At 41.1% G+C, this 57,671-nt stretch carries 49 protein-coding genes and 3 pseudogenes (1 of these 52 running past the window's edge); 5 read left to right on the forward strand and 47 right to left on the reverse strand.

Going from position 1 to position 57,671, the window contains the following annotated elements; all coding sequences use genetic code 11:
- Positions 1–171 precede the first annotated feature (171 nt).
- The gene (locus DW005_RS08865; protein ID WP_117479009.1) at positions 172–1,248 is read left to right on the forward strand and encodes an FUSC family protein; all 1,077 of its coding nucleotides are present in this window, start codon (positions 172–174) and stop codon (positions 1,246–1,248) included.
- On the opposite strand, the gene DW005_RS08870 is transcribed toward DW005_RS08865, so the two are convergent.
- The 8 genes from DW005_RS08870 to DW005_RS14415 form a co-directional block, all read right to left on the reverse strand.
- A complete protein-coding gene (locus DW005_RS08870) occupies positions 1,218–1,484 on the reverse strand; it encodes a hypothetical protein (RefSeq protein ID WP_117479010.1) in 267 nt (88 codons plus the stop codon). The two genes, DW005_RS08865 and DW005_RS08870, sit on opposite strands and share 31 nt — an antisense overlap.
- The gene (locus DW005_RS08875; RefSeq protein WP_117479011.1) at positions 1,463–2,641 is read right to left on the reverse strand and encodes a hypothetical protein; all 1,179 of its coding nucleotides are present in this window, start codon (positions 2,639–2,641) and stop codon (positions 1,463–1,465) included. Before DW005_RS08875 ends, DW005_RS08870 begins: the two co-directional genes overlap by 22 nt.
- A 15-nt stretch (positions 2,642–2,656) precedes the next feature.
- Positions 2,657–2,857: a hypothetical protein gene (locus DW005_RS08880; protein ID WP_117479012.1), complete on the reverse strand. Its 201-nt coding sequence runs from the start codon at positions 2,855–2,857 to the stop codon at positions 2,657–2,659.
- 374 nt (positions 2,858–3,231) lie between these two features.
- Complete coding sequence (locus DW005_RS08890; RefSeq protein ID WP_117479013.1) at positions 3,232–5,319, reverse strand: hypothetical protein; 2,088 nt, start codon at positions 5,317–5,319, stop codon at positions 3,232–3,234.
- An 8-nt stretch (positions 5,320–5,327) separates the two neighbouring features.
- On the reverse strand, positions 5,328–6,164 hold the full coding sequence (locus tag DW005_RS08895) for an AraC family transcriptional regulator (protein WP_181975001.1): 837 nt from the start codon (positions 6,162–6,164) through the stop codon (positions 5,328–5,330).
- An 86-nt stretch (positions 6,165–6,250) separates the two neighbouring features.
- Complete coding sequence (locus tag DW005_RS08900; protein WP_181975002.1) at positions 6,251–9,229, reverse strand: glycoside hydrolase family 97 catalytic domain-containing protein; 2,979 nt, start codon at positions 9,227–9,229, stop codon at positions 6,251–6,253.
- Between the two features lie 141 nt (positions 9,230–9,370).
- Positions 9,371–11,194 (reverse strand): ABC-F family ATP-binding cassette domain-containing protein, encoded by a 1,824-nt coding sequence (locus DW005_RS08905; RefSeq protein ID WP_117479016.1) that lies wholly within the window; start codon positions 11,192–11,194, stop codon positions 9,371–9,373.
- Between the two features lie 96 nt (positions 11,195–11,290).
- Positions 11,291–12,235, reverse strand: coding sequence for a cysteine-rich small domain-containing protein (locus DW005_RS14415; protein WP_117479017.1), 945 nt, complete (start codon positions 12,233–12,235; stop codon positions 11,291–11,293).
- A 516-nt stretch (positions 12,236–12,751) separates the two neighbouring features.
- Between DW005_RS14415 and DW005_RS08915 the strand changes: the two genes are divergently transcribed.
- On the forward strand, positions 12,752–14,173 hold the full coding sequence (locus DW005_RS08915) for an alanine/glycine:cation symporter family protein (RefSeq protein ID WP_117479018.1): 1,422 nt from the start codon (positions 12,752–12,754) through the stop codon (positions 14,171–14,173).
- A 50-nt stretch (positions 14,174–14,223) separates the two neighbouring features.
- Here the strand turns inward: DW005_RS08915 and DW005_RS08920 are convergent, their stop codons facing one another.
- From DW005_RS08920 to DW005_RS09045, 25 genes and pseudogenes are all read right to left on the reverse strand, one after another.
- Positions 14,224–14,838: a DUF998 domain-containing protein gene (locus DW005_RS08920; RefSeq protein WP_242989399.1), complete on the reverse strand. Its 615-nt coding sequence runs from the start codon at positions 14,836–14,838 to the stop codon at positions 14,224–14,226.
- A 153-nt stretch (positions 14,839–14,991) separates the two neighbouring features.
- The gene (gene fucO / locus DW005_RS08925) at positions 14,992–16,140 is read right to left on the reverse strand and encodes a lactaldehyde reductase (protein ID WP_117479020.1); all 1,149 of its coding nucleotides are present in this window, start codon (positions 16,138–16,140) and stop codon (positions 14,992–14,994) included.
- Between the two features lie 115 nt (positions 16,141–16,255).
- Positions 16,256–17,392: a helix-turn-helix transcriptional regulator gene (locus DW005_RS08930; RefSeq protein ID WP_117479021.1), complete on the reverse strand. Its 1,137-nt coding sequence runs from the start codon at positions 17,390–17,392 to the stop codon at positions 16,256–16,258.
- 124 nt (positions 17,393–17,516) lie between these two features.
- A complete protein-coding gene (locus tag DW005_RS08935) occupies positions 17,517–18,050 on the reverse strand; it encodes a M48 family metallopeptidase (RefSeq protein WP_117479022.1) in 534 nt (177 codons plus the stop codon).
- 42 nt (positions 18,051–18,092) lie between these two features.
- The gene (gene cysK, locus DW005_RS08940; protein ID WP_117479023.1) at positions 18,093–18,998 is read right to left on the reverse strand and encodes a cysteine synthase A; all 906 of its coding nucleotides are present in this window, start codon (positions 18,996–18,998) and stop codon (positions 18,093–18,095) included.
- 55 nt (positions 18,999–19,053) lie between these two features.
- On the reverse strand, positions 19,054–20,001 hold the full coding sequence (locus tag DW005_RS08945; protein WP_117479024.1) for a hypothetical protein: 948 nt from the start codon (positions 19,999–20,001) through the stop codon (positions 19,054–19,056).
- 342 nt (positions 20,002–20,343) lie between these two features.
- Complete coding sequence (locus DW005_RS13825; protein ID WP_181975003.1) at positions 20,344–20,487, reverse strand: hypothetical protein; 144 nt, start codon at positions 20,485–20,487, stop codon at positions 20,344–20,346.
- Between the two features lie 64 nt (positions 20,488–20,551).
- On the reverse strand, positions 20,552–21,661 hold the full coding sequence (fliB, locus tag DW005_RS08950; RefSeq protein ID WP_181975004.1) for a flagellin lysine-N-methylase: 1,110 nt from the start codon (positions 21,659–21,661) through the stop codon (positions 20,552–20,554).
- A gap of 1 nt (position 21,662) precedes the next feature.
- Positions 21,663–22,004: a hypothetical protein gene (locus DW005_RS08955; RefSeq protein ID WP_117479026.1), complete on the reverse strand. Its 342-nt coding sequence runs from the start codon at positions 22,002–22,004 to the stop codon at positions 21,663–21,665.
- Positions 22,005–22,389: 385 nt separating this feature from the next.
- The gene (locus DW005_RS08965) at positions 22,390–22,647 is read right to left on the reverse strand and encodes a Type 1 glutamine amidotransferase-like domain-containing protein (RefSeq protein ID WP_181975005.1); all 258 of its coding nucleotides are present in this window, start codon (positions 22,645–22,647) and stop codon (positions 22,390–22,392) included.
- 129 nt (positions 22,648–22,776) lie between these two features.
- On the reverse strand, positions 22,777–23,208 hold the full coding sequence (locus DW005_RS08970) for an HI0074 family nucleotidyltransferase substrate-binding subunit (RefSeq protein WP_117479028.1): 432 nt from the start codon (positions 23,206–23,208) through the stop codon (positions 22,777–22,779).
- The gene (locus DW005_RS08975; protein WP_242989401.1) at positions 23,189–23,488 is read right to left on the reverse strand and encodes a nucleotidyltransferase domain-containing protein; all 300 of its coding nucleotides are present in this window, start codon (positions 23,486–23,488) and stop codon (positions 23,189–23,191) included. Before DW005_RS08975 ends, DW005_RS08970 begins: the two co-directional genes overlap by 20 nt.
- Before the next feature lie 111 nt (positions 23,489–23,599).
- Positions 23,600–24,640, reverse strand: a complete 1,041-nt coding sequence (locus DW005_RS08980) for a phosphotransferase (protein WP_117479029.1) — start codon at positions 24,638–24,640, stop codon at positions 23,600–23,602.
- Between the two features lie 12 nt (positions 24,641–24,652).
- Entirely contained in the window at positions 24,653–24,781 is a 129-nt protein-coding gene (locus tag DW005_RS08985) for a hypothetical protein (RefSeq protein WP_347461584.1), read from the reverse strand.
- 260 nt (positions 24,782–25,041) lie between these two features.
- Entirely contained in the window at positions 25,042–25,509 is a 468-nt protein-coding gene (locus DW005_RS08990) for an Hsp20/alpha crystallin family protein (protein ID WP_117479030.1), read from the reverse strand.
- 273 nt (positions 25,510–25,782) lie between these two features.
- Positions 25,783–26,778, reverse strand: a complete 996-nt coding sequence (locus tag DW005_RS08995) for a Gfo/Idh/MocA family oxidoreductase (RefSeq protein WP_117479031.1) — start codon at positions 26,776–26,778, stop codon at positions 25,783–25,785.
- Positions 26,779–26,949: 171 nt separating this feature from the next.
- Positions 26,950–27,292: pseudogene (locus DW005_RS09005) on the reverse strand (ArsC/Spx/MgsR family protein).
- A 19-nt stretch (positions 27,293–27,311) separates the two neighbouring features.
- Positions 27,312–29,612, reverse strand: a complete 2,301-nt coding sequence (locus DW005_RS09010) for an Ig-like domain-containing protein (RefSeq protein ID WP_117479033.1) — start codon at positions 29,610–29,612, stop codon at positions 27,312–27,314.
- Between the two features lies 1 nt (position 29,613).
- The gene (locus tag DW005_RS09015) at positions 29,614–29,874 is read right to left on the reverse strand and encodes an NUDIX domain-containing protein (protein WP_117479034.1); all 261 of its coding nucleotides are present in this window, start codon (positions 29,872–29,874) and stop codon (positions 29,614–29,616) included.
- 185 nt (positions 29,875–30,059) lie between these two features.
- Positions 30,060–30,528, reverse strand: a pseudogene (locus tag DW005_RS09020) (helicase-related protein); the annotation flags it as partial.
- A gap of 96 nt (positions 30,529–30,624) precedes the next feature.
- Positions 30,625–31,992 carry an MATE family efflux transporter gene (locus DW005_RS09025; RefSeq protein ID WP_117479035.1) on the reverse strand — a complete coding sequence of 456 codons (1,368 nt, stop codon included), beginning with the start codon at positions 31,990–31,992 and terminating at the stop codon, positions 30,625–30,627.
- A 122-nt stretch (positions 31,993–32,114) separates the two neighbouring features.
- Complete coding sequence (locus DW005_RS09030; RefSeq protein ID WP_117479062.1) at positions 32,115–32,651, reverse strand: TIGR00730 family Rossman fold protein; 537 nt, start codon at positions 32,649–32,651, stop codon at positions 32,115–32,117.
- Positions 32,652–32,674: 23 nt separating this feature from the next.
- Positions 32,675–33,949 carry a DUF4143 domain-containing protein gene (locus DW005_RS09035; RefSeq protein ID WP_117479036.1) on the reverse strand — a complete coding sequence of 425 codons (1,275 nt, stop codon included), beginning with the start codon at positions 33,947–33,949 and terminating at the stop codon, positions 32,675–32,677.
- Between the two features lie 121 nt (positions 33,950–34,070).
- Positions 34,071–34,685, reverse strand: coding sequence for a sugar O-acetyltransferase (locus DW005_RS09040; protein ID WP_347461587.1), 615 nt, complete (start codon positions 34,683–34,685; stop codon positions 34,071–34,073).
- 39 nt (positions 34,686–34,724) lie between these two features.
- Positions 34,725–35,216, reverse strand: coding sequence for an NUDIX domain-containing protein (locus tag DW005_RS09045; protein ID WP_117479037.1), 492 nt, complete (start codon positions 35,214–35,216; stop codon positions 34,725–34,727).
- Positions 35,217–35,481: 265 nt separating this feature from the next.
- On the opposite strand from DW005_RS09045, the gene DW005_RS09050 reads away from it, so the two are divergent.
- Positions 35,482–37,629, forward strand: coding sequence for a glycoside hydrolase family 3 C-terminal domain-containing protein (locus DW005_RS09050; protein WP_117479038.1), 2,148 nt, complete (start codon positions 35,482–35,484; stop codon positions 37,627–37,629).
- Here DW005_RS09050 and DW005_RS09055 read toward each other — a convergent pair.
- The 8 genes from DW005_RS09055 to DW005_RS14350 all read right to left on the reverse strand — a co-directional run bounded on the left by DW005_RS09055 (position 37,587) and on the right by DW005_RS14350 (position 46,206).
- Positions 37,587–37,736: a hypothetical protein gene (locus DW005_RS09055; protein ID WP_117479039.1), complete on the reverse strand. Its 150-nt coding sequence runs from the start codon at positions 37,734–37,736 to the stop codon at positions 37,587–37,589. The two genes, DW005_RS09050 and DW005_RS09055, sit on opposite strands and share 43 nt — an antisense overlap.
- Positions 37,737–37,848: 112 nt before the next feature.
- Positions 37,849–38,130, reverse strand: coding sequence for a hypothetical protein (locus DW005_RS09060; RefSeq protein ID WP_022377488.1), 282 nt, complete (start codon positions 38,128–38,130; stop codon positions 37,849–37,851).
- Positions 38,111–38,536: a hypothetical protein gene (locus DW005_RS09065; RefSeq protein ID WP_117479040.1), complete on the reverse strand. Its 426-nt coding sequence runs from the start codon at positions 38,534–38,536 to the stop codon at positions 38,111–38,113. The genes DW005_RS09060 and DW005_RS09065 overlap by 20 nt, the downstream gene beginning before the upstream one ends.
- Before the next feature lie 90 nt (positions 38,537–38,626).
- A complete protein-coding gene (locus DW005_RS09070) occupies positions 38,627–39,100 on the reverse strand; it encodes an S-ribosylhomocysteine lyase (RefSeq protein ID WP_117479041.1) in 474 nt (157 codons plus the stop codon).
- A 24-nt stretch (positions 39,101–39,124) separates the two neighbouring features.
- Positions 39,125–40,333, reverse strand: coding sequence for a CDP-glycerol glycerophosphotransferase family protein (locus DW005_RS09075; protein ID WP_242989403.1), 1,209 nt, complete (start codon positions 40,331–40,333; stop codon positions 39,125–39,127).
- A gap of 22 nt (positions 40,334–40,355) precedes the next feature.
- A complete protein-coding gene (locus tag DW005_RS09080; protein WP_117479042.1) occupies positions 40,356–42,767 on the reverse strand; it encodes a bifunctional glycosyltransferase family 2 protein/CDP-glycerol:glycerophosphate glycerophosphotransferase in 2,412 nt (803 codons plus the stop codon).
- A gap of 30 nt (positions 42,768–42,797) precedes the next feature.
- Positions 42,798–45,206: a leucine--tRNA ligase gene (leuS, locus tag DW005_RS09085; protein WP_117479043.1), complete on the reverse strand. Its 2,409-nt coding sequence runs from the start codon at positions 45,204–45,206 to the stop codon at positions 42,798–42,800.
- A gap of 22 nt (positions 45,207–45,228) precedes the next feature.
- Entirely contained in the window at positions 45,229–46,206 is a 978-nt protein-coding gene (locus tag DW005_RS14350; RefSeq protein ID WP_117479044.1) for a L,D-transpeptidase, read from the reverse strand.
- A 404-nt stretch (positions 46,207–46,610) separates the two neighbouring features.
- On the opposite strand from DW005_RS14350, the gene DW005_RS09095 reads away from it, so the two are divergent.
- On the forward strand, positions 46,611–47,225 hold the full coding sequence (locus DW005_RS09095; RefSeq protein ID WP_117479045.1) for a DedA family protein: 615 nt from the start codon (positions 46,611–46,613) through the stop codon (positions 47,223–47,225).
- On the opposite strand, the gene DW005_RS09100 is transcribed toward DW005_RS09095, so the two are convergent.
- Positions 47,182–47,721, reverse strand: coding sequence for a manganese efflux pump (locus tag DW005_RS09100; RefSeq protein ID WP_022377480.1), 540 nt, complete (start codon positions 47,719–47,721; stop codon positions 47,182–47,184). The genes DW005_RS09095 and DW005_RS09100 overlap by 44 nt on opposite strands.
- A gap of 69 nt (positions 47,722–47,790) precedes the next feature.
- Here DW005_RS09100 and DW005_RS09105 point away from each other — a divergent pair.
- Positions 47,791–50,346 (forward strand): annotated as a pseudogene (locus tag DW005_RS09105) (calcium-translocating P-type ATPase, PMCA-type); the annotation flags it as partial.
- Here DW005_RS09105 and DW005_RS09110 read toward each other — a convergent pair.
- The 5 genes from DW005_RS09110 to DW005_RS09130 form a co-directional block, all read right to left on the reverse strand.
- Positions 50,324–51,292 carry a DHH family phosphoesterase gene (locus DW005_RS09110; RefSeq protein WP_117479048.1) on the reverse strand — a complete coding sequence of 323 codons (969 nt, stop codon included), beginning with the start codon at positions 51,290–51,292 and terminating at the stop codon, positions 50,324–50,326. The pseudogene DW005_RS09105 and the gene DW005_RS09110 overlap by 23 nt on opposite strands.
- A 202-nt stretch (positions 51,293–51,494) precedes the next feature.
- Complete coding sequence (locus tag DW005_RS09115; RefSeq protein ID WP_117479049.1) at positions 51,495–54,992, reverse strand: endo-1,4-beta-xylanase; 3,498 nt, start codon at positions 54,990–54,992, stop codon at positions 51,495–51,497.
- Positions 54,993–55,182: 190 nt separating this feature from the next.
- Positions 55,183–56,265, reverse strand: coding sequence for a sugar ABC transporter permease YjfF (locus tag DW005_RS09120; RefSeq protein WP_117479065.1), 1,083 nt, complete (start codon positions 56,263–56,265; stop codon positions 55,183–55,185).
- Positions 56,266–56,276: 11 nt separating this feature from the next.
- Positions 56,277–57,335 carry an ABC transporter permease gene (locus tag DW005_RS09125; protein WP_347461592.1) on the reverse strand — a complete coding sequence of 353 codons (1,059 nt, stop codon included), beginning with the start codon at positions 57,333–57,335 and terminating at the stop codon, positions 56,277–56,279.
- On the reverse strand, positions 57,332–57,671 hold the 3' end of the coding sequence (locus DW005_RS09130) for a sugar ABC transporter ATP-binding protein (protein WP_117479051.1). Its footprint extends 1,184 nt past the window's final position; 340 of the gene's 1,524 nt are visible here — the last part of the coding sequence; the start codon falls outside the window, past its right edge; its stop codon occupies positions 57,332–57,334. The genes DW005_RS09125 and DW005_RS09130 overlap by 4 nt, the downstream gene beginning before the upstream one ends.

The following is a 57,671-nucleotide window of genomic DNA, read 5'->3' on the forward strand; positions in this document are numbered from 1 at the left end:
CCTTGCGTTCTTCGGCAAGTTTTTCCCGGAGATTGTCTTCCCGCTTATTATCGAATGCGAGAGGAGCATTAGCAAGGAATTCTTTCTTCCAGTTGCGCAGAAGATCCTTGACATTTTTCCCATTCCGTAGTATGGTGTGCCATACTACCTACGACAAGGAGACAATTTTCTATGACTTTTTATGAAGAATTACAATTAAGTTCGACCGGCTCCAAAGCCTTGATCAAAAACACAACCGATCCAAAAGAGAAAAGACGCCACATTCTTATCTATAATTTTAAAGTCTATCTTGTGATGGCCTTCTGCTTTGTGTTTGTGACACTTTTTAGCATGCTCTTTGGTTCTGACAACAGCGTAGCCGGAGTGGTTTTTCTGCTGGCTCTTCTGGTGCTGCGCCAGGCTGACTTCGGCATCCGCACCTCCCATGGGCTTATATGTATTGCTGGTATTTTTACCCTTTTGATCACCGGTCCCCGTCTGGCCAACACCCTGCCGGCACCGGCATCTCTTTTGGTAAATTTCATCAGCATCCTGCTGCTAATGATCCTTGGATGTCACAATGTGATCATGTACAACCAGTCCACCTTCGTTTTAGGATATCTTCTGCTCTACGGCTACGATGTTACCGGCAGAGCCTATCTTCTCCGGGTACTGGGGCTGCTTGTCAGCATGATGGTCTGTATGCTTGTCTTTTACAAGAATCAAAAAAAACGCCCTTACCGGCGTAGTTTTCCGGATCTGTTCCGTGAATTTAACTTAAAATCTGCCCGCAGCCAGTGGTATTTATCCCTTACCTGGATCGTCTGCTCGGCTATGTTTATCATGCAGCTGCTTTCCCTGCCCCGGGCTATGTGGGCAGGCATTGCCTGCATGAGCGTGTGCCTTCCTTTTCCGGAAGACAGCAAAGACCGTACTTGGAAAAGAGGTGTCTTTAACATCCTTGGCTGTGGCATCTTCCTTGTGTTATATAACACCCTGCCGGCCTGGCTGTATCCATACATCGGTGTCATCGGCGGTATCGGCGTAGGATATTCTGCCGGTTACTCCTGGCAGACCGTCTTTAACACCTTTGGGGCACTTTCCATTGCCGGTTCTCTCTTTGGTGTGAAAACAGCCATTGCTCTCCGCATTGGCACCAATGTGGCAGGTGCTCTGTATGCCTTTCTGTCCTGGCAGATCCTAAGCCGCCTGCTGCCATGGATTTTCTGTAAAAAAGATCACACCTCCCTGGCGATATCCTCAAAATAATCATACACTGCATCGCCACTTTTTCCCAGCACTCGCAGAAGGATTCCCTGACGACACTCACTACAGCCTGCCTCCACCTGATCCGGCTTTTTGTCCCGGATCATCTGGATCCACCGGCTTTTCTGTTCCCCGTCCGAGGTATACAGATACAACAGTCCATTGTGGGTATAATTATTCCACAGTCCCGGCGTATCATATGCAAACCAGGACGGATCTAATAGCGTGTGGTCTGCCATAGCCAGTGTCTCTCCTCTGTGATAACCAGATTGCATCCTGCAATCTCACTGGAATCTTCCACTGACAACTTGTCAATCTCATTTGTAGTCTGCTTATTCTCCTTCCGGCAGTTCACATAAATCACTGGGGTAACTGCATCCTTATAACACAACTGAACTGTAATCGGCTCTTCATCCAAATAATAACTGTCTGAAACGGAAATCTCCTTCAGATAGTACATCCCAGAATTTAATGCCTGAGAAATTGAATTTTCTGAATTGCCTGTCTCCACCGCTGCACCTTCTACAGAAACGGCAGGACCACTTACTGCGCTTCCCGATACCACATAATTTTCATCCTGCAACGGTAACATCATATCACAGATGGCAGTTCCATCCTCACCGGTTGTCAAGGTGGTAAGTTCCGTTCCTGCTTCTACAATCTTTTCTCCGTCCACATTGTAAATATCCTGAGCTGTACACAAGGAGAAAGCTGCTCCGCTTACTGTTTCCTTCGTATCCGCATCTTCTTTTATGAGAGAAATCTGTGGTCTTGCCAGTTCATTGCGAAGATTCAAACTTCCCGATTTATCGGTACCCTCTGTGGAGTTCAGTACAAATTCGTCTTGTCCATTCTCCCATGTAAACTCCGCCTTTTCACCTGTGGTTATTGTTGCCACCTTTTCTCCATCCTTAAACCATGTATCACCCTGGTTATCCTGCGTCACAATATCCCCGTCGGCATAGATTTCAAATTCTGCTCCTTTCAGAGAGCGATCCTCATAGATAAATTCCCTTTTCTCGGAATTCCATCCCATCAGCATCTGTCCGTTTTTTGAAATTGCCAGTTTTCCATAGGTTTCCTCGTTGGTATAAGTCACCGTAATAATGGCATGTGTATATCCATCCTCGTCCACATAGGACTCATAATTATCTGCTTTACTGTTAATTACCACTTCAATGAACTTTTTTACAATATGAAGTCCGTTTGCCGAATCCACTTCATAGATTCGGTATTTTGCAGAACGAAGCGGCTTGACCGTGATGATTTCTCCGGATTCATCAGTTATAAAGGTATCAATGGTCTTTATCTGGTTTCCATTGCTGTAACTCTGACTCACCAATTTCTCACCATCGTCTGTTACCCGATAAATCTTGTAAGCAGTTCTCGGTTTCAATACTTGCTTTTCGGTCTATTTATCCTTTTTCAGTATTTTGAGATACGCCTTAAACAACTTATTGTTCAATAGATAAGTATATACCTTTCCATTCTCGGTTATTTCCACATCGAAATCATCCACATGGATAGCATCGACATCTCCCGAATCCACCTGATGAACAACATAAGTACCATAATAGAGATTGCTGGTAACTGCGTAGCCATTACTAAGCATATCTCACAGAGTATGCTAATCTCAAGGAAGCAAGAGAAGCCATCGGAAGATATATCTACACCTATAACTTTGAAAGATGCCATCAGTCCATTGGAAACAAATGACCTGCCGAGGTATACTATCCGGTAATGCTTTTGGATGCAGCCAGAGCAGCCGCATAATATAAAAATCCGGGAAATGCTTCACACATTTTCCATGTAACTCGTCAACATATCAGTTCATTATAAAAATATCAAATTTTTGTCTTGACAACTGAGCCATTATAGTTATATTAATAATATTCAAAATCACTCACATTTGATATATTTACACCCACCAATAATGCAATCGAAAAGGACCAGCAAAAACCGGTCCTAATTCTCCCCCATGCGCATTTATATTCTTATTTTTACTTTGACCGTTTTACTCCATTTACCATAAACTTTCCGTCTGCCCGAGTTTTTATAAGTTCTCACACGGAAATAATATATTTTTTTCTTGAATTTTGTTATTATCCGAAAAGCCGAAGTTCTGGATGCAGATAACTTCTTTTTCCCTTTCGTAAATTTCTTGTTTTTTGCATACTGTATCTGATATCCGGACATTCCCTGCTGTTTGGACCATGATACTACAACTTTTTTACCTTTTAAATTAGAAACCTTTACACCCTTTACCTTTTTAGGGGTTGCTGCAGAAGTTCCCGTACCCTTGATTATAACTGCACCTGTACCGGTTCTCGCTGTTTTTGTACTTGGTTTCCTTGTTGCTGTTGGTTTCTTGGTTGCCGTCGGTTTCTTGGTGGCTGTCGGCTTGCTTGTCACCTGCCCACCATTTCCCCACCACGATGGTTCCTGATATGGCGGGTCTTCTTTCGCCGGCAGTATCTCAAATGAGACTCTCTGAGTGCCCACAAAAAAATCCTTTCCCGTCACATCCACATAGGCAGTTCCCTGTGTATAATTATCTTCGTATCTATAGGTGTAATCCTGTCCATTTACCAACTTTTTCCCTTTAAAATATACTGTCACGTCCGGCTTATACGCATGCATTCTTGATGGATCATCGATTTCTGTATACGTATACTGTGAAAGTTTTATTTCAAACACATCTGCAAATATACGGCCATTGAAATCATAATCATCCAGCCTATTCATATCCAGAGAGTAAAATGTCGGTGCATTATCATTCATCGTTGTATACCAGAACAAGTGATTATCCGATGTCACAATTGGTTTACAGTCTGACAAATATGCACGAATCTTGTGAATTTTTCCATCGAGACTTCCATCCTCGTTGAGTTTTGCAACTCTTGTCACCCAGAGGTCTGTCTCCCGTTCTACATAATATTCCTGCCAGAACATATAATATCCATCTTCTACCTTTACTAACTGTGGATTCAAAATGGTAATTCCATCTTCTTGTTTATAATCGGTAATCCAATTTAATTTAGGTGACATATTAAATTTTTTATTCATAGTTAGCACAAAAATATTTCTGTATGTTTTTTCCGTCGGAAATTTTGTAACAGAGGAATCCTGGACAATAGAAGAACCGGCAGTAATAAGTGTATCGCCATCGTTCATAAGTTCAAAACCTCCCAGCGATACACCGGTTACATTATCGCCATAGCTTCCTATAATATCTAAGAGGGAACGGGTCTCTGTCTTCCCATACCATGTCCATACATCGTCCGGCTCCTTGTAAACAACCGATTTTGCTAGATTAACAGCACGGGGATTACCATCTCCAAGATCTAAACGGTATACAGACTCGCCATCTGAAAGAATAAACTGGGCAAAAGAGTGGGAAACCCAGTCACCCGGAGCTTCATTCATGACACATTCCATACTGTCTTCATCCACCGCATAAGTTAGATTTACTTCATGATGAATCTCTTCCGGCTCCGCTGCAGCATCCCAGTAAATATACCTTGATGTATGGATATAAAGGATTCCGTCATTTTCTGTCATACGCAAAGGACCTTTTGCGAAAGGCTCATATACATTTTTGCTTGTTATACTGCACTGTCCAAGTTTGTTCCAGTCATCATCATATTTGACAACCCGGACAACTTCTTTTGTATTATCCGATTCATGGTTATTCTGTCCAAACACGATATACCGTGCATCTTTACCTTTAAAATATCCTCCGAATTTAGGCAGTTCATACTTAATCTTTTTGGTAGAAAGCAGCTTATAATCTGCACTATAAGTCTCAATGTAAACTTTTCCTTTTAACGCCTCAATTCGAAAAAAGCCGCCTTCTTCTATTTCTTCCACATAAGAAGAAGTACTTGAACCATAATTCGGAAGTATAAGACCTGCTGCCTCTGCGTTGGATGATGCTACTCCTTCCGTAGTCTTTATTCTGTAACTTTTGTCTATCGGAAGATTTTTTTCAATGTTACTTTCCGCGTGCTCTTCAACTTTTAATTCTTTCAGTCGGTCAACAACATCTTCTGTATCATAATCAAGATCTGACAATGTATAACTTATGTATAATTATTATGATTTTTTCTCCACACTGACGGTGAAACTCCCTCTTGTTTTTTAAACACTTTTGAGAAAGTGAAGGGGTCATTATACCCAACAGAGTATGAGACATATTTTACCGACAAATCGGTATCTTTTAACAACTGTTTTGCCCGTTTTATCCGAAATTGTATCAGGTATTCCTGCAACGTTTTACCGGTCGCATATTTAAAAATTTTACTTAAGTATGCCCGATCCACACCGCAATGATCCGCTATCTGCTGCACCATGATCGATTCACAATACTTCGTATTTATATATTGAATTGCTTCTCTCATATAATTCATTGTCCGCAGATTCGTTCCTGCTTTCTTCTCAACATGCCGCGTCCACCGATTCATTTTATCAAACAATATATACATATACCCTATACATGCATATTCATTTTCTTTATACATAATTAAATTTATAACAGCATCCTTTAATTGGCTGTTCTCTTCTATCGGTACATAAACTGGTTCTTTTCTTGTCATCCCAATACTTCTCACAATTTCTGTTGACTTAAATCCATGAAAATGAATCCATGCATACTGCCATGGTTTTTTTTCATCCGCCTGATACTGAACAAGCACATCCGGCGGTAGCAAAAAAAAGCTGTTACTTTTTACCTTAAACTCTTTATCATCAATTCGGAGCACCCCTTCTCCTTCAAATACATAATGCAATATATACCGGTCGCGTATGATCGGTCCAAATGAATATGAAGGAGCACATCTCTGAATTCCTATTTCATAAAGACGTAAGTCTTCATATTGGCTGTAATTCAACCACCAAACACCATCTTCTGGCATCTCCATAAGTATCATCTCCTCTTCCTAAAATAACAATACCATTTCAAAAGTATCATTGTCAACTCTTGAAATGGTATATTGTTTATTAAAGATTATTTTATTTTTACCTTTTTCTTAGCACTCCATGCTCCATACAATGTTTTTTGTTTGTTTTTGCGTATAGCACGAACGCGTACATAGTACATTTTTTTCGATTTCAGTTTTTTAATTGTCTTTGAATTAGAAGAAACTGTAACCTTCTTAGCCTTCTTAAATGTTTTATTTGTGCTATATGATATCTGATACCCCTTTACATTTTTAATCTTCGCAAATTTTACAAACATCTTCCTTTTAGAAGTGCTCTTCACTGACAGACCTTTTACTTTGCCAGGTTTTGTTACTTTCTGAGTTACTTTCTGAGTTACTTTCTGAGTTGATTTCTGAACTGGTACCTGTGTTGGAACTGCTGTCAATGCAGGAGTTTGAGTTACAGCAGGCGCTGTCGTAGGCACAGGTGTTGCAGTAGGTTCCGGAGTAGATGTAGTTCCTGGATAATCCGCATATAATTCCGGATAATCTGTAGCTATCTTAGGAACTGCAGCATCTGCTGTTTTTGTCTTTGATATAGCAATACGATCAAGTCCCGGACCAAGAGCTGTCGGATTATATACATAAATTGTATTCTTTCCTTTGTCTAAATAAACCTGGGTGGACACACACCCTACTGCAGAACTATTACCGGAAATCCCCACAATATCAGTTACTTGTACTGATTCATATTGGTTTGTACGAATACTAAGTTTCTTTTTGCTTCCACTTACCACGTAGAGCTTCAGGTCATACATACCAGCTTCCGGAGCTTCGATATTTTCAAATTTAACACGATTTTGCACTCCACGTATTTTTCCGATATAAGCTTTATTGGAAACATACTGAGCAGTTGTCGGTGTTTTGTTGCCAAGACCAAGATTTGCATTCTCTGCCTCAAAATAGTTGTAATTATCATAAGATGTTAATCTCAAATCATCTTTCTTGCTGAAAATGACAGCTGCACCACCGTTTCCCTTAAGTGGCAGTGTGAGTTTATCCTTGGAAGTTACTTCTTTTTTCTCCATCTGAATGTTGGAATTATCAGAATTATCCGTATAAACATACGCATAATATTTTACACCTGCATCCAAAAAAGAAAGGTCTGCTTCATAATTATCTTCTTTAGCTGTCATAGCACCGAGGTACCAACGCTCGCCACTCCTTCTTGCACGAATTGCTACTTTGCGTGGTTCAGACCCCTCCAACAAAACAGACTCATCCCAGGATGATGGAATATCTGTAAGGAATGACAAACCACCATACCCCGGATATACGTGGCAGGAATGTGCCAGCGTCTGCATTGCCGATTCATAGACAACTGTCATTCCAAGCATGAAACCATTCGTCGCCTTACAATTTTTCACACTCATTCCAACCGGTGTAAATTCCATGGAACCGATTACATTACGCGTATAAGGCAAAGTAAGAAGAGTCTCTATAGGCGAACCATTTCCCCACTTGAAGTACTCACTTCCTTGTACAGCCTCACTCGATAAAATGTTCGGGAATGTTCTGTTCTCGCCATTTGGATCTGTGCAACCATGATAATTTACAACTAATTTATGTTTCGCCGCAATGGATGCAATATCATACATATCTTTCATCGCCCACTGACTGTCGCTCTCAAGATAATCAACTTTAACACCTTTAACGCCAAGACTTTCGCACCATGCAAATTCTTTTTCAATAGTTTCAGGATTATCAAGGTCTACCCGATGTGCACCGTCTCGTTTCTTTACTCCATACCAGACAAGTATTCCTACGTTTCTTTCATTGGCATACTTACATAATTTCTTTAACTTTTCTTCATAATCCAATTTTCCGGAACTGTCCTTCCAGTTTTCCCACCCAAAATCAACAAGACAATACTTCTGTCCTGTTTCTTCCGCATAGTCAATATAATCATACAAAGACTGATATTCAATCGGATCTCCTGTTGACCACCAGGACCAAGATGCTGTACCTGGTTCTACCCAGCTAAAGTCTCCCTCTGCTGCCGGATTGAGGTCAGAAACCAACGAACTGTTCGTCAAATCATTTAATGTATCCGTCATAATGCATACACGCCATGGTGTATGAAATTCATTCTCCATTGTAACACTCTCAATTGGCAGGTATTCCGCCTTAAAAGTCTTACCAACATACTCTGGGTCCTGCTCCTGCTTTAAATATTTACTAAACTGAACTTTATAGGCAGCACTTCCCTGATTTGTATGAAAAATAGTTGCACAATAAGGTTTTTCCTCGTTATACACATTTGCCTCAGTTAAAAGCATATAGCAGGAACCATTCCCATTCGCCACTTGAGAGAGAATTGCAGGTGGAACATCTCCATTTGCATTCTTTACCTGGGTCATTGTCCTTGTCGAATAAGAGCCCGGCTCGTAAGTTGAACTGTACCAGTCGGCATTCCATACTCTTCCATCCATAGGAAATTCAAAGGAGCTTACTTCACTGGTAATCACTGTTTTCTCATTTTGTGTTGTCGTGTCTCCATCCACAACATAACGGAATCCAATACCATCTTCAAAAATACGGAAAATCACCTGCATTTTTGCATTTTCTTTTGTTACCACAAATGACATTTCCTGATATTCTTTATTTACATGTTTTTTACTTCCCTGGTACCAATCATACTCTTCTTTTCCCTTTTTAAGTTCATATGACTCCTCATCCACCTGCAGACCAGTAGATAAATCAACACTTTTCGCCACAATGCCAAGTGGTACGCATTTCAACGTAACATGTCCATTCCGGTATGCAGAATAAAAAATTTTCCCCTCCTCATTCTTCCATATGCGAACTTCTATTTTATTATCTACCGATGCTGCATGCAATTCTGTGATTTCTGTCAGACCATCTGAACCATCCTCATCAACTGCAGTTGCTGTAACATTCTTTTTCACCATTTCAGCATTAGAAACTTTGTTTCCATAACACATAGGAACAATCAACGATGCCGTCAGCAATGTCGCCACAACTCTCTTTATCTGTCTCCTCATAACCATACCTCCATTTTTTTATTTGATTAATGCTATATATAATGCTATCATAAATACAAAAATAGAGAATGTCTTTTTATAAGTAATACATGTGAAAATATGTTACACAACTTGAATACACAGTGTCCTCAATATTACTTTCTACTGATTTGCTATCTTTTCCGCCAGTTCCTCCAAATACTCCCAGCGTTCCATTTTCTCCATCAACTGTTCCTCTGCTTCATCTTTTTTCTCAGATAACTCACGAAGTTTGACATAGTCTGTCCCATTCTCCGCCATTTCTTTATCGAGTGTTTCAATGGTCGTCTCTAATGCAGAAATATCCTCTTCGATTGTTTCATATTCACGCTGTTCCTGAAAAGAAAATTTAAGTTTCTTTTCACGGTTTTTATACGCCATCCGCGCCTCTTTGTTACCGGTATGGCTCTTAGTTTTTCCGTCGAAAGAATTTTCCGTACTCGCCGGACGCTTTTTCACATAATCCGTGTAACCGCCTTCGTACTGGCGAATCACACCATTCTCTTCAAAAGCAAAAATGCGGGTTGCAATACGGTCCAAAAAATACCGGTCATGTGAAACTGTGATAACAATTCCGTCAAAGTCATCCAAATAATCCTCTAAAATTGTCATCGTTTCGATATCCAAGTCATTTGTCGGCTCGTCAAGAATAAGGACGTTTGGCGCTTCCATCAGCACGCGGAGAAGATTTAACCTTCGTTTTTCACCGCCGGATAATTTACCAATGGCACTATACTGCTGCGAAGGTGGGAACAAAAAACGCTCCAGCATGGCAGATGCCGAGACCAGCCCATCACTGGTGCGCACAAATTCTGCCGTGTTTTTAATATAATCAATCACCTTTTCATCCGCATCCATATAAGCAATTCCCGCGGATTCTTCCTTTTCGATTTCCTGTGTATAATAACCAATCCGAATCGTCTGTCCAACTTTAATACTGCCGGCATCCGGCTCAATCCGGCCGGCAATCATTTTCATTAATGTCGTCTTGCCGCAGCCGTTTTTCCCAACAAAACCAATCCGGTCATGTTTGAGAAATATATAAGAAAAATCACGTATGAGTGTATTCTCACTATAAGCTTTTGATACATTTTCAATTTCGATTGTCGTTTTTCCCATCCGGGATGAAATACTGCTTAACTGGAGTTTTTCATCAACTTCCGGTGCCTTTTGATTTTTCAGTGCTTCGTATCGCTGGATGTGTGCCTTCTGTTTCGTCGAACGAGCTCTGGCACCACGCGAAATCCACTCAATCTCCTTGCGCAAAATACTCTGACGTTTTCTCTCACTGGCACGCACACTTTCTTCCCGCTCTGCCTTTCGCTGCAGAAACCCCGAATATTTTTCGTCGTAACTGTATATTTTCCCTTTGTCAAGCTCTATGATTTTATTTGTCACGGAATCCAGAAAATACCTATCATGCGTCACCATAACCAAGGCCCCACGGAACGCTTGCAGCTTATTTTCCAGCCAATCCGCCATCTCACTGTCCAAATGGTTTGTCGGCTCATCCAATATGAGCACATCACATGGAGTAATCAACACGGAAACAAGTGCAAGACGCTTTCTCTGTCCACCGGAAAGCTCTCTTGTCTTCTGTTCAAAGTCTGTAATACCAAGCCTTGTAAGCATTGCCTTAGCCGCTATCAATTCATTTTCATTGGCATGGTGATGCACCATGTTCTGAACACTCTGTAAAACCGTGTCCTCTTCCGAAAATTCCGGATTCTGAGGCAGATAATGAATCATCAGATTCGATGCCTGTATAACCTGTCCTTCATCCGGAGTCTCCAGCCCTGCCATAATTTTCAGCAAAGTCGACTTGCCGGTTCCATTGATTCCGATTACACCTACCTTATCCCCTTCATGAAGATAAAAATCGGCGTCATCAAAAAGTTTTCTTTCCGTATATGAATGTGTCAAATGTTCCAGTGATAAAATATTCAAATCAATCGTCCTTCTTCTTTGTTATGCAATTTTCCACCCTTTTTAACCACATAAAAACTATCTTTTATTTTATCATTTTTCGCCACATGTATCAACTCATTTTTTCGGATTGTTACAGCAAAATGCACAGCCTGTCTGCTGCCCGATACAGTTTGCACAATCCCTGCAGTCTGACAAAATATCTTTTCTGCTAATCAGGTACACACCTGCCACACTCATTTGTGGTTTCATTTTTCCACCATCCCATGAAACTCCAATTTTTTCAGCATCCATTAATTGCAGCATTTTCTCTGATGCAGATAACTCCATTCCATAAAAACCTGCGCCAAAAGCAGGGCTGCAAAACCGTTTTTCATACACGCTGTGCTTCCGCTGCAAATACTCCCGCAGCCACTCTCTTACCACATCCAAACAAGCGATTTGAAAAATCTCCCAGTAATACTGTGTTAAAAGTGCCTTACTTTCTTCTACTTCATATTCCGGTGCATGAAATGCATACAAATAACCGGTTCCAACCTGTCTCCTGTCAATGCGTGACAGCACCTGGCACTGCATCTTATCATTTCCAAAAGAAAAATAACCGTCTTTTACACATTGCCCCGAAAACGGCTGCAAAAGAATAGAAACACGGTACAAATATTTATTCCTTTCCAGAATTTCTCCAATGCTGCTAACTGCCATCCCTTTATGCTGTCTGTGTGTTCTCTTATCCATCTGCTCCCACGAAGCAATCTGTGCCATACGCTCCCAGATTTCTTCTCTCAGATTTCCAATATTAAGAGAAATCATTTCATCCTGTCTCTGTAATTGCTGCATTACCTTGTCATAAGCTTCCGGACGATGTATCACCTCACACTGACTACAGTCTTTCATTTTCTGTCCCTTCGCATTCAAAAAATAAATCGGATTTCCAATGCACTTATTTTCACGATACAACGGGCAATAGCAGAACAAACAATTAAACTCTTCCTCGTTTTCCGCCTTGTGACAGGGAAAATATTCACACTCCTTATTTTGAAAAAAACGGTAACTGTTTATCATGCACGCACCTCCTCTTCTCTGCTCTCCATTTTACCATAACTTTTGCGAAATTACCAAAACGAATCCGGTATGGTTTGTATCAAATATTTGGCACAATCGGGGTGACTTAAGCGCAATATCGAGCCAAAACAACGCTTTTTACTTGATTTGCCTTATAGGGTTGCATATTTGCCCCGCTATCAGCCCTTATTAGAGAAAATCACAGGGCAAATGCAACTCTTTCGAGAGAAATTTCTGCTTTTGGTTGTTTTCAGACACATCTTTTCAAAATTCATGCAACGCTTTTCACTTTTTATAAAGGTTAAGGTTGCATAAGGCACTTACTTACATTAAAAGAACTGCCATGTATCAAGAATTTGCGGCTGGTATTTTCAGTGCCCATACCGTTACGCACTCAACGAGTGAGAGCGAACATTTGACACAAACAACTTAGGTATGATGCTTGACTAGAACCTAAAAGATACGATATAGTATAAAAGTAATGCTATTTTAACAAAAAGAGGAAGGATAAAACGAATGTGGAAAACAATCAATGATATTCTAGTTAATATTGACAATTTTGTCTGGGGTATTCCCCTTATGGTACTAATTCTTGCCGGCGGTATTTTATTAACCGTGCGTCTTGGCGTAATGCAGTTTCGAAAACTGCCGCTTGCCCTAAAATGGATGGTAAAAAACGAAGAAGGCGGCGAGGGAGAAATTTCAAGTTTTTCTGCCCTTTGTACAGCCCTAAGCGCGACGATTGGAACCGGTAATATCGTCGGCGTTGCAACTGCTGTTGGTGCAGGTGGACCGGGTGCTCTTTTTTGGATGATTGTCGCTGCCTTTTTCGGCATGGCGACCAAATTTGCCGAAGGTCTCCTCGCTGTAAAATACCGTGTTGTCGCAAAAGACGGTCACAGCCTTGGCGGTCCGTTTTATTACATAGAACAGGGTATGGGGAAAAAATGGAAATGGCTTGCTAAAATATTTGCTTTCTTTGGCGTATGTGTCGGACTTTTCGGAATTGGAACTTTCAGTCAGGTAAATGGTATTTCCAGTGCTGTTCACGGCTTTTTTGATTCAGCCAATGCACACTGTGTAAATCTGCCATTCTTAGGCGAGTATTCCTGGTCCGTTGTGATTTCATCATTAGTTTTGGCGTTCTGCGTCGCTTCCGTTTTGATTGGTGGAATCAAGCGAATTGCTAACGTTAGCCAGATTATCGTACCATTTATGGCAATTATTTATTTCCTGTTTGCAGGCATTTTAATTGTAACCAATATCACTGCTGTGCCAAGTGCCATTGCTGTAATTGTAGAAGCGGCTTTCTCGCCAAGAGCAATTACCGGTGGGGTAGTCGGAAGTATGTTTGTTGCTATGCAAAAAGGTGTTGCACGTGGTATCTTCTCAAATGAAGCCGGTCTTGGTAGTGCACCAATTGCCGCAGCTGCCGCACAGACAAAAGAACCTGTCCGTCAAGGTCTTGTAAGCATGACAGGAACCTTTATTGATACCATTGTTATTTGTACACTTACCGGCTTATCCATTGTATTAACCGGTGCATGGCAGGTAAAAGGACTTGAGGGTGTCGGCGTTACGACCTATGCTTTTCAGAAAGGACTTCCGTTCCCTCCTGAAGTTTCCGCATTTGTCTTAATGCTCTGCCTTGTATTCTTTGCCTTTACAACAATTCTTGGCTGGGATTATTACAGCGAGCGCTGTTTGGAATATTTGAGCGGCGGCAATATGAAACACGTACAAATTTTCCGCTGGATTTACATTCTTGCCGTATTTATCGGTCCATATATGACGGTCAGTGCCGTGTGGACAATTGCCGATATCTTTAACGGTTTGATGGCAATTCCAAATATGATTGCTATTTTTGCCCTAAGTGGTGTCGTGGCAAAAGAAACAAGGGATTTCTTCAAACGTCATAAAGAAGGAAAAATTAAATAAAAAAAGGAAGCCCGAAACAGATATTATATTGTATCCGTTTCGGGCTTTTTTTAATTATCAAATTTTTTTAAGAACAAATACATACCAAGCACAGCATTAAATACAACCGCTGAAAATGTGCTTACTCTTTCGGCAATACCAAACATACTTTTCGGCAAAACATTGGAACCAATTGCCCCGGCAAACATGGCAAAAAGGCAAATAAACGCCCATATGCCAAGCGATTTCCATTTTGTCTTTGCTGTTCCCACGCCAATCAATATAAGCGAAGCAATCGACAATAATACAACTACTGCCGTAATCACTAAATGCATTACATTTTGAAAGCAAACTCCGTCTGCCTCAGAAACCCATGGAAAACACTGATATCCTACCGCGCACATCCATTCCATAGCAGCAAAGAAGTAAACACCAAGCCTTACCTTTTTAACCTCGCAATTTGCAATTGCGACACAAACTGCCATAACCGAAACTAACGCACATGGTCCAAATAAACTGTTAAGCTGTGCCGCAAGTTCTCTCGATGGAGCTCCTACTGCACTCAATTCACTGACCGCCATACTCATCCAGTCATACCCCGGATAGGCAAGCGGCGAAAACAAAACCATCGCCAAATACGACAGCAAACTAATGACACCACAGATTCCTAATTTTGATAACTTCACAATACTCATCCTCTCTTTATTCTGATATTATTCTACTTATTTCCCATTTATAATAAAAGTCATTTTTTCTATCTGTTTGTGTCAATTTTATATGTTCCACCATCATAAAAACTGCCATCCACTCGGATGGCAGCCTTATTTTATTACTCCATTTTACAGAAGACTTTCATATAATTTTGTAATATCTTCTACACTTGTTTCTTTCGGATTTCCCGGACGGCACGCATCATCATAAGCCGATTGTGCGAGGAACGGAATGTCCTCTTTCTTTACAATTTCTTTCAAATCTGCTGGAATTCCAACATCCTTTGAAAGTTTTCTTACGGCATCAACAGCCGCTTTGCGATATTCTTCCTGTGACATATTTTCCGTGCCCTCAACGCCCATTGCTTTTGCAATATCACGATATTTTTCACCGGTTGCTTCTGCATTGTATTCCATAACAGTAGGCAGAATAATTGCATTTGCAATTCCGTGTGGTGTATCATATAAAGCACCAAGAGGATGTGCCATTGAGTGAACAATACCAAGTCCAACATTAGAAAAGCCCATGCCGGCAACATACTGTCCAAGTGCCATACCTTCTCTGCCCTCCGGTGTATTTTCCACTGCGCCACGCAGAGAACGTGAAATAATTTCGATTGCTTTCAAATGGAACATATCGGACAATTCCCATGCTCCTGCTGTAATATATCCTTCAATCGCATGTGTCAATGCATCCATTCCTGTTGCAGCTGTCAAGCCCTTTGGCATAGACGACATCATATCCGGATCAATAAATGCAACAACCGGAATATCATGCGGGTCTACACAAACCATTTTACGATTTTTCGCCGCATCGGTAATTACATAGTTAATCGTAACCTCGGCAGCCGTTCCCGCTGTCGTAGGTACTGCGAAAATCGGTACACTCTTATTCTTTGTATCTACCGCACCTTCAAGACTTATCACATCTTCATGCTCCGGGTTATTAATAATAATTCCAATTGCTTTTGCTGTATCCATCGAAGAACCACCGCCTATCGCAATCAAATAATCCGTTTTTGCATCCTTAAATGCCTGCACACCAGTCTGTACATTCTCAATGGTTGGATTTGGTTTAATATTGGAATATAACTCATACGCCATACCATTTTTATCCAGCACATCAAGCACCTTCTGTGTTACACCGAATTTTACCAAATCCGGATCTGAACATACAAACGCTTTCTTGAAGCCGCGGCTTCTCGTCTCCGTCGCAATATCCGCAATTGCTCCTGCACCATGATATGATGTCTCATTCAATACAAATCTGTTTGCCATAGATTAAGTCCCCCTTTATTCTTTTGTTGAATTTGCACAAAAATAAGCAAATTCATTTCGTTTTATAGTGTATATTATACTAAGTTTTCCAGGAAATTCAAGGGGTGATTCGAATTTAATCTAAATATTGGCGGAATTTTTTTATTTTTTCTTCTCCTTCCCAGCTTGTTAATCTCTGTAAAATTTCCTGCTGTTTTTCTTCCATATATTCTTTCGTATAGGCACGCATATTCCCCAGCTGGCGTTTTGGAAATTTGACCTCTTCGCCTTCATCGCCAAGCACCATCTGATAGTAACCATAATGCTTCTGCATACCTTCTTTTAATTCATTCCAATGAAGGGCTGCCCGCTCATAATTTTCATCACGCAAATCAGCATGAATCATATACATATAAATGTCACGAAAAAATCCACGGCAATACGGCAAAAGTTCCTTTTTCCTGCTAAATACATCCATAATATCAATACTCCACCTGCCATACGCAACTGCCTCATCCGCAGACACTTCCCACGCAAATGATTCCATAGCATAAAGATTTTCTTTATTTATCGCTCTTACAAAATTTTGAAGATTTTCGCAGACAACTTTCTTCATCTCATCCACGCCACCCTCAAAATCAGCAATTTGTGCCATAATACTTTCCTGCATACGATTCGATTTTACACTGGGAAGTGCTCTGACGTGGTCTTTGGCACTGACATAATCCCTATCATGAATATACACCCACGCGACTGCATAATGTGCACGTTCCACCCATTCTGTTTTCTGACAAAACCGAATCACCTGAGTGGCACACTGAATCGCCTTCTTGCGGTATTTGTCCCAAATGAATTCCTGCCCCTTAAAAAATCCTTTTTCATCTGCATAACGGCTTAAATTAGCCACGCGCTCAACCATGCAGGTTGCCAGAACAAAATCCGAGGGATTTACCTCAAGACGTCCAGCGATGTATTCACATTCTTTTTTCGCCGCATCCGCAGGTGTTTTTTCATTGCTTTCAATCTTCTCATACTCGCGTTTAATCTCCATATACATGGCATCTTCCTGCTTCATTTGGTCCATTCCAAATAAAGTATCCGTAGAAATCTGCAGCGCCTGTACTAACGGCACAATAAGCGATGTATCCGGCAGTCCTGCCTCTGATTCCCATCGACTTACCGCCTGGGCAGTCACTCCAATCTGCATTGCCAGTTCTTCCTGTGTCAATCCCATTCGTTTTCTGGCAATTCGAATATTGTTTCCTAGCATCATATTCAATTCCTCCTAATTTATCATTATTCGGTACCGTGATTTCACTATATCATTACGAAAAGAAGAAAACAATCAACGCATCCTTGAATTTATTTAAAGTCAGATTAAAAAGCCCCAAACTACTTTAGATTTCATAATCCCTCAACTTTTTCCTGCATTCCCGATATGTCTTGCAATATTTCTCTACTTCCTGCCAAAATTCTGCCGAATGGTTCATATGACGTCTGTGCGAAAGTTCATGAATAATGACATAATCCATAAGTTCTCGTGGCATATAATACAACTGATAATTAAAATTCACATTGCCCTTTGAGCTGCAGCTCCCCCATCTTGTCTTCTGATTGCGGATGGTGATTCTGCCAACGGTGACCTCCATAATTTTGCAAAAATAGTTTACTCTCTCTGTAAATTCTCCCAAGATACTTTTCCACTCTACATCCAAAATTTCATCAACGGCAGGTGCCCCAGTCAGTTTCTTGTTCAAATTTCTCTGCCGCATCTGTTTTACTTTTTCTTCAATCCAATAGGCATGCTCCCCAATCCATTCATCCAATTCTTTTTCGGAAAGCCACTGAGGCGCCCGCAGAATCACACTTTCATCCGCGCGCACCTCAAGTCCGATTGTTTTTCGATTGGAACGAATCACCTGTACTTTCATCCTATAAAAATCCTCAGTTTTTTATTTGCTCATCTCTCCACGTTAGATTAATCCCGTGCTAAAATATCTCTCCGCACGGTCTGCAAGAACCGTTGCAATCACTTTGTCTTTTCCGTATTTTTCTGCCATCTGCATTGCCGCAAATACATTCGCCCCAGATGAAGTTCCTACCAAAAGCCCCTGCTCTTTTGCAAGTTTTCTCGCTGTATTTATCGCATCCTCGTCCGATACCTCAACAACATCGGTAATCAAACCGGTGTCTAATACATCCGGAATAAATCCATCTCCAATTCCTTGTATCTGGTGGATTCCCGGTCCATCTCCGTGAAGTGCCGAAACTCCTTTTGGCTCTACCGCCACAATTTTCGTATCTGGATTTTGCTCAAGCAAATACTTGGCAATCCCCTGTAAGGTGCCTCCGCTTCCCACACCGGAAACATAAATATCAATTTTCTTTCCCAGCTGCTCACTAAGTTCGACTGCCGTTTTCCGATAATGTGCTTCCGGATTTGCCGGATTCACAAACTGCTGTGGCATATAATATTTCTCAGGATCTGCGCTTGCTATCTCATTTGCCTTATCCACTGCACCGCCAATACTAAGTTTCGGCTCTGTGAGGACAAGCTTGGCACCAAATGCCTGAATTACCTTTTTTCGCTCCTCACTCATGTTTTCCGGCATCACAATAATAACCTCGTACCCTTTTCTCACTCCAACAAGAGCCAGACCAATTCCTGTGTTTCCACTCGTAGGTTCAATAATTGTCATCCCCGGTTTTAACTTACCTTCCGCCTCTGCCGTCTCAATCATATTCTTTGCGATACGGTCTTTAATACTTCCGCCGGGATTCAAAAACTCTGCCTTTGCAAATATATTGTAACCTGTGCTCTCCTGCAGGCACATAAGTGGTGTATTTCCAATTAAATCAAGTACATTATTATAATACATAAAATGTCTTTGCCTCCTTAAATGAGCGACTTCGAAAAATCATATTATTTCTCCTTTATTCGCCACTATTGTATTTTTTCAGCAAGACCTTGGACAAATCATTTAAATGAATCATATAGATATATCCTTTTCCTGCCATTTCTTTGTACGCAGGAATATATTCTTCCTTAACTCCGCGAACCAAAATCACATCATGAAACACCTGAAAATTGTCCACATAGGAACTAATGCCGGTTCCAAAATCGGCCAAAACCGTTGTCTCATTTGTCGTTTTGTCCACACACACTACGCGATTTCCTGCAATATAATATTGCTTGTTTCCTACTGTACTTCTTAAGTTGTAAGACGGACTGCAAAAAGATGACTCCGTTTTTTTATAAGCACCCAGTTTTTTGCCCTTTTTCGTCATATAGCGAAGCGATAATTTCCCTTTTTTGTTATAATAACTATAGACAAAATTTTTGCCATCGGTTCCCAGCTCATAAAGCCCGGAAACCGGCATTTTACAGACCTTCTTTATTTTTTTGCCGGAAAGGTTCATAACATAAATTCCCATATCTTTATCACTGTCGTATTCTTTGTTATAATCAGTCTTAATAAAATATATTTTTTTACCAATCAAAACCGGATTTCTTCCCTTGGTAAGTAATTTTTTCGTTTTTTTCTTGCTGTCAATCCGGCATATATAACTATCGGATGCTCCTGTTCCACATACTAAATCATTTGCTGCATAAATGGCATTGCCCTTCACATTCAAATTTTCAAAAGCATTCGTATCTTTCCCCTTGTTTTTGTAGGAAACAATTTTTGTAACCTTATTTGTTTTCTTATTTATCTTCATCAAATTCATGCGCAGACCGCCCATGGTATAACAATAATAAATATCATTTCCTTTTTGGCAAGCTGGTCCCGGAATGCGGAGCGTTTTCCCAGCAGCTTCTGCTTTAACCGGCAAGCAGAAAAATGCAGCCAGCATAATCAGAGCTACTAATAATCTTTTCATACTTTTTTCTCCAATCCATATAAAATTAGTCCCTCCTCGAACAAGGAACCTGTTTCTATTTTACCACGATAAATAATAAATGCAATTCAAAATCGTGAATCGTTTGTGTCAAGTGTTCGTTGCCACTTTTTTGTTTTCCGTAATTCCGTAGAAAAGCTTTGCGTCTCGTGGGCACTCCCGTTTGTTGAGCGCGTAGCGGTATGGGCACTGAAACCACCAGTGCCTCATACCGACGTACTCAAAACCCACTCGTCACAAAGTTTTTCTACGGAATTACTGGAATACAAAGGAACCGGCAGCAAACATTTGTCACAAACCAATCCTTCCAAACTCAGTTTTTCTTTATCTTATAAACGCATTCCGAAATGCCTTTCTAGATGCGGTTGCTGCTACATCTATTAACGGTACATGACCTCTCATTAATTCTACATATCGATTTCCTTTCCCATCTTTTTTCGATGTTTTTGCGGCACTTAATGTTTCCATAATTTCATTCATGCGTGCATTAAAAATTAATCCATCTGTATATTTCTCAATGGTACGGCAAACATCATACCAACAGAGAATAATACTCCCATGGCCAGATCACACTATCAAAACAATTCTCCATGTATTCCCAAATATCGTCATCTGCATAACCCATCATACGAAATACAACACATACGCTTTTCTGTATTTTTTTATCCGTTAATTCTCCTTTTCGCTGCTGCAAAAATAATGCCTGTGACAACACAGCATATTCCATTGCCATCCATTCCAATTTCACAAGAATATCCAAAACCTGACCGGTTCCCGGCGTAATAATAGCTGATGAGATTTCTTCCGCAAAAAGATTCCGAAGCTCTTTTGCCCATTTATTTATCTTGTGCTGATACGTCTTAAAACACTCGGTTTCTTTACCGTTAATCTTCTCTGCCTCCTCTGCCAGCGGCACTAGAAAATCTCCATAAATATTTTGTTCCTGATAAATCTGTGAAACATCCAAAAACAGCAAATTATATTCTTCCAGACGTTCTTCTGTTATTGTGTAATTTTCTCCAATTGCTTTTTGAATTTTCCAAATATCTGTGGTGTTTTTGTAACTTTGGAATTCATCTTCAAGAACGCCCTTTTGTTCCAATTCGTATAAATCCAGCGCAATTAAAAAACAGATTTCCAGCGTGGTATTTAATTTAATTTCCCGCGTATTTACAATACCCAGAAACCAATCCCGGATTTCAAACAACACCGGATTTACCTCATAAATTTCTTCTGCTATTCCTTCCATTTGTTCCTCTTTTTTCTGAATCTGAAAACACTCCTGCTTCCATAACAAATCCAGCACAGCCGGGCATCCGGGCGTCAATGCACGCTCAACTCTCCCAATATACTCATGTTCTTCCCGCGGAAAAGTATGGCATGTTTCAGAAATTGCCCCCTCACCATCCCGCAATACAATTTTGCACAATTTCTTCTCATTCAGAAATGGACACATACCATCATTTTTCAATTCGATTATGCGCCCTTCTTCAACTTCCTTTACTTTCTCTTTCCATTCGTCATCCCACTTATGGAATGTTTCGTCATCCACCGCAATACGCCACTGCATGCAGCACGTCATTGGACATTTGGATGCCGTACACTGAAATTTGTCATAATAATCCGGCTGATATATTTTCATCTTACTCTTCCATTTCCTCCAAAGCATCTAAATAATCTTCTAACCATTCTCCCTGCAAATCGGCCTTGGTATTGTTTTCACCGTCATCGACTTCATTGCAAAACATCCCCGGCGGAAACAATCCTCCATCGAGCCCAATTACCGCTTCGTCCCCCTCATCAAGGTTTCTGCGATACATAATTTCATCTTCCATCATTATAATTCTTTCCGGAAAATCGCCAAAGTCATCCGGCTCGATTGCTTTTACCAAAACACTTACCATAGGAACATAGTCATCCGGTCGTTCCTCACATCCATAATCTTCTTCGTCAATACGAATGATTTTATATCTGGTTTCCTGCACCTTTTTGTCCTCTCTTATCTGGTATTATTTGTTTATATTTTATTGAGTGCAAATATATATGTCAATGACTTTTCTTGCTTTCCTATTCGCATAAACCTATCCTTTTTTATAAATAACCTTCCGCAACGCCGGTCCGCAATACTCATGTGGAATAAGCTTAAATCCTTGTTTTATATAAAACTGTTCTTTGTCTGGCTCAGATATAAGTTGTACACTAACACGACTTCCAACACACATATTTTTCTCAATATGTTCCAAAAGCAATTTCTGCCTGTTCCCTGCTCCAATTATTCCACTTAATTGACTTTCTTAATATGTAATATGTTTCATAATCAAGTTGATTTTCTTTAAATGTATAGTTCATATTGTCGTGCTCCCCATAAAATTATAATACACTAAACTCCACCTTTGTTTTTTTAAGCATTTGATTTTTATATTCAAGAACAAACGCATTGGCATTCACCTCACAGCCAAGTTTTTCATACTCATTTGTAAATGTGTGAATATATTCCTGCGCATCATGGCTCGCTGTTCCAACAAAAAGGACTCTCGGATTTTGTTTCTTCAATAATTTAATTGCATACTTATTTAATGGTCTGGTTGTTAATAAATTTCCACTGGATATTGCTACAATCCTTCCCATAATCATCCCCCTCTCACTTCTTACCTTCGTGTGTACCCTGTCACCTTAACACTATAATTACAGTCCAAATATTCAAGTATCTTATTGTTACTTAAATCCAAACTGTAAAATATTATATAGATTCAATTACTAGTCGAAGCTATCAATCGATGGCAAACTACCATCATAAAACTTGGTAATTACATCGTTAAGTCCATCAAAAGCATCATAATAATTTGAAATAATTTCCTGAAAGTTTTTCTCTGCTATCTTGCCATCATAATCATGTGCTAATAAATTTCTTGTTTTTAGCATTTTTAACCATATATCATCACTAATTAATCCATTTGTAAATGCTGATTGTAAAACTTCTCTTGGAGACCCAATAGCAAAATCTGTTATTCCCAACTGTTTAACCAAAATATCCTTCATAACTTTCCAAGCCAAGTCAAATGTCAAATTATAATTTTGAATGGTCCCCTCTAAAACAAACTCCGCTGCTGGGTCTGCAGATTTACTCTTCTTTAAATTTCTTAGACTTCTGCAAAATGAACGATAGCGATTAAAATATTTTTCTTCCATAATTCTCTATATCCTCCAATAAATATTCATCATTTATTTCATTATAATAAAAAATATCAATTTTTCGCAAGGTATCTATCTGGCTAATCATCTGATTTAAAAGTTCACTATCCACATCACCGTATACAACAAAATCAATATCACTTCTGGCCGTGGCAGTTCCCGTTGCAAATGATCCAAATAAATCCAAATGTTCAGCCCCACATCGTTTACAAACAGACGCCACCCTTTCTATCAACTCATCTATTGGCATAACTTGCAGTCCAACATTACTTTTCAAATCAATCTGCACCTCCTTAACCTTGTTCCACTTAATATCATTTTCCCCACAATTATAACATCGGAGTGGTTCTTCGTAAAGTGATGCTTTCCTCCTCAATTATCAATTGTGCTAAATTTCATCAATATGTCCAAGCACCTCTTTACATATTTTTGTTCTCCAAAAAGCAAAAGAAATCAAGCCCTCTCTATCTTCCGAATTGCTCAATAAATACTCTTTATAACCATAGGTACTTCGAAGCAATTGAAACACATATACATATGGCATTGCATTTAAATCCTTGTCACTTAACGGAAAATACTCACAGTATGCTTTTACATAATGACGCAAATCCTGCAAATCAATTTTAGCATTGTTTCTTGAATTATGCGATGTCTGCACAAATGACCTCATTAATTCCCATACCACCGGCAGTTTTCTTGCCGATGTAAAGTCAATTACTGCCTTTATCCGATTATTTTCCCCAATAATCTGACATCCTTGATAGTCGCCGTGACTGGGACTATACGTTATTCCTTCAAAATATCTCCGAAATATATTTTGATTTTTCTGCAATACAGTACGCTTATATAATAAATCTTCTTTGATTTGTTTATATAAAGAATCTTCCCTATGCTGCTCCAATACTTCTAATATATTATCATATTTGGAAACAGCATCACCATTTACCCACACAGCATCCATATCAACAGGCAGTTCCATATCTTTTAATGCAATATGAATTTTGGCAAGCATAACCGCCATTTGCGGAAGCATTTCCTCCGGGAAATCATTGTACCCATAAGATTGTCCACTCATGTATTTTTGCAATACGAATCGATGTCCTTTGTATTTTACCATTTTTTCTCCCGAAACTGTTTCAATAAAATCTGTCGAAGGGATTCCGCAATTTTTCAATTTCTCCAATATTTTTGCTTCCCTGATAATATCGCAATCCTCAATATACGATTGGTATTCTTTCAAAAAATAAGTATTACTGCCATCATTAACAGTAAAACAATTTGCAGTTCCTATCGCAAGTTTTCTGTAAGAAGTACATGAAATATCCCAATTTGCTTTTAAAAGATTCGTCATATTTTCCCCATCCAAAACCGTCTCCTCTAGTGCCATGATGTCCCCTTTCTCTGTTAAAATAGTCATACTGATGTTCATAATCCCATCTTCTTACAAGATATATTCCATCTGTCTCTCTTTTGTTTTCAATCCCATTTTCTCATAAAATTTTTCTGCCGATGTATTTCCGGCCCACACATTGAGCGTTACCTCATAACAGCCAAGGCGCTTTGCCTCCATTTTTTATATCCACATTGTAACATAGGATATCCTTTCAAGCCAGTTTTTTCTCACTGCGGCATCTATTTATTTCCAGTAAATTATTGTAATTTTTATTTAAGTATACTATGAGATTCCTACGGGAAATTCAACGAAAATAGAAAGCCGTGAAGGGCAGCAAATGAAAGAATATAAAGTACGTTTCAAATCTTACAATGGTTTTTGCTAAAAAACAAGTCCCCTTCAGATGGCTCGATCTCTGAAGGGGACTTGTTGAATGATTATCCTTCAATTGCGATATAATTTTTACCGGCAACTGCTTTGTCTGTCTTTTTCGGAATCTTCAGTTGCAAGATACCATTTTCATACTTCGCCGAAATCTCATCCTGGGTAATTCCCCCACCGATGTAAAAACTTCGGCTCATGCTGCCGGCATAACGTTCTTTACGAATGTACTTACCGGTCTTTTTATCTTTTTCATCTTTGTCCAAACCTTTTGCTGCCGAAATGGTAATATAACCATCATTCAGTTCAGCGGTTATTTCATCTTTCTTGAAGCCAGGCAGATCAATGTCAACCTCATACGCATCATCTGTCTCGCGGACATCTGTCTTCATCATGTTCTTTGCATGTTTTCCATAAAGAGGATCTTTCGCCGGAAACATAGCCTTCTCAAATTCCTTACCAAATGGAAAATCATCCATCCAATCATCAAACAAACTCTCTCCAAAAATACTAGGTCTTAACATAAGTCATTTCTCCTTTCCTTCTTGTAACAAGTGTCGGAAATATGGGTTCCTGCAAAACACCATAGGCACTTAGACTTTTGTATTATTAGCACCATCAGAGAAATCTGAAGTGTCGATTGTTAAATTTCGATTCGGATCCGGGTTCCTTTTCGTAACCCCTTTCCTTATCGTTAACTATGTTATACCGCTAATTGTTAGCACTGTCAAGAGGTGAGCGCTAATTTTTTTGTGTTTTTTTTGTGTCCTCTTATAAATGCCGAAATTTCGTTGTGCTCACATTACATTACTTTCAAAGTAACCGATCTCTTGCAATATAGCATCTAGTATTTTTGCATTTTTAATCGAAAAATCAGCTGTCACAACAGGGGTCTCGCCTTCGATTATGCATCTTCCCAGCTGCTCTATTTCTAATTGATAATTATGTGGGCAGTATACATTTCGAATCTGCTCTTTTCCTTCAATAATCAACGTATAGGAAGCATTTCCCTCTTGGTTAAATTTCGTATCGGATTTGATGTCGCCTTTTGTTCCGTGAATATACAATCTATCATAACGATGCGGCTTATCTTTTTCAAAAATCATCCCGCATGTTATCGATGCACGTACATCATTTTCATAATTTAACAATGCAGCTGTATATATATCAACGCCATTTTCATCATACTGTGCCATTGCTTTTACCCGGGATGGCATATCTTCCAAAAGTTTTAACAGCATACTTGTATTATAACAGCCAAGATCATAAACTGCACCCCCATAATTTTCTTTGTGCAGACGAATGTTGCTCTTATCATAATATGAAGTCAAAAACTGAGATTCAATATAACGGATTTCTCCAATTGTTCCTTCTTCAATTTCTTTTTTAAGTGCTGTAACAAAAGGACTGTGAAGGTAGGCATATGCTTCCATTAAAAATACCCCCTTCTCTTTTGCTGCCTCAAAAAGTTCTACTGTTTGTTTGGGTGTCGGCGCCAATGGTTTTTCGCACAGCACATGCTTTCCTGCTGCAATAGCTTTTTTTACCCATTCATAATGAAGATTATTTGGAAGCGGAATATAAACTGCCTGCACTTTGGGGTCTGACAAAAGTGCTTCATACCCTTCGTATGCTTTTTCAAACCCAAACATATCTTTATAATCTTCTGCTTTTTTCAAGCTGCGCCCTGCAATTCCATACCGTTCACAATTTTCTGCCTTCTGCATTCCCGGTATGCTGCAATCTCTGGCAATTCCTGCTGTTCCTAAAACTCCCCATCTTATCTTTTCCATTTTTTTCCTCCTTGGCATTTCAATCCTGCTTTTTTCAGCCATTTTCGATAGCTTTTCATTTTTCCGGGCGGCACATAAACCGATGCTTTTCTCGGAATTCCACGAAAAGCATTCTTCCCAATATTCTTTTTCTTGAGATACTTAAAGTATCTTGATTCATAGGCAGCTCCTTTATTCCCACGTCTTCCACACATCCGGCTGATATCCCAGTGTCGCCTGTCTGCCATTGCGAACGATCGGAATTTTTAAAATCTGCGGATTTTCAAGTATCTTATCCAACTTATCCTCTTCCGCAATATACGTCACCAATGCAAGAGCATCCCGGTCCTTACATTCTTTGTTAATCATGCCTTCCAGTCCGCCATTGACGGCTGCCACCGATCGGAATTCGCCTTTGCTTAGTGTCTTTTCCCACAGATCAATGTATTGAAACCGGATTCCACGTTCCTTGAAAAAACGCTGTGCTTTTTTTGTGTCGTTGTCTTTTTTTGCTGCCAAAGATTTGGATGTTCATACCTACCTCCTATATCGTATTATTTCACGATAACAATAACTGTCTTCGTTATTCCATAACACTTTACTTTTATTTTTGTCCGCCCCTTCTTCATGCCTTTTAGCATTCCCTTTTTGGTAACTGCTGCAATCTTTTTATTCGCGGAAGCAAACACAACTTTCTTTGTTGGACGGACTTTAACAATAATACGAGCCTTTTTCCCTTTTTTGACCTTTATCATCTTTTTCGCCACTTTAAATGTTGGTTTCTTTACAACAATCCTGCACGTGCTCTGATAACCATCTGCACTCGCAGTAATCAAAGCAGTTCCTGCTTTTTTTGCTGTTACCCGGCCATTTTCATCTACAACTGCCACTTTTTCATTGTCAGATGTATATTTCACTACACTTTCTGTATCAGCACTAAGCTGTATGATTTTTTTCCCTTTTGTATACAATGTGACAGATGTCTTGTTCAATGTAAATGCCCGCGGTTCACTAGTTGGCGGCAATGGTGTTACCGTTGGTGGCGTTGGAAGTATTACAGGTGTGGCATCGGGTGTTGAATTTGGTACTTCTGTCGCAGCCGGAGTTGGAACCGTCGGCGTCGGCACCTGCGTTGGCGCTGTTGTCGGCGCTACGGTTGGCGTTGCCGTCGGCGTTGGGGTCATGGTTGGGGTTACTGTCGGAATCGGCTGTTCTTCACCCACCAAAAGCACTCGCGATATACTCTTGCCGGTTTTCGAATGGGTCAGCGTCAATGTCAGTTCACCCTTACAGTTCTCCCAGTCGTATATACATACAATCACCTGATTATATTGGCTTTGCCCCTCGTTAATACACTCCTCATCCCAACTGCAGAAAGCCGCTTCCTCTAAATCAACCGCTTCCCCGTTTTCCTTCGTCAATGCCAAATCGTAATCATAAAAAAGTTCCTCAAACGTTGGCTTATAAACCGTACCATCTGCCTTTTTAAATTCAACCGGATAATAATATTCTTTTCCCTGCTGACTGATCACAGATTTTTTATCTGCATCTCCAATCCAATAAAAGTCATCTGCGTCCTCATTTTCCAGTTTTCCAATAATCCAGGAATATATTTCTTCGGTTTTCTTTTTATTTAATTGAAAATTTGTATACTGCGTGCCCTCAATTGAAAAATTCCCACTCGAAGAGGCCTTTGCCTGTATGTAACAATGATTCTCCACAAATCTCGCCATATATTCTGAGCCATTTACGTTTAATTTTGTTAGACCATAGACTTCTCCTTTTATCTCAAGTGTAGTATCATTTCCAACCAAAACGGAGCCACATGTTTGATCCTCGCCGGATACCGTTACACCGGTAAAATTGTTTGCAACACTCGGATTCGTTGACATTTGTCTGAGATCAAGCACCGCATTTTTCTCGCAAAAGACGTTATTTACGTTAAAATCCGCCTCCTTAGGAAGCGTGATCCGCGACTTTTCTGCCATCGTGAGATTATTGATACCGGAAAATGACAAGGTATCAATATGAGCTCCCGCTTTCACATTGACATTCAACTCACCTATCAGATCCGTCTTGTCAAAATCCGTTACATTACTATCTTTTCCCAGTGTAACATTTACATTTCCTGTCAATGTATGACCATCGGCACCCGCTGCATGAATCTCCGTGTCTACCAATTTGGAATCCAGTTCTATATCCACTTTGTCTTGTTCGGAATCGCGATAATAATCTCCTGCATAAATTGCAGCTATCTTAGTCTGGGATATGGGATTGACCACTTTAATCGTTGTGTGACTTCCCATCTTTCCTTCCTCTCCCTGGTACGCGCCACCGCTGATCAATGGCCTCACATCGTCCTGCAATGTACTGGTTCCTACTCTCGTATCTACCGCATCCAACACCAGCGTATGTCCCGCCGCATAAATTGTTGTCCCACGTGCATTCCCTGCCTGCGGCACCATTTGCAGCCACATATCACGAAACGTAACATCCGCTCCCAGCTGAATCATACTGCGTATTTTCAAACCTGCTGACGTATCTGAACCAACAATCGTGATATCTTTATCAACAAATAATGGTTTCGGAGATCCATCTTCGCACGTCTCGTATTTGGTGTAGGAGACTTCACCCACAAGTACAAGTGTCTGTCCCGTCTGAATCTGCTTCAAGGCCGTACGTATATTTTGATACGGTCTTTGGGCGGTTCCGTCACCTTCCGTAAGACTGCCTTCTCCATTTTCCACATAAACCTTAACTTCATCTGCTGCATCCGCCGCCTTAATGCCCATTGGAGCAGCTTGGTTCATAATTAACGCTAAAATCAATAATAATACACTTAATTTTTTTCTCATATCACACTTCCTTTTCTGGGGTTATAAGTTTACTTTGCTTCAATGTATCAATAAGACTTCCCACCTTGATTTTGGTATCAAGTTCTTCCTGTATTTCTCGTTTGAGTGCCTCTTGCGGCGTTTCTCCCGGCTCAATTTTTCCACCGGAGAATTCCCAGCCGCCTTTCATATCTCCGTACCCTCTTTGGGTAGCAAAAAGTATTTCTTTTCCTTGTTCATCGACAGCTTCTATAACCGCCGCCACTACATGTATCGTCTTCATATCGTACCTCTATTCATTCACAAAATACTGATAAATATCTTCTCTCACCGGATGACTCATTTGAAGTTAAAAATTCATAATGGGAAGAAATCTTCCTTTGTCATCATACATTGTACTCTTTGCAATATCCTCTTTTTTGTGATACTTCACTATATCTTCGAATTCCAAGTTCTACTATATCTTTCATTTGCCAGATTCTGGGATACAAATTCCAGACAGGCTTCTTCCCTGTCCGTCATTTCTCCGCTATACTCCTTATCAATCATTTTCAAAAAATGATAATAATTTCCTGCGTATTGAATCAAAATGAATCATACTTGCACCGGGAATAACGCGGCTGCCTTCCCTCAAATATCTTCGGATATTATCTTTATTGTAACTTCTGTCTCCGAATAGTGCAATTGGAATCATGAAATTATTTTTATAATTTCCAATAAAATCGAGAATTACAACATATTCCTTCCCCTCTGCTTTTCGGAGGCCACGCCCCAACTGCTGAATAAATACGATCGGCGATTGGGTTGGGCGAAGCATAATTACTTGATTTACTTCAACAATATCGGTTCCTTCCGAAAAAATATCAACGGTAATCAAATAATCAAGGTAGTCATCGTCTTCCGACTGCACATCCATCGTCAAGCGTTCAATCGCACGTGCTATTTTGCGTTTTTTGTTTCGGCACTTAAAACTTTATACAAAGGAGCTGCCTTTTTCAATATTTATTTTTCCGAAAGTTTTTTTACGCTAACCTCACTGCAAAGATTCCACTTTGTTTTTTCGGATTCTCCTTAAAAATACGCAACCTAACAAACATGCTGCAAATTCTGTAATCGGAAATGCCCACCAAATAAGTGACACCCCAGCCTGCCCATTTTTTACTAAAACAGAAAAAATTTCTGCTAACGGTAAAATAATAATCATCTGCCTGAGAAGTGAGATTACAAGCGATTCCATTCCCCCATCTAACGCCTGATAAATTCCCTGATATGCAACATTAATTCCCGCAAAAAGAAAACTGATGGAAATAATTCTCATGGCTCCAACAAAATACTCTCTGGATGAACCGGCATTAAACAAGGCAGCAAATTGTCCCGGAAAAACTTCTGTAATAAAAATCCCTAAAATCATCAAGCCAATCGAAAAAATAATACCATATTTCATTCCGTCCTGAATTCTTTTTTTACTTCGCATTCCATAAGCAAATGCAAGAATCGGCGTAATCGCATCCCTCAATCCAAAAGCAAGGAACAAAACAAATTGCTGCACTTTATAGAAAAGCCCATATGCAGTCTGTGCAGAAGCATCAAATTTCAATATCAGATTCATCACATATACCATAATGGACATAAGTGCCTGTGCAATAATCGCCGGAAGACCGATTGCATAAATTTCTTTTATAATTTTACCATCCGGCTTCATATACTTGAATCCATGTTCAAATTCTTTATTTAATTTGATATGAAAAACAAACAGCAGTACAGCCGAAGCAATCTGTCCAATTACCGTTGCATAAGCGGCTCCCTCCACACCCATTTTCGGGACCGGTCCAATGCCATAAATCATAATCGGGTCAAGAATGATATTGATTACCGCACCTGCCACCTGACCAATCGTAGAATACAGTGAGCGCCCCGTCGCCTGCAGTAATTTTTCAAACAAAGAAAAGAAAACAATTCCAAAAGAAAGCACGCAACAGATTTTAAGGTAACTGGTTCCCATAGAAAGCACTTCCGGATTCGCTGTCTGTGATGAAATATATGCATTCACACCAAAAATTCCAAACAAAAAACAAATCACATAAATAATCAAACCCAGAAACAAACTGTTTCCTGCAACCATTGCCGCCTTTTTAGAATCTCCCTGTCCAAGCGTTCTTGCAAGAAGCGCATTCGTTCCCACTCCGGTTCCAATTGCAATTGCAACCATAAGCATTTGCACCGGAAACACAAGTGTAAGCGCATTCAGCGCAGCCTCGCTCCCCTCCTTCATATTGCCAACAAAAGCACTGTCCACGATATTATAAACCGCCTGCAATGCCATCGATAAAATCATTGGAATCCCCATTTGAATCATAAGTTTATAAACCGGCATTTCCCTCATTTTGTTATTTTCAGTCATGTGAATCCTCCTTTTTTTCTGCAAAAAAATAGAGCAGCAAAACTGGATTTACGCAATTTTGCTACTCGTTCAATAAAGTATTATATTTGTAATTTTTTTAATTGTCAAATGTTTTTTACTGATTATTCCTCCAAAAGAATCTCCTTAATCTGCTCAAGATTTTCAGCAAAATAAATTCCCTGCTGCCTTTCCTCGGTTGATAAATCTTTCTCAATCATATGCCGAAGTAAATCCCTTAAACTGTCATAATAACCGTTAAGATTATAAAGAATACACGGAGCATCCAAATGTCCTAACGACACTTTCGACATAATTTCCGCGATTTCTTCCAATGTACCGGTACCACCAGGAAATGCGATAAAAGCATCCCCCAGTTCAATCATCTTCGCTTTTCGTTCCGACATGTCATTTGTCACAATTAGATTTGTAACATCTTCGTACAAAAAACCTGCATCAATAAAAAACTGTGGTTCCACACCGGTAACCTTTCCCCCTGCACGCAGCACGCTTTCGGCAATTTCGCCCATCAGCCCGGATTTAGAGCCTCCGTAAACAAGCGAATTTCCACTTTCTCCAATCCATGTGCCAAGTTCTCTCACTGCATTTGCAAGTGTGTTGTCGTTTCCTTTGCTGGCTCCAAGATATACGGTAATATTCATAACCTCTCCTTTCGCATAAGGCATCAATCCTTTAAACATCCGATTGGTACTATAAAGATACCATCTTCTCTTTTGTATGCAAACTCGCCTACACCTATAATTATCATTAAAAATGACGGTGCCAGCATTTTGGAAGTGTCAATTTTGTTAGATAACGCCTTTAAATTAGCTGCTCCCTCCTCAATAAGTTTTTGACCACCTAATTTTATTTCAGCCAATCCATATCGACCATTTTTAAGATGAATTACCGTGTCACATTCCAATCCTGATTTGTCTCTATAATGCAAGACACTGCCACCTATTTTTTCTGCATAAACGCGAAGATCCCTAACACACAATGTTTCAAATAACAATCCCATGGTATTTAAATCATTTATTAAGTCCTGCGGTCCAGCCCCCAACGCAGATACTGCAATTGAGGGATCCACAAAATATCTTGTATCCGATGAACGAATGGATGTTTTGGATCTTAAATTGGGATTCCAAGCTGGCATATCTTCAATCACAAAAATCTTTTTCAATGCATTTAAATATGACGCAATAGTATCCTCATTTAATGATTCTGTATCATTTGATACAATATCATTTTTCAACATTGTATTTGCAATTTGTGCACCTTGATTTCTTGCCAAAGACCTCAACAATCTCTTTACTCTTTCAGAATTTTTGCTCACGCCATCTGCCCTATTAATATCTGATTTTATAACAGCCTCATAATAATCCTCTGCTTGTGCTAATGCAATCTTTTCTCTCATTCCAACAGCATGAGGCCATCCCCCTCTGCAAATCAAAAATGCCAATTTATCTATATTTAAATTATTTTCTCCTTCTAGGCTGTCTGGTTTATCAAATAAATCTTTCAAACTCACTTGTCCCGTGGAATCGGCTGATTCGTATAATGACATCGGTCTCATTGTCAGCCATGTAAAACGTCCCGTCCCCGAATGTGTTATATCCTTTGAATCTACCGGCACTGCTGAGCCAGTCAGAATAAATTGCCCCTCCTCACCTCTTGTATCCACCTCGTACCTTGTAGCGTCCCACAGTTTTGGAGCAATTTGCCATTCATCAATCAATCTTGGAGTGTCACCTTTTAATAACCTTTCTGGAGCAATCTCAGACATCTGAATATTCGTTTCCCGTTTGCTCGGCTCATCCATTCTTAAGACACTACGAGCAATCTGCATTGCCGTCGTCGTTTTTCCGCACCATTTGGGTCCTTCAATAACAACTGCTCCTTTCGCCTCAAGCTTATCTTTTAATATTTCATCCACAATACGTGGTTTATATTCTCTCATAATTAGCCACCTCCAATAAAATTATATCATTTTTCGGCGTTTTGGCAATTTATTTTTCGGCGTTTTGGCATTTTATTTTTCGGCGTTTTGGCATTTTATTTTTCGGCGTTTTGGCATTTTTCTATTGTTTTTCCTCAAGTAAATCATCTTCAGTAATCTCACGTATCACTTTACATGGGGAACCTGCTGCAATCACTTCTGCAGGAATATCTTTTGTCACTACACTGCCTGCTCCAATAACACTTCCATCACCAATTGAAACACCGCCTACAACCGTCACGTTGGCACCGAGCCACACATTTTCTCCAAGCGTTATCGGCGCACTTGTCAACATGCGGTTTCTCTGAGACGGATGAATCGCATGTCCGGAACACGCCAGACACACACCGGGAGCAATAAATGCACCCGCTCCTATGTTGATTGGTGAAGTATCCAACATCACCACGTTGTAATTGATAACTGCAAGTCCATGAAAATGAATATTAAATCCATAATCGCACTTAAAACCATCCCCCGGAAATGCAAGCTTATTGTAAGTTCCAAACAACTGCCGCATAATACTTTCTTTTTCTTCCTGAGTATTATCCCCCAAAGAATTCAAACGCTTCAGCAAATCACTTGCTCTTTCCTTCAATTCCTTTGGATTATCAAATGGATTACAATAATATGGCTCCATCGATGTCATTCTCTCCATTGCCTGATTCACATATTCATCTTTTTCTTTACTATTCATCATCTGCATCCTCCGTATTTTTATATCTATATTCTGCCATAGTTACACCTCATCATGCATCATGCATTCTAACGCCCTTGATGAAGCTAATGTATCTTCTCCCATTTTTAAAATATCCTCTCGATTTACCCACTTATAATCAACAGTTTCTCCTTCTTGCAAGACAATAGAATTTTTATCACATTTGGTAACACATAAGTATTCCACAAAAAGTGAATGGTAACCATCATGAACAACCCTTTTTAACTCTTTTAAGTCTGAACAAACAATTCCTGTCTCTTCTCTTAACTCTCTAATTGCACATTCTAACGGCGATTCTCCCTGTAATGCCGAGCCACCCGCTGTCAATTCCCATTTCCCACCAGATTGTTTCTTATAATCCCTCTGCATGAGTAAATATGTACCATCCGTATGTTTCACAATAATTTCCCCTACCAAATGATACACCCCATCTGGAATAACTTCTCCTCTTATAAGCGAACCATCGGCAATCTTATTAAAATATTTATCGTATGCATCCCATTTTTCAATCATAAATACCCTCTCCTTCTGTATAACTAAACTACACCTGATTCCCCCTCATTTTACCACAACACCAAACCTCATGAAAGTAACAAATGCAACGCTTTCGGCAAATTGTAGTTTACATGCCGATACCCCTGCGTGTTTGATAAGCGAAAGCGGCACAAGAGGTGCAAATTTATTTGAGACATTTTACGGAACTTCCAAAAAACCACCACCTATGCTATACTAATCTCAAGATGTTTTGGACGATTTTACAAGTAAAAGGAGGTATTTCATGAACCACAAAAACATCATTTCCAAACTCACTCTGGAAGAAAAAATAGCGATGATTCATGCCGCCGGACTTTTTCGTTCCGGTGCAGTGAAACGACTTAATATTCCTTCTCTTGTTATGTCGGATGGACCAAGCGGAGTTCGTCAGGAATTTGAAAATGACAGTTGGACACCAATTGATGATACAACGGATTTCGTAAGCTGGCTGCCGAGTAATACGTGTCTTTGCACCACGTGGAATCCTAACCTTGCCCGTAAATTTGGCGAAGTGTTAGGGGATGAAGCACGCGGACGAGGAAAAGATGTCATTTTAGCACCCGGCATCAACATCAAACGGACTCCTCTGTGTGGAAGAAACTTTGAATATATGAGCGAGGATCCACACCTTACCGGACGTATGGCAGTCCCTTTGGTGCAGGGAATCCAGTCACAGGATGTAGCTGCTTGTGTGAAACATTTTGCCCTGAATAATCAGGAGTGTGACCGATTAAGTGTCGATACCAAAGTCGATGACAAAACACTTTTTGAATTATATCTGCCGGCATTTTATGATGCATTAATGGAAGGTGGCTCGTATAGTGTGATGGGTGCCTACAACAAATATGACGGCGAATTTTGCTGTGAAAATGCAACGCTTTTAAAAAAGATTCTGCGTGATTTATGGCACTATGATGGGGTTACAATTTCTGACTGGGGCGGCGTACACAACACGGAAAAAACCGCTCTAAACGGGGTTGATATGGAAATGTCCGTCACACCGGATTTTGACGATTATAAGTTAGCAAATCCACTTCTTGAAAAAGTAAAATCCAGAAAAATCGACGAATCCGTAATTGACGAGCGGATTGAGCGGATTTTAACAATGATGGAGCGGATTAAGCTCGGTGACAAAACCAGAAATAAAGGCTGCACAAACACAAAAGACCATCAGCAGACCATTCAGCAAATTGCGGAAGAAGGAATTGTCCTGTTAAAAAATGACACGGCACATCTCCCGCTTTCCAAGGAAACAAAGAAAATTCTTGTCCTCGGCGATAACGCCAAAAGAACACATGCTGCCGGCGGTGGAAGTGCGGAAATCAAAGCACTTTATGATATTTCGCCAATGCTTGGCATGCGTATGGTACTCGGCGGTGATGCACAGATTGACTGGCTGCCCGGTTATTACGTAGATAATGAAAAACATGTAGCCGGTGAAGTCGACTGGCAGGCAGAAAGTCTGGATGTAGATTATACAACAGACCGCGGAAAAGAACAGTTTGACAAAGAAATCCGCCCGATACGTGAGAAGTATCTGAAAGAGGCACTGGATGCCTGCCCGTCCTACGATGAAGTCATCTTTATCGGTGGATTAAACCACGCTTATGACGTCGAAGGATTTGACCGCCCGGACATGACACTTCCATATGGACAAAACGAAGTGATTGAGGCTTTGACAGAAAAATGTAAAAATCTCACCGTGGTACTGATCAACGGCGGTCCGGTTGAAATGCCATGGATTAATAAAGTAAACTCACTGATTCAGACAAGCTACTGTGGCATGCATGGCGGACTTGCTTTAGCACGAGTTCTCTTTGGCGAGGTAAATCCGTCCGGACACTTGGCAGAAACCTATCCGGTTCACCTTTGTGATACACCGACCGAAAAATTCAAATCCTATCCGGGCACAGTGGATAATTCCGGTCAGCGTCATGTGGAATACACGGAAAAATTAATGGTTGGCTACCGCTATTATGAAACCGAAGAAATTCCGGTTCTCTTCCCATTTGGATACGGTCTTAGTTACACAACCTTTGATTTGCATGATTTTTCCGTTGAAAAAACCGACGATGAAACTGTTTGCTGCCGCTGCCAGATTACAAACACTGGAAACAGAGCAGGTGCACAGACCATACAGCTCTATGTCGGCATTCCGGAAGAAGGGCAGCCAAAAAAACAATTGAGGGCATTTAAAAAGGTGGCACTCGCCCCACAGGAAACAAAACATGTTTCCCTCTGCCTTAGCAAAAAGGACTTTTCCACCTATAACTGTAAAAATCAAGCTTTTGTGATAAATGAGGGTACCTATTCCTTATGGATTGGCACTTCGGTAAAAGATATTTTCTTTCAATCCGAAGTCACCCTTTCCCAGAGCGGAATCGTAAAATAATCAACCGTTTCCGTTATCCAAAGTGCGCCCTGTCTGGTTTCGCCGGTGAAATAATTTTTCCACTGTCCCTGTGGAAGGTAATACGTCACTTCACCGGTCTCGTCCATGACAGGGGCCACCAGATAGCGGTCACCAAGCCAAAGTCATACCTCGGGGTGCAATTTCACGATGTGGCGCCAAAAAGGTCAATTCATGTTCTGTCTTATGCTCTTTCCTTTCTTACTTTTTCTGCTGCCTTGCCACAACATTTTTCATCATTTCCACCTTTGCCTTCTCCTGCGGACTCATATTTCTTGTCAGAATCTCAAGCAGCACTTTCGATTCTTCCGGTGAAAAAGATAAATTATGGTTTTTCAGTTTCGTGGTTGCCGCCATCAAAAGCGGTGCGGCATCTTTCATACTTTTGCCCTGCATATTCTCAGCCAGTTCCTTCATCACCTGCAATTTTACCGGATGCATTGTTTTAAAAATGTCATACTCGTCAAACATCGATGTGCTCATTTTCTTCTTCCTCTCCCTCATTTTCCGCTTGTTCGGGCTGTTCCACAGAAGCTGCCTGCATCATTTCCATCATAGAAGAAATCATTTCAAAATCCTTTTGACTCTCCTCCGGCATAAGCATCTTTAACATTTCAAATGGATTTTCCGTGCCCTCTGCCCCGGATGCCTCATTTGCCTTCTGCACCTCACGCATCATGCGAAACAAATCCATCATATGCCGCATCTGAAAAAAAGACATCACAGAATCCATCATCTTCCGCTCTCTGCCACAGGTCAAAGGATGAATTGCCTGAAGCAATCCCTCTACATCAATGAGCTCTCCCTCCGATACATCAAAAAATGGGATTGCCACCTTTAATACCTGTACACTTCTTGTATTATGCATTCGGCTATCCCATTTCATCATCTCAGACCCCGCCTTCAAACAAACGAACTACATTTCCTGTATATCCTATGCGCAAGATGCGAAGCCTATTCCTTTTTTTCTATGGTCTGATTAATATTTCAGACGATCCGGCGTAATTCCAGTCAAAACATGTTCTAAATATTTTTCAGCCAGATATTTTGCCATCGGCAGATTCTGGTCTAAATAATTGCCACACGCCTCCGGTGCTGCACCCGGAATCTCGCCCTCAAAATGACAGACAAACTCAAACATTTCACGAAGCAGTGAGATAATATCTTCCGATTCATAGTCACCGGCAAGCAAAAGATAAAAACCGGTACGGCATCCCATCGGACCAAAATAAATAATCTTATCGCCCCATTCTTCATGATTCCGCAAAAAGGTTGCCCCCAGATGCTCTAACGTATGAATCTCAGCCGTATTCATCACCGGCTCAAAATTCGGTCTTGTCATACGAATATCAAATGTTGTTACCACATCATGTCCGGTACTGTCTTTTCTGCTTACATAAACTCCCGGCAGAAGTCTTTTGTGGTCCACGGTAAAACTCTTAATTGTTTCCATTGCAAAATGCCTCCTTTGCTGCAATTACTCATAATAAACGTCTGTTCGTTTGCTTGGAATCAACTGCTTCATCAAATGTAAAACACGGCTTGCCGCCCTGCCATCATCGATGGAATTATATTTTTTCTTGAACTTTTCATACCTCTGTGCATAAACCGAATAATCATACGAGTGGATATCCTCAATCAACTCATCCGTCGTTGTTGAAATCGGTCCCGGCATCTCTTTGCTGTAACTGAAATAAAATCCACGAAGTTCATTTTTGTATTTATAAAAATCGTAAGCAAAGAAAAACATCGGACGGTTCAAAATACTATAATCAAACATTACGGAAGAATAATCCGTAATTAGTATATCGGACACCAAAAACAACTCTGCAATATCGCGGCTCTGGTCAAAATGATAAATAAATCCCTCATACGGCGACCAGTCAATCGCATCCATAATCAGATAATGGTATTTGACAATCATAATGTACTCATCGCCCAGTTCTTTTTGCAGTTTTTCAAAAGAAATCTGTGGACGGAACTCGTATTTATCATCTTCCGAAAATTCGTCATCTCGCCAGGTTGGCGCATACAAAATAATCTTTTTATCCTCCGGAAGTCCCAGTTTTCTCTTAAAACTTCGGATTCCCTCTGTCGTATTCTCCCGGAACAATATATCATTTCTCGGATATCCGTATTCTAACATTTCTCGGTGGAAATCAAATGCCCGTCGAAATGTCTCCGAGGAAAACGGATTTTGGGATATCAAAAAATCCCATGTATGAACGTTTTTCGTAAAATGTTCTTTGTAGGAATCAATGTCGCTCTCACCCACCATAAATACATCTTCCATATCCAGTGCCAGTTTTTTGAGCGGTGTTCCGTGCCATGTCTGAATATAATAGGTTCCCTTGCGGCGCAGCAAAAACTCCGGCTGTCTCGTATCAAACACCCAAACTTTCGCCGTCGCCATGTAGTACAGATAGCGCAGACGCCCATAGCGGACCTGTCTGCTCATCCCCGGAATATTATACTTTTCATTCTCGTAAAACCAAATACAATCCCAATTCAAATCATATCCGTTTGCCATGAGATATTCGTAAATGTGTTTCGGATTTCCGGAATAACTTTTTCCAAGGCTGCTGTCAAAAACAATGCGATTTTGTTTTACCGGGCACAGATTACACATTAAGTAATAAAACAAAACGACAATCTGTTTTACCAAATGATAAATTCCTTTACGCACGTTGTTCCTCCTTGTAGCTTACTTACTGCTCCGTATCCAATGTACCGTTTTCACGCTCGCCAAACACTTTTTCAATCACGCGCTCAGAAGCATGTCCATCATCCACGCTGCAAAATCTCTCGTAAAATTCTTCGTAACGTTCTTTGTAAGTTTCCTCAATTGCATCCATATGATGTAAAGCATCGACAACGGCATCGTTGGTGCGGAGAATCGGACCCGGAAGTTCTTTCTCCATATCCATATACATGCCTCGGATTTCATCTGCATACTCATCAAAATCATATGCGTAGAACAAAATCGGACGCTTTAAGTTTGCAAAGTCAAAGAATACAGAAGAATAATCGGTAATACAAATATCCGATGCCAGATACAGACGAGACACATCTTCGTACTGGCTTCCGTTATAAACAAATCCTTCGTACTCGGTCAAGTCCAAAATATCGGCAATGTAGTAATGTGTACGCAAAAGTACAACACTGTCCTCACCAAATTCTTTTTGCAGTCTGCCTAAATCAAGAGCCAGCGTAAACTTATATTTACCACGGTCATAGAACTGGTTATCACGCCAGGTTGGCGCATACAAAATTACTCGTTTTCCTTCCGGAATACCAAGTTCTTTCTTCACTTCGGCAGCAATTTCTTCTTTGTTATCCGCATATAGAATATCATTTCTCGGATAACCATATTCCAAAATCTTATCTCTGTCATAAACAAATGCACGCTCAAACACATCCGTTGAAAAACGGTTGGCAGAAATCAAATAATTCCACTCGCGGCCGTGCTTATAAAACAGTGTCTTATGATTCTGGCTTGCAGATGTAATATCATCCATATCAAATGCCAGTTTCTTAAGCGGTGTACCATGCCATGTTTCCAGGAAAACAACACCCGGACGCTTTTTATTCCAAGCAGGCTGACGCACGTTAAAAATACGATATCCACAACGGGATGCGTAATACACATAACGAAGACTATTCATCTTTACTCTCGTATGTTTTCCGGTTTTTGCAAGTGCTTCGGATTTGTTATTTAATACCCAAATATAACGGTACTTATCCCCTCTGGTCTTTTGCAGATATTCATACAGGTATTTCGGGCTGTCGGAGTAACTCTTTCCGAAGAAACTCTCGATAAATACCCAGTCATGACGCAATGGCATTTTCTTGAAAATGTGGCGTTCCAGCACACGATACCACTGAATACGGCTTCCAATCAAACCTTTTTTCTTTTTGCGCCACTTATTGAATTTCATAACCGGTTTTGCCATACGAAATTTCCCCTTGCGGGTAATTGACAACTGCAAACGCTGGAATATACCATACTCTTTAATTACGTTTTTCCATTCCGGCATATTTGCCATTGCTTTCGCAAACTTCGGCGCATTTTCTCTCAAAATTCGTGCCGGATATTTACGCCAGAAGAAATTCATCAAATAATGGTCCAGTGCAAAACGAAGGTCCTTATCTTCCGGTTTAATAATATGCAGACATTTATCATAGGCATCCAAAAATTCACCGCTGCGGTGTCCACGCTTTTTCTGGCAGAGTGCCGGCAGATGAATCTGGTCGTTGCGGTGACGCCAGATATACAGACTGTCACCATCAACCCACATTTTACCCGATGCCAGTTTCAACAATTTCACGCAAAACGTCATATCACTGTAAAAACGTGTCGTTGTATCAAACGAAAGCTCATGCTCCATCACAAAATCCATGCGGATTAAAAAGTGCTGCACCGAATACATTTCCACAAAACGGTCGCGGAGCGTCTGTCCTTCCAACGGTTTTACGCCCTCAATAAAAGTTTCCTGTTTTGCTTTTTCAAAATCAAAATTCACCGGTTTAAACCAAGAACTGTATTTATTACCGGTTGTCATAACTGCCTGTTTCTCTTCTGCCAAATCAAGCAGTCGTTTCAGTGCCCCATCCATCAGGTAATCGTCACAGTCAATGAAATAAACGTACTCTCCTGTCGCTTTCTCTAAACCGATGTTACGGCAGAAAGAAACACCAAACGGATATACCTGTCCGATTTTTTCTTCATACTCATCGAGCAAATCTTCCTCACTCGGATGCAGTTCTTTATCTGTGTAGAGGCTGATGGAATCTCCTTTTTTCTCCATTTCCCGGGCCTGCTCGCGGCGGCGTTCTGCGCTATCTAAGCGTTTCTCCACTCTCTCGTGGATTTTCTGCTCGCGCCACACTGCTGCCGTCTCCTCATTAGCCCGAATGACGTCTTCCGGCAATTCATCCATTGCCAAAAATACTTTGACGTGCGGATTCTCTTTTACGGAATCCGGCACTTCATGACCATCTTTATCATTGACAACAATAATTTCTAAGTCTTCTATCTTTTGTTCTTCAATACTCTGAACACATTCTTCCAAATATGCCTGTCCCTTGAAATAAGGAATTATGACACTTACCTTAGGCATTTTTTGCACCTCCAAATCATTTGCAATTACTTATTTTACAACGAAATTCAAAATACGTCCCGGTACATAAATTTCTTTTACAATCTGTTTGCCGGCAAGCTTATCAGCAATTGCTTCCCGTCCAGCAGCCAACGCATCTTCTTTCGCTGCATCAATGGCAATTTTAACGGTCGCACGTACTTTACCGTTGACCTGTACACCAATTTCCTGTACAGCCTCTACCGTTTTTGCCTCATCAAATTCCGGCCAGCTTGTCTGGAACAAATAACCACCGTAATTTTTCTCATTCCACAATTCCTCTGTAATATGTGGTGCAACCGGATTCAAAAGTACAAGAAGTGTCTTAAACTCGTCTCTTGTAACGGAACCTTTTTTGTAGAAGTCATTAATCAATGCCATCATGGCAGCAATTGCTGTATTGTACTTCAAGGTTTCAAAATCGTTACTTACTTTCTTAATGGTCTGATGCATTTTTGTCTCCAAGTCAGCGGAATAGCCTTCTTCATCTGTCACCATATCTTTTAACTTCCATACACGCTCTAAGAAACGGCGGCAGCCTTTTACTCCATCTTCTGACCATGCAGCAGCGGCATCAAACGCACCAATAAACATTTCGTAGGTGCGGAGTGTATCAGCACCGTATACATTTACAATATCATCCGGGTTTACAACATTACCACGGGATTTGCTCATCTTCTCGCCATTTTCACCAAGAATCATACCATGGGATGTTCTCCTCTGATATGGCTCTTTGGTCGGTACTACGCCCTGGTCATATAAGAACTTATGCCAGAAACGGGAATACAAAAGGTGAAGGGTCGTATGCTCCATACCACCATTGTACCAGTCAACCGGCAGCCAGTATTTGAGAGCCTCTTTGCTGGCAAGTGCTTCATCATTTGTTGGGTCAATATAACGCAGGAAGTACCACGAAGAACCAGCCCACTGAGGCATTGTATCTGTCTCACGCTCTGCTTTTCCGCCACAGCATGGACAAGTTGTCTCAACCCAGGAACGGATTTTGGAGATTGGAGATTCCCCGTTATCCGTTGGTTCATAGTTGTCTACCTCCGGCAGACGAAGCGGAAGTTCTTCTTCAGGAATCGGTACATAACCACATTTTTCACATTTTACAATCGGAATCGGCTCACCCCAGTAACGCTGTCTGGAAAATACCCAGTCACGCAGTTTGAAGTTTTTCTTTGCCGTTCCCACTTTCTTATCCTCTAACCAGGCAATAATTTCTTTCTTTGCCTCTTCTACAGATTTACCGGTTAAAAATCCGGAATTCACAAGAGTTCCCGTAGCAACATCCGTGAAGGCCTCTTTTTCCACGTCACCGCCTTCAATTACTTCATGAATCGGCAAATTGAATTTCTTGGCAAATTCCCAGTCACGGGTATCATGTGCCGGTACCGCCATAATCGCTCCTGTTCCGTAGCTCATCAATACATAATCGGATACCCAGATTGGAATTTCCTCACCATTTACCGGATTAATTGCCAAAAGTCCGTCAATTGCTACACCTGTTTTATCTTTTGCTAACTCGGTTCTCTCAAAATCGGATTTTCTTGCTGCCATCTCACGGTAGGCTACAATCTCATCCCAGTTTTTAATCTCATCTTTGTACTTATCCAGATATGGATGTTCCGGAGATACTACCATGTAAGTTACACCAAACAAAGTATCCGGACGTGTCGTGTAAATGCGGAGTTTTTCTTCTTTATCTTTAATCTGGAAGTCTACTTCTGCACCATGAGAACGTCCAATCCAGTTTTTCTGTGAAACTTTGACTCTTTCAATATAGTCAAGTCCATCCAAATCATCAATCAATTTATCTGCATATGCCGTGATTTTAAGCATCCACTGGCTCTTTACCTTACGGATAACCGGACTTCCACAGCGCTCACACACACCGTTTACAACTTCCTCATTGGCAAGACCGCATTTACAGGAAGTACACCAGTTAATCGGCATCTCTGTCTTGTAAGCAAGTCCTGCTTTGAATAATTTCAGGAAAATCCACTGGGTCCATTTGTAGTAATTTGGATCTGTTGTGTTAATTTCGCGATCCCAGTCAAAGGAATAGCCAAGTGCCTGAAGCTGTGCTTTAAATCTTGCAACATTCTTCTTCGTTACTTCCTTTGGATGTACTTTATTTTTAATTGCATAGTTTTCTGTCGGAAGACCAAACGCATCCCATCCCATCGGATAAAGTACGTTGTAGCCCTGCATTCTTCTTTTACGTGCTACGATATCAAGTGCCGTATACGGACGCGGATGTCCTACATGAAGTCCCTGTCCGGATGGATATGGAAATTCAACAAGGGCATAATATTTGGGCTTGCTGAAATCATTAGTTGCCTGAAAAGCTTTTTCGTCTTCCCAGACTTTCTGCCATTTTTTTTCAATTTCTTTTGGATTGTAACTCTGACTCATTTTTTTACCTCTTTTCTTATTGTCACTCATTTAATGCCGATTCCGGCGTTGATGTCGGTGTTGGTTCTGCCGTTTGTGACGGCGTTGGTGTAAGGGTCGGTGTTGGCGTCGGTGTAACTGCCGGTGTCGGTGTTGGCACAACAACCGGTTTCTTTTCCACCTGCTTCACTGTAATCTTACATACCTTTTTTATTTTACTGCCATCGGTTGTCTCCACAAAAATTTTACAAGTTCCCTTTTTCTTTGCTTTTACGACACCTTTTTGATTGACAGTTGCAATCTTTTTATTGGAAGAAGTGTATTTCATCTTCTTGATCATCGCTTTTTTCGGTAAAATCTTTTTTACCCGAATCGTAAACTTAGCATCCTTCTTTTTACCACCAATTTCCAATGTCTTTTTCGTAGTACTCAGCTTGATACTCTTTACCTTAATCAAATATGGATTATGAATATCCGGATCAGTCGGATCCCATCCCATATGCCCGGATAACTTCTGTGCCTTCGGCTTGCCAAGCGGTCCTGCCTTTGGCGAATTGTAAATTACTACTTTTGTGCCGGATGGACAATTATCATAAATCCATTTGCTGTCTGCCACCGTCAATCGGATACATCCATGAGATGCCATCGTTCCCAACCGATTAAACTGAGCATAGGACTGTGTATTTTTCTTTGGCTGATAATACCATACCGAATGAAACAAAAAGCCTCCATAAATTCTTGTACAGTACTGACCGTAAGACGGTCCCAGCAGTGCATGCCACCGATATTTTTCTCTCAAAGAAAAAGTGCCGACCGGTGTCGCTTTGCCCGATGAACAGACAAATGCTTTATATGGTTTGTACTTTCCTTTTTTCGTATGACGGTATACCGTCACCGTATTCTTTAATTTGTTTACTTTTATCTTATATATGTTTTTCTTTGCTGCCGCATTTGTTGTCTGAAAATTCGCTGTCAATACTAAGAGAAACAACAAAACGAATAAGCTGATTTTCTTCTTCAAAACTACCTCCTATTTGTGTCAAAATGTACGCAAGCATACTATTTTATAATACCAACACTAAAATCCTTTGTCAAGGACTGTGATAGGAGAGTTTGCGGCAGTTTTTTAGGTTCCGTAATTCCGTAGAAAAGCTTTGCGTCTCGTGGGCACTCTCGTTTAACAAACGCGTAAGGGTATGGGCATGCAAAATACGCAAGCCTCATACCCACGTGTTTGTACCCACGAGTCACAAAGTTTTTCTACGGAATTACTGGAATCCAAAGGAACTGGCAGCAAACATTTGCCACAAGCTCGTCATTCAAATATCTCCCCCTCAATGCTTTGGTTCATTTATCCGCGAGGTCTAGAGAATAATTCCGACTATCACCTCATACACTGTAACAATCATACTGAGGTCATGATGAATGGATTGGATTGAGTCGTTTTTACAGAACTATGGCATTTGGGCTATGTTTGTGCTGATTATGTTGGAATATGCCTGTTTTCCTGTTTCGAGTGAGATTATTCTGCCATTAGCGGGGGTTATGGCTGCCGGGCAGGGGTTGTTTTTTCCATATCTTGTCCTTTTGGCAACGGGAGCAGGACTGATTGGGGCACTGATTCCGTATGGCATTGGCAGGTTTGGCGGTTCTCCACTGTTGGAACGCATTATGAAACGTTTTTCTTCTATGGAGAAACCAATCCTAACCTCCTACCGTGTCTTTGGCAATCACGAAAAAAGTGCCGTTCTAGTCAGCCGTGTGATTCCTCTGTGCCGCACCTATATCGGCTTTGTCGCGGGTGCCATGGGGCAGAATATCAGCCGTTATCTTTTGTATTCTGCCATCGGCATTGTTACATGGAACACGGTATTAACCGGTCTTGGTTATTATTGTTATCAATACAAAGATTTGTTCTTTCATTATTTTGATAAATACAAGCATGTTATTTTTTATACAGGTATTGTCCTATTAGTAATTTTCGCCCTCAATGCTATTAGAAAAAAACGGGCAGCACGCGAAACAAACCAAGAAGAATAAGAAGTATGCCACTGATTCCATTGAGACGGCGCACGTGGTATATCCTCTGCCCGCCAATCCACAAAAAGGCTCCACATAAAAAAGCGGTACATACAGGAAATAACCAGATTATGGTTCCCTGACCGACCAGACTAAGTGCTGCACTCACCGAATCAAGCGCAAGGGCACTTCCCAACGCACTGCCTTCTTTTATATCAATGCTTCGGGAATTATCTTTGTCATACTGTACTTCCCCTTTGTTTTGCAACACACGGATGCACGTTTTTGCGCCAAGCAAAATCAAAATCCCACCGCCAATAAGGCGAAAACAAGGTTCCGGCAGCCCCGCAAGGCATGTCGAACCCGCAAAAAGTGCAACCGCTGTCAGCACGCCATTTAATAACGCAATAAATAATCGGATTCGTTTGGGTATGCAAATGCCCGACATTGCATATGCCATACCAATCCCCAGCGTGTCAAGGCTCACCGACAACGCCAATAAGCAAACAACAAACACAAGCTCCTCCTGCCACTTCCTTATTCTATTTTATGCAAATAAGGGAAAAGAGGAGAGTCCTTTCGACAAAAACAGTCAAATATTTTGGAGGTAAGTATGAACTGGTATCAAATGGAATCACAGGAAGTAATGGATAAACTCAACCGTTTCAAAGACCGGGGCTTATCCCAAAAAGAAGTTATCAAACGCCAGAGACATTATGGAAAAAATGAATTGCAAAGCGAAAAAGGTCCCGGATTTTTCCGTCAGTTTGCCGCGCAGTTTAAAGATTTTATGATTCTTACTTTACTGGCAGCTGCCGGCATTTCTTTTTTTGCTTCTTATGCACAGGGAGAAATGAATCTGACCGACCCTTTAATCATTCTGGCAATCGTTATCCTAAATGCTCTGCTTGGCATTTATCAGGAGAAAAAGGCAGAACATTCGCTGGCTCACCTTCGTTCTCTGCAAACACCACAATGTCAGGTACTAAGGGATGGAAAACGCCAGACCATATCTTCTCCGGAACTTGTGCCGGGGGATTTAGTCTATCTTGACACCGGCTGTCTTGTTCCCGCCGACGGCAGGCTTCTTCTTACGCACAATCTGTCTGCAAATGAATCTGCCCTTACCGGCGAAACAGGAAGCATCGAAAAAACTTCTGACTCACTGCATATGGAAAATCTCTCGCTTGGTGACCAGCTCAATATGGTATTTTCAGGTACAATGATTACGACCGGAAATGGACTGTTCTGCGTTACGGAAACCGGTATGAATACGCAAATTGGAAAAATTGCCGGTATGCTTTCCCATGAACAGGCACCGCAGACACCTCTTACCAAACGCCTCAATCACACAGGAAAAGTGCTTGGCATCCTGGCGCTGATTATCTGTGCGATTCTTTTTTTCCTGGGATTGCAGAAAAATCAGCCAGTTTTTGATATGTTTATGACTTCCGTCAGTCTTGGCGTCGCAGCCATTCCGGAAAGTCTGCCAGCCCTCGTTACCATTATGCTGAGTCTTGGCGTTGAGCGCATGGCAAAACAATGTGCCGTTATCCGCCATCTTCCTGCCGTGGAAACACTCGGCAGTGCCTCCGTTATCTGCTCGGATAAGACCGGCACGCTTACCCAGAATCGCATGACGGTTCGAAATGTATACAGTACCGAAAACGAAAAAACCTTGCTTCGTTATTTTCTGCTCTGCAACAACCAATCCGGTCCACTCGAACACGCACTGATTCATTACGGTGCATCAAGCGGACTTATTTATACGGATTTACGAAAAGAATTTCCAGTTATTGAAGAAATCCCATTTGACTCAATCCGCAAGCGGATGACAACACTGCACCGGACACCCAATGGATATTTAGCAATAACTAAGGGTGCTCCGGAATTTATCCTTGCCAACTGTCACTCGTATCTCGATAAAGATGGCAGCACACGTCCACTGACACATACGATGCGGCACAGGTTAAATGAGCAAATTGAAAATTACACCGCCAATGCACTTCGTGTCATTGCTCTCGGTTTTTGTCTGCACAAAAGCCGCCCGGACAACAATTCCTTAGAATCCCATTTGGTTTTTCTTGGGATGGCAGGTCTGATTGACCCGCCCCGCCCGGAAGCTTACGCCGCTGTTAAAAACTGCCAGCACGCCGGAATCCGCCCAATTATGATTACCGGCGACCATAAAAATACCGCCGCGGCGATTGGTAAGGAACTTGGCATCTGCCAGACAAAAGACGAGGTCATTACGGGAGCCGACTTAGATACCATCAGCGACCGTTCACTTCCGACGGCACTCAAAAAATATCATGTTTTTGCCCGTGTATCCCCAGCGCATAAAGTCCGTCTCGTAAAAGGGTATCAGGCGATGGGAAATGTCGTTGCCATGACTGGTGACGGTGTCAATGATGCCCCTGCCCTAAAAGCAGCGGATATCGGCTGTGCCATGGGACGCACCGGAACCGATGTTGCCAAAAATGCATCTGACATCATTCTGATGGACGATAATTTTTCCACTATTGTAAGTGCCGTCCGGGAAGGGCGCGGTATTTACGATAACATAAAAAAAGCCATACATTTCCTCTTGTCTTGTAACATCGGGGAAATCATGACGATTTTTGTTGCTATCTTTTTCGGGCTGTCTGCACCACTTTTACCGGTACAACTGTTGTTTATTAATCTCGTGACGGATTCTTTTCCGGCACTATGCCTCGGTGTCGAGCCACCGGATCCGGACAGCATGAACCGTCCGCCATTATCGAAAAATGAAAGTATCTTTCACTTTGATACCGTCTTTCAGATGGTTTTAGAAGGTATGTTCATCGGCTCCTTAGCACTTTTTGCCTATACAAGTGGCAATTCCACCATGTGCTTTGCCGTACTTTCTTTATCGCAGTTAGTTCACTCGTTTAATATGAGAAGCGAGCACTCGCTGTTAGAGACGGGGATTCTTGGGAACAAAAAACTTTTATTTAGTGTATTGTTCTGCATTGTCCTGCAATGTCTGGTCATCTGTATGCCCGTTCTCCAGCCTATTTTCCATACGCAGTCACTTAATCTGCGCGAATGGGTTGTCGTAGGTATTTTATCTCTGATGCCGATTCCCCTCATGGAAATCAGCAAGCGGCTTCACGGATAAACTCACGGATTCGCTGAATGAGAATTTCTTTTACATCTTCCCCCGGATACTGTGTGGCGAGCATGTGTTTCATCAACATGCCGCCCGCTTTATTCGCGTGTCCGCCGCCAGCACCAATTCCACAGCTGACTTTTTCCGCTAAATCACTCGCCGGCAAATTTTTTTTCGCACTTCGTACTGACATTTTATATCCAATCGGCGTTTCATTATATACCACACAGCAGTCAACAGTCGCCACACAATTTACCATATCACTAATAACGCCAAGCAGATTTGGATCACATGGTTTTGTATGCAGCAGCGCAAAACGCTTTTCCTCATCATAGTAATAGTGAGACAACGCTTCTCCTGCTATTTCCAAATCCTGACGCTGTAAATTCGCATGAATCATTTCATCGAGACACTCTCTGTTAATCTGCAGAGAATCACGCATCTGTCTGTCTGCCGGATAATAAATTTCAGACAAACTGCTGGTATCACTATACAAACCATAATACAACGCCGTTGCCACCTGCCAGTTCTCATTTACCGGATACCCCGCCTCCAAAAGCAGTTCCCAGACCACGGTACAACAACTTCCGAATTCCGGGAAAATAAAACACCATTCATCCGTTTCTACACAAATCGGATGATGATCAACCATCGCCACTTTTTTCACCGGCATGGATGTAATATTACCACCCTCATACTGGCAGTCCACGGTAATCAAAATATCATGTTCCGGCATTTCATTCACATATCGAATCGGAATACCAAGGTGCTCCACCATCAATTTCAGCGATGGCTTTGTAATTTGATGTTCCCCTGCATAAATCAAATTTACCTTTTTACCCAGATTCATAAAATACGCATACAAACCAAACGCAGCCCCCATCGCATCCGCATCCGGACTGTCATGGCACTGTATACAAATCGAATTGAATTCTGCAAATTGTTTGAGAAACATAAAACGCCTCGCCTCCCTCTCCTTTGTGGATTAAACTGTTTTTAGAATAGCAAAAAAAGGGGGAAGATTCAAGATTTTTATTATCTATATTTTTAGGAAACATCATCTGTCAATAGAGCCCCAAAAAAAGTTCATTCGTAAGAGACTATAAAGCAAAGCATTATCTTGTCTCAAACGAATGAACTCCTTTTTTAATTATAGATTAAGCGTCAACCATATACTCATGTGCCTCACCGTTTGTATCCGTTACTACAATCGTATGAGATACACCTTTCTTCACATACAGATTCAGTTTCCACTTATAGTTCGTAGTACCAGACTGTGCATTGATGTAAAAACTGCTGATTCCCTGGTCTACCCCATCAATCGTCACTGACTGAATACCGGAAAGTTTTGTTGTGTCAATCTCTGTACCAACATAAGTATCTTGGGTTTCCCATGTTGAGCCAAACATCGTCTTTCCACTGTTCGTACTATAGCAGGCACCACCGGTTACTGTCACTTTACAAATACTCTGGCTCTTTCCATCTCCAATTGCATAGGTACTGCCACCTGCGGAAATGATACCGCCATAGATTCCAATCTTCATCGTTTCAGCTGAGGCATCTGCAGTACCACCGCCACCAACTCCGGCTCCGTTACCGGAAGATGTGGCATAAATATTACCACCGTAGATGTAAATTTCTCCGCCACCTTTAGCGTACCTTGATTCACCGATTCCTGCAGCATTTCTTCCTGTATTGCAGGCTATAATCGTACCGCTCCTGATAATAATACGTCCTAATGTGCTAGATGTCTTACCATCTGATGCAGCACCAATTCCTGCCGATTCGTTACCGCCTAATGCCGTCAATTGGCCATCACCGGATATCGTCAGTTCACAACCGGACGGAACCTCGATTCCTGCATGATAGCCGGAACCGGTCAATGCGGATGTTCCAGCTAAGATAAGATTTACCTTAGCATCACCACTTAATTTAATTGGACTTGACTCACTCGATGTACAAACAAGATTATCTAACGTAATCGTATGAGTACCGCCCGTTACTAAAATATAATATGCTGTTGCCGATTGTGCTGTACTGGAAATCGTGTAATTTCCGGTAAATGCAGTTTCTTCTGCACTACCAATTGTATATCCGGTTGCACTGATTACAATACTTCCTTGCGCCAAATCCAATTCTTTTGTCTCTGCCGGTTCCGGTTCAGCCGTCGGCTCCGGAGTCGGTGTGGTAACCGGCGTAGGTGTTGGCGTAGCATCCGGATCAACGGTTGGAGTTGCCGTTGGAGTTGCCGTCGGAGTTGCCGTCGGAGTCGCCGTCGGAGTCGCAGTTGGTGCCACAGTCGGCGTTGCGGTCGGCTCTACAACTCCATTTGCCAGATTAATCAATGCCGTAAACGCTTTTTTCGGCAGATAATTTTCATCAAACAGTGATGGATAATAGGTACTTCCATTACTGTAAAAACTATTCAGCCAAGTATCCAAATCTGTCAGATTCCAGAATGTAACATTACTTACATTTACCGGAGCAGACGTATCATCCATTCGCTGTAATATAATATTCATGAACTTCTGGTATGCTGCTGCCAGTGTCTCATTACCCGCCTCTGAATTATCCTTACTTGCAAAATCAAGCTCAGTAATCTGCACCTCATAGCCATTTTGCTGGAATAATTTCAGTGCATTTTTAATATTATCACCATCTGCCACACCAAGATTAGTCTGATGTGCCTGCATGCCAAGACCATCAATATTTCCGGCATCTTTTGCATCTGCAAGATATTTCACAACTGCCTTCATCTGTCCCGGCGATGCCAGTCCGACAAAATCATTGTAGAACAATTTTGCCGATGAATTTGCTGCTTTTTCAGCTTCTCTCGCATATTCAAAAGACTTTGTAATATAAGTATTGTCGTCGTCTGTAAAAATAGCACCATACAAACTTGAACTTACTGTCCGTAATTTACAGCCATTGCTGTCAATTACCTCATTTACTACATCGTAAGCATATACAACGCCCGGATAATTAGTCTCTGCATAGGTAATAACCTGCTTAACATAACTTTCAATTCGAGCAAGCATCGTCTCTTTGTCAACAAGATTTGTAATGTTTTTCTTAGCTGTTCCCGTACCATCATACTCCGGTGTGTAATTCTTACAGAAATACCAATCCGGTGTCTGCGAATACCAGACAAGCGTATGGAAACGCACATTTAAATCATTTTCCTGAGCAAGCGATAAACATTTATCAATCACATCTGTATTAATAACCGGCATGCCATCTTCCGATGCTTTTGTTGCCTCTTCGTTCAAAAGATTCTCCGGTTTCAGCTCATCTGCAAATGTAACCGTACTGTAATGATGTTTAATAAATGATAAAATCTCCGGATTCTGCAAATTATAGCTGTAAACTGCACATCCCATCGGGAAGCGGTTTGCATATGCCTCTTTCAGACTTGGTGCAGCAAGAACTGCATCCATATCCAAATGCTTCTCCGTAATAGAAATATTGTCTACATAAAAATCATTTGAATAATTTGCCATTTCAAAATAAAGTGACAATTTACTTACATCACCCGGTGCCACAACCGTTGCGTCCACTTTTGTCCATGTACCATTCGGCACAACTACATTCTGCACGATTGTATAAGCCATCGCTCCCGCATAGTCCATCGACTCCCACATGCAGTTTATCGTCTTGTTGCCACCCGTTGTCTGCTTTACATACGCCTCAATCTTATACGTTGTAAAATCAGTCACATTGTGAGTGATATCAATCATCGGTCCTGCCCAGTTTTTCACACGGTTGGAAACTTTCAAACAATAGTTGTCATTATAACCGCCCTCTACAACAGTCAGATCTTCTTCGCCCTGACGTCCGGTCACATATTGATTGGTACCGTCTTCAAAATCCAAAAGCAATGCTTTTGTCGGATCCTCTACCGGAATCGGGGTGCCCGGAACCTTCGTCGGTTCTGCTGTTGGTGTTGCAGTTGGCTCATCCGGGTCTGCCGTCGGTGTAACCGTAGGTCCTGCCGGCTCATTTGTTGCAGTCGCAGTAGGCTCCGCCGGCTCTGTCGTCGGTGTTACAGTTGGTGTCCCTGGCTTCTGCGTCGGGGTTGCAGTCGATGTGCCCGGTTTCTGCGTTGGGGTTGCAGTCGGTGTGCCCGGTTTCTGCGTCGGGGTTGCAGTCGGTGTGCCCGGTTTCTGCGTTGGGGTTGCAGTCGGTGTCACTGCCGGTTTCTGCGTTGGGGTTGCAGTCGGTGTGCCCGGTTTCTGCGTTGGGGTTGCAGTCGGTGTCACTGCCGGTTTCTGCGTCGGTGCTTTGGTTGGTACTTTTGTCGGTGCATTAGTCACAACTACTGTCTTTTTCTTTCTCACCGTAACCTTGCAGGTTTTCACATACTTCTTGCCCTGATAACGGAAACTTGCTGTAATCTTCGCTGTCCCCGCCTTTTTCGCTTTCACTTTTCCTTTCTTGGAAACTGTCGCAATTTTCTTGTTTTTGCTCTTCCATGTTACTTTTGTCTTCTTGCTTATATTTTTAACCTTAAGCGTTAAGGTTTTCCCCACAGTTATTACCGCTTTTTTCTTTGATAAAGCAGGCTTTTTCTTTGCTGCCTGAGTTGGCATAGAAAAAGAAAATACCATGCTTGCTGCTAACATCCATGCTAACAGCTTTTTACCATTCTTTTGCATACACAAACCTCCAATTCTATCCTTGAATTAATACTACTGATATTCTCTCATTTTAACATTTGGGAATCTATATTGCAATAACTAAAATCTTATCCTCTCATAAGCATTTCTTTAATGCAAACAGGGACCGGTCTGGCAAGAACCGGTCCCCAAAAGAGAAACAATTAGTTGTGACAATCTCCTATTTAATTTACGGCTCTGCAGCCACCTCATCCGGTGGTGCTCCACCTGGCTTTTTAACATCCTTTTTCTCTACTTTTTTCCCTTTGATTTTTGCTTTTGCAAAGAGTGCCTGTAATACAATAAAGAAGCAAAGCAGTGCGGAAAGTACAATTCGTACCCACCAGCTTGACAATGTACCCTGTGTTGTAATCAGACTGGTAATGGTTCCTTTAATCAGTACACCAAATGTTGTACCAACAACCGTTCCGACACCTCCCGAAAGAAGTGTTCCGCCGATTACTGCTGCCGAAATAGCATCCATTTCCAAACCTTTTGCCTGTTCTACAAATCCGGCACAACTGTTCAAGCAGAATAAGAATCCACCCAAGCCGGCCAAAAGACCATCTAAAATATAAGCTTCAAACTTCGTTCTTTTTACATTTAAGCCCATCATCAATGCACTCTGCTGGCTGCCGCCGATAGCAAATAATTTGCGTCCGAATTTTGTATAACGAAGCATAATAGCAATCAAAACAACCACAATTAGTGCAATCACAACCGATGGATATATATATGCCGGCCGGAATACCCCATGTTTATTATATGTTCCAATCGGCAGTTCAATCTGATATGTTGCCCATTTCTGAAACAAACCGTTTTTAATGGAAATCATATCTGTACTTATCATAGCCGTAAGTCCTCTTCCTAGAAACAAACCCGCCAGAGTAACGATAAACGGCTGAATTTCCAGGTAGGAAACTAAATAGCCTTGAAGCAAGCCAAACAGTAATCCAATACCAAGTGAAATCGCAAGAGCTGCATAAGGACTCATCCCCTTATTTTCCATAGCATAAGCACTCGCCATACAAACCAATGCGGTTACCGAACCAACCGAGATATCAATTCCTCCGGTAATCATAACGATTGTCATACCACAACCAATTACAATCAATCCGGCATTGTTAATAAACAAGTTGGTAAACATCTGCGGTTTTGCAAAACCTTTGTCTGCAAATACAATCATTCCTGCTACATACATTGCAATAAACAACACAATTGTAATAATGAAAAGAAATGTATTGCTGTTAAATCTTTTTGTCTTTGCCTTCAAAAATTCACCCATTACTGTTCACCTCCCTGTACTACTGCCTTTTTCGACTGTCTCTTCGCTTTGTAATTCTGCATTGCCTTTTTGTAAACCGGGCTCTGAAGAACTACGATAATGATAACAACGATTGCTTTATAAACCGGGAGCTGGTCAGACGGTACACTCATAGCATACAGCGTTGTTGTCAACGCCTGAATCGTATAAGCGCCAATTACTGACCCCATCAAACTAAATTTACCACCACTTAAGATGTTTCCACCTAACGCTACTGCTAAGATGGCATCCATCTCAAGATTCAGACCAATGTTGTTAGCATCTGCGGAATAAATTCGGCTCGAAGCAACAATTCCTGCAAGCCCTGCCAGGGCTCCGCAAATTACATAGGTGAGGAATTTAATTCTTGTAGAATTTAATCCAATCAAGCGGGATGCATGACTGTTAATTCCTACACTTTCAATATACATACCAAGTGCTGTCTTATTTAATACCAAATAGGCAACAACAACGGCTGCGACTGCAAAGATGACCGGTGTCGGAATTGGTCCGAGAAATCCACCCATTGCCTTGTAAGATTCCACACGGACATATGTAATCTGTCCTTGTGTAACCAACTGGGCAATACCGCGCCCTGCAGTAAACAAAATCAATGTAGCAACCATTGGCTGGATATTTAGTTTCGCAACCAAAAAACCATTAAACGCGCCGCACAAAGCAGCAACTAAAATTCCGGCAATCGCAGCAATGATAATCGGAGCAGCCAGTGTATTTGTACTTACTTCACCGCCGGACAAAATCTGACAGCAAACAGCAGCGGCAACCGCCATAACAGCACCAACACTGATATCCTGACCACCGGAAGCAGCTGTTACTAATGTCATACCAATGGCAAGTATAACAAGTTCAGAACCTCGGTTAATCACATCAATCAGCCATCCACTTAATTGTCCGTCCTTTAACGTTATATTAAAGAAATCCGGTGTTCGAATCACATTTACAAGCAATACGATAAACAAACACACAATCGGCATAAATAATCGCATTCCTGTTATTTTTTTAATTTTCTCAGCCATTATTCATCACCTCCCGCAATTGCTTTCATAATGGATTCTTGTGACAAATCCTCTTCTTCAATTTCGCCAACTTTTTTTCCGTCACGAAGAACTGCCATACGGCTGCAGGTTCGAAGCATCTCCTCAATCTCGGAGGATATAAAGGTGACTGCTTTTCCCTCATCCGCCAGTTGAAGTACTAATTTCTGAATTTCTGTCTTTGTTCCGATATCAATTCCTCGTGTCGGTTCATCCAAAATCAGGTAATCCGGATTCGTAAGCAGCCATCTGGCAATAATCACCTTCTGCTGGTTTCCGCCGGATAAGCTCTTAATCGGAGTTTCACGGCTTGCTGTTTTA

The organism is Clostridium sp. AF36-4 (genome assembly GCF_003435975.1).
Taxonomy (GTDB): domain Bacteria; phylum Bacillota; class Clostridia; order Lachnospirales; family Lachnospiraceae; genus Eubacterium_F.

Excerpts from the sequence above, each read along its gene's own strand:
- DW005_RS08865 (WP_117479009.1), top strand. The coding sequence starts at position 172 with ATGACTTTTTATGAAGAATTACAATTAAGTTCGACCGGCTCCAAAGCC.
- DW005_RS08870 (WP_117479010.1), bottom strand. The coding sequence starts at position 1,484 with ATGGCAGACCACACGCTATTAGATCCGTCCTGGTTTGCATATGATACG.
- DW005_RS08880 (WP_117479012.1), bottom strand. The coding sequence starts at position 2,857 with ATGCTTAGTAATGGCTACGCAGTTACCAGCAATCTCTATTATGGTACT.
- DW005_RS08895 (WP_181975001.1), bottom strand. The coding sequence starts at position 6,164 with ATGGAGATGCCAGAAGATGGTGTTTGGTGGTTGAATTACAGCCAATAT.
- DW005_RS08900 (WP_181975002.1), bottom strand. The coding sequence starts at position 9,229 with ATGAGGAGACAGATAAAGAGAGTTGTGGCGACATTGCTGACGGCATCG.
- DW005_RS14415 (WP_117479017.1), bottom strand. The coding sequence starts at position 12,235 with ATGATAAACAGTTACCGTTTTTTTCAAAATAAGGAGTGTGAATATTTT.
- DW005_RS08915 (WP_117479018.1), top strand. The coding sequence starts at position 12,752 with ATGTGGAAAACAATCAATGATATTCTAGTTAATATTGACAATTTTGTC.
- fucO (WP_117479020.1), bottom strand. The coding sequence starts at position 16,140 with ATGGCAAACAGATTTGTATTGAATGAGACATCATATCATGGTGCAGGA.
- DW005_RS08930 (WP_117479021.1), bottom strand. The coding sequence starts at position 17,392 with ATGATGCTAGGAAACAATATTCGAATTGCCAGAAAACGAATGGGATTG.
- DW005_RS08935 (WP_117479022.1), bottom strand. The coding sequence starts at position 18,050 with ATGAAAGTACAGGTGATTCGTTCCAATCGAAAAACAATCGGACTTGAG.
- cysK (WP_117479023.1), bottom strand. The coding sequence starts at position 18,998 with ATGTATTATAATAATGTACTTGATTTAATTGGAAATACACCACTTATG.
- DW005_RS08945 (WP_117479024.1), bottom strand. The coding sequence starts at position 20,001 with ATGAAAAGATTATTAGTAGCTCTGATTATGCTGGCTGCATTTTTCTGC.
- DW005_RS13825 (WP_181975003.1), bottom strand. The coding sequence starts at position 20,487 with ATGGAAACATTAAGTGCCGCAAAAACATCGAAAAAAGATGGGAAAGGA.
- fliB (WP_181975004.1), bottom strand. The coding sequence starts at position 21,661 with ATGAAAATATATCAGCCGGATTATTATGACAAATTTCAGTGTACGGCA.
- DW005_RS08965 (WP_181975005.1), bottom strand. The coding sequence starts at position 22,647 with ATGGGAAGGATTGTAGCAATATCCAGTGGAAATTTATTAACAACCAGA.
- DW005_RS08970 (WP_117479028.1), bottom strand. The coding sequence starts at position 23,208 with ATGGAAGAAAAATATTTTAATCGCTATCGTTCATTTTGCAGAAGTCTA.
- DW005_RS08980 (WP_117479029.1), bottom strand. The coding sequence starts at position 24,640 with ATGAACATCAGTATGACTATTTTAACAGAGAAAGGGGACATCATGGCA.
- DW005_RS08985 (WP_347461584.1), bottom strand. The coding sequence starts at position 24,781 with ATGGAGGCAAAGCGCCTTGGCTGTTATGAGGTAACGCTCAATGTGTGG.
- DW005_RS08990 (WP_117479030.1), bottom strand. The coding sequence starts at position 25,509 with ATGTTAAGACCTAGTATTTTTGGAGAGAGTTTGTTTGATGATTGGATG.
- DW005_RS08995 (WP_117479031.1), bottom strand. The coding sequence starts at position 26,778 with ATGGAAAAGATAAGATGGGGAGTTTTAGGAACAGCAGGAATTGCCAGA.
- DW005_RS09010 (WP_117479033.1), bottom strand. The coding sequence starts at position 29,612 with ATGAGAAAAAAATTAAGTGTATTATTATTGATTTTAGCGTTAATTATG.
- DW005_RS09015 (WP_117479034.1), bottom strand. The coding sequence starts at position 29,874 with ATGAAGACGATACATGTAGTGGCGGCGGTTATAGAAGCTGTCGATGAA.
- DW005_RS09025 (WP_117479035.1), bottom strand. The coding sequence starts at position 31,992 with ATGACTGAAAATAACAAAATGAGGGAAATGCCGGTTTATAAACTTATG.
- DW005_RS09030 (WP_117479062.1), bottom strand. The coding sequence starts at position 32,651 with ATGAATATTACCGTATATCTTGGAGCCAGCAAAGGAAACGACAACACA.
- DW005_RS09035 (WP_117479036.1), bottom strand. The coding sequence starts at position 33,949 with ATGAGAGAATATAAACCACGTATTGTGGATGAAATATTAAAAGATAAG.
- DW005_RS09040 (WP_347461587.1), bottom strand. The coding sequence starts at position 34,685 with ATGATGAATAGTAAAGAAAAAGATGAATATGTGAATCAGGCAATGGAG.
- DW005_RS09045 (WP_117479037.1), bottom strand. The coding sequence starts at position 35,216 with ATGATTGAAAAATGGGATGCATACGATAAATATTTTAATAAGATTGCC.
- DW005_RS09050 (WP_117479038.1), top strand. The coding sequence starts at position 35,482 with ATGAACCACAAAAACATCATTTCCAAACTCACTCTGGAAGAAAAAATA.
- DW005_RS09055 (WP_117479039.1), bottom strand. The coding sequence starts at position 37,736 with ATGGACGAGACCGGTGAAGTGACGTATTACCTTCCACAGGGACAGTGG.
- DW005_RS09060 (WP_022377488.1), bottom strand. The coding sequence starts at position 38,130 with ATGAGCACATCGATGTTTGACGAGTATGACATTTTTAAAACAATGCAT.
- DW005_RS09065 (WP_117479040.1), bottom strand. The coding sequence starts at position 38,536 with ATGATGAAATGGGATAGCCGAATGCATAATACAAGAAGTGTACAGGTA.
- DW005_RS09070 (WP_117479041.1), bottom strand. The coding sequence starts at position 39,100 with ATGGAAACAATTAAGAGTTTTACCGTGGACCACAAAAGACTTCTGCCG.
- DW005_RS09080 (WP_117479042.1), bottom strand. The coding sequence starts at position 42,767 with ATGCCTAAGGTAAGTGTCATAATTCCTTATTTCAAGGGACAGGCATAT.
- leuS (WP_117479043.1), bottom strand. The coding sequence starts at position 45,206 with ATGAGTCAGAGTTACAATCCAAAAGAAATTGAAAAAAAATGGCAGAAA.
- DW005_RS09095 (WP_117479045.1), top strand. The coding sequence starts at position 46,611 with ATGGATTGGATTGAGTCGTTTTTACAGAACTATGGCATTTGGGCTATG.
- DW005_RS09110 (WP_117479048.1), bottom strand. The coding sequence starts at position 51,292 with ATGTTTCTCAAACAATTTGCAGAATTCAATTCGATTTGTATACAGTGC.
- DW005_RS09115 (WP_117479049.1), bottom strand. The coding sequence starts at position 54,992 with ATGCAAAAGAATGGTAAAAAGCTGTTAGCATGGATGTTAGCAGCAAGC.